This window comes from Flavobacterium sp. KACC 22758, from assembly GCF_028736135.1.
GTDB classification, from domain to species: domain Bacteria; phylum Bacteroidota; class Bacteroidia; order Flavobacteriales; family Flavobacteriaceae; genus Flavobacterium; species Flavobacterium johnsoniae.
Map to the genome: position 1 here is coordinate 4,151,135 of NZ_CP117878.1, position 57,671 is coordinate 4,208,805.

Sequence of the window (57,671 nt, forward strand, 5' to 3'; positions counted from 1 at the left end):
TGCTTTTCGGCTTCCGCATTTGACTGAGGTAAAATTAGAATAAGCCAAATTTGGTTTCATAAGGTAAACTACTGTTTTTGAAAGGGGAAAAAGCCTGTTTTTTATCTTCATTAATTGTACTCTAATTGACATATAAGAATAGCTTAATGATATCTTAAGGCAGTTTTTGAGGCTTCATTTAACATGATAGATAACTTTGCTGCATGGAAAAATGGAAACAAAATTTAATAGCCGCAATTCTCTTATTTGCTATAAGCCAATACTCATTTAGTCAAAAAACAAATTCTGTTACCGGAACTATTTCAGACGGTAAAACTCCTCTCGAATTTGTCGATGTGGTTTTAAAACCTGTTACAGATACTACAAAAACAGCAGCTTATGCTGTTACAGATTCGTCAGGAAAATTTGTTCTTGAAAATATAAACTCAGCAGAATATATTTTAAAGTTTCGCTTAATTGGCTTCAAATCAAATAGTCAGAAAATAAAATATACAGGAACTCCATTTTCGCTTGGAAATATTGTTTTGCAGGAAGATGCCAATCTTCTTAATACGGTAGTTGTAAATTCTCAGAAAAAGCAGATTCAAAAAACGAACGAAGGTTTTGTTTTTAATGCCGTTTCTAATATTTCACAAACCGGCGGCACTGCAATTGATATGCTCAAAAATATCCCAACTGTTGCTGTTGATGCAGATGATGCTATTTCACTTAGAGGAAAAACACCTTTAATTTTAATTAATGGAAAAAATTCTGCTATTACAAATATGAATCAGATTCCGGCAAGCAGTATCGAAAGTATCGAAATCATTACAAGTCCAACAGCAAAATATGATGCCAATGCCGAAAGTGGAATCATCAATATTAAATTAAAGAAAAACAACTTAAACGGATTAAACGGTGCGGCTGTTCTGGGCGGCGGATTTGGAGCAAAAGGAAGAATGAACAGCTCTGTGCTTTTAAACAATAAAACCGATAAATGGAATGTTGGTCTTGCGTATGATAATCGTTTTGCCGGAAGAACGAAAAATATTAAAGGTGAAAGAAAGAATTATTTCATTGATGATGAACATTTTATTAATCAGAACAGAAGCGATGAAAGAACTGAAGGTCTGCAGAATTTAAAACTGAACGTTGATTTTTCGCCAAATGACAGAAATACTATTTCTTTTGAAGCACTTGGAAACATGGAAAGTCAGGATAATGATGAAACCTTAAAAACAGATATCCTCAATAGTTCTAATCAGTTTTACTCTAGTAATAAACGACATTCCCTGGAATTAGAACGTTCTAAAGCTGCGGAATTTGCATTTAATTACGATCGAAAGTTTTCTGATGACAGAAAAAGTTTAACTGCAAGTATTACCACTTCATACAATTTCCATAGAGAAAACACCGATATCGACACGGACAATTATGATGAAAATTATGCACCAATTGGCGATACTTTTTGGCAGCGAACACATAATTATGAAAAAGAAAATATTTCGAATGCAATTGTAAACTATGCTTTTCCTATTTCAGAAAAATCTATAATTGAAACCGGATATAAAGGAACTTTTAGACTTTTTAATTCTGATTTTCAAAGTGCAGATCTTACAAATGGTGAGTACGTGGTAAATCCGATGGTGAGTAATATTTTTGATTTTAATGAGCAGATAAATGCCGTTTATGCACTTTGGAATTCCTATTCTGGTTCTAAGGAAAATCAAAAATGGAAATACAATTTAGGACTTCGTGCAGAAAATGTTTCTAACAATGGGGCAACACAAAACAATAGTGATCATTTTAGCAATGATTATTTAAAAATTTTCCCTTCTGGATCTGTACAATTGAATTTAAAATCTGATGAATTTCTAAAATTTGGTTACAGTAAACGTATTAATCGTCCGGATTTAGATGATTTAAATCCATTTATTGACATTACAGACGCTTTGAATCCGCATGGAGGAAATCCTTATCTAAAACCAGAAATTATTCATATCGTAGAATTAAGCTACAATAAAGACTGGGACAAATATTCTCTTTCCGGCAATGCTTTTTACAGAAATGCCAATAATACGATTAGACAATACGGTGTTCTTCAAGATAACGGAGTGATTTTATTGCAGCCGCAAAACATTGGAAATACAGTTACATACGGACTTGAAACTATTTTTAGCTTTAAGCCAATTTCTTTCTACGATGGAAATATTAGTTTAACGGCTTTTCAGCAAAATATTAATGCCGGTAATTTACCGCAATCAGAAGATGTGGTGAGCAGTGCTTTTAGCTGGTACGGAAAAATCATTAATAATTTTACGCCCTGGAAAGGCGGGAAACTTCAGGTAATAGGCAACTATAATTCTGCTGTAGCAACTGCTCAGGGAAAAAGAATTCCAATTTATAATGCAGACATGGGATTTCAGCAGAAATTAGGAAAAAGCAATGCCAGATTAGGTCTTGTTGTAACCGATATGTTCAACACTTTAGAAAGCGGTTATAAAAACAATACTCTGCTATTTAGAAACAGCAGAACTTCTAAATCTGATACCCGTGCTCTTATGCTTACTTTTGCTTATACCTTCAGATCTGATTTTAAAGAAAAGCTGTTAGAAAATCAGTTTTCTACAGAATAAATAATCTCAAAAAACTAAAACTTAAAAAAACAGCATTCTTAATATTTCAGATTCGTCTTTCTATTAAAATTTAAACTATATTAGCCTCGAAAAATCTGCCGCTGATTTTTCTGTAAACGCCAAAAACACTTAAACCTAAATAGAATGAAATCTGTACATGTATTCCTTGCTGCCTTATTTTTTATTGCTGTAAAATCATATTCGCAAGTTGAAGTAAACCAAATTACCCATAATTCTAAAGAACGATACATTACTACTACTATTGGTTTTCCGGTTCAGGGAACTTATGCCCCTATTGGAATGAAAGAACCTGTTACGGTTTTAAATCCAGATGGTACCGGTTTTATTCAGGCAGATGATTTAAGCAAGAAAAAAATCAATTGGGGAATTGAATGCTCTGAAGAAGGTGTTGCTATTTTTAAAGAAGGTTTTAACAGCAAGTCTTATACTTTTTGGTACAGACCAAACGACAGCAATGAATGGTACTATTCTCAATTCTCTATTCATTTTGCCAAGAAAAAAATGTTTTTAATGGGCGAAAGAGTAAAAGCTTACGAAGATTACAACGTACAGTAGGCTTTTAAAAACAGCTTCAAATTAAATTTTTCTTGATTTTTTTGAAATTTTACGAGAAAAAAGAAAACGTTTTCGTTGATTTTTAATAGTCTCTATAAATTTTCCCATAAAATTCCATAAAATAAAAAATCATACCTAAATTTTATTTAATTTGCAGTAAAATTCAATATATTAAACATGGTTTCAATCACACGCCTTTTTGATTTTCCCTATTATCAACAAGAAACTTACAACCTCCCAGTTGCTCTGGCAACCAAAAAAAACGGAGTCTGGGAAAAAACATCCACCGAGGAATATATTGCAAAAGCTAATGCCGTTTCGAGAGCATTATTGCGCATGGGCGTTCAAAAAGATGATAAAATTGCTTTAATAAGTTCTAATAACCGTACCGAATGGAATATAATGGATATTGGTATTTTGCAGACTGGTGCGCAAAATGTTCCAATTTATCCAACAATTGCAGAGGAAGATTACGAATATATTTTAAATCACAGCGGCAGTATTTATTGCTTTGTTTCTGATGACGAAGTTTTACAAAAAGTAAATGCAATTAAAGCCAATGTGCCTACTTTGAAAGAAGTTTATTCTTTTAATGAAATTCCTGGATGCAAACACTGGTCAGATCTTCTTTTGGCCGGCGAAGACGAAAGCAATCAAAGCGAAGTTGAAGCCAGAAAAGACAGCATTCACACAGATGATTTAGCTACAATTATTTATACTTCCGGAACTACAGGAAGGCCAAAGGGCGTTATGCTTTCTCATAAAAATATCGTTTCGAATGTTCTGGACAGTGCTCCAAGAATTCCGTTTGATCCGGGAAAAAGCACTGCTTTGAGCTTTCTGCCAATCTGCCATATTTTTGAAAGAATGATTTTATACATTTATCAATATTATGGAGTTTCGGTTTATTTTGGAGAATCTATTGACAAAATCAGCGATAACTTAAAAGAAGTTCGTCCAACTGTAATTACAGCTGTACCACGACTTTTAGAAAAAGTTTACGATAAAATTTACGCAAAAGGGACTGAATTAACAGGTATCAAGAAAAAACTTTTTTTCTGGGCTATTGATTTAGGCTTAAAATATGAACCATACGGAGCAAATGGCTTTTGGTATGAATTTCAATTGAAAATCGCCCGCAAACTTATTTTCAGTAAATGGAAAGAAGGTTTAGGAGGAAAATTAGATTTGATGGTTTCCGGAAGTGCCGCTTTACAGCCGCGCTTATCAAGAGTTTTTGCTGCTGCAGAAATCCCGGTTATGGAAGGATATGGTTTAACAGAAACTTCTCCCGTAATTGCCGTTAACGATCAAAGAAACAGAGGATTTAAAATTGGAACCGTTGGAAAACCAATCCGCAATGTTGAAGTTAAAATTGCCGAAGACGGAGAAATTTTATTAAAAGGTCCAAACGTAATGCTGGGTTATTATAAAGATCCTGAAAAAACTGCAGAAGCTGTTATTGACGGGTATTTCCATACAGGCGATATTGGAGAAATTGACAGTGAAGGTTTCTTAAAAATTACCGACCGTAAAAAAGAAATGTTCAAAACTTCGGGAGGTAAATATATTGCGCCGCAGATGATCGAAAATGCCATGAAACAATCTCGTTTTATTGAGCAGATTATGGTTATTGGCGAAGGTGAAAAAATGCCTGGTGCTTTTATTCAGCCAAACTTTGAATTTGTAAAAGAGTGGGCAAAAATCCATAAAATTACTTTAGGAAGTTCTGATGCCGAAATTAGTTCAAATCCAGATGTTATTAAACGTATCGATGAAGAAGTAGAAAGCATCAATAAAAAATTTGGACACTGGGAACAAGTAAAACGCTTTGAATTAACACCAGATGTATGGTCTATCGACGGCGGACAGCTTACTCCTACTCTAAAATTGAAACGTAAAATCATTAAAGAAATCTACAAAGATCTTTACGCTAAAATCTATAATCATAATTAATCAAAATAATATAACCAAACGAAAAAGGCTGTTCAATTGAACAGCCTTTTTTAATACAAGCAATATGGATACTAAAAACATCTTTTGATTAAAAATTACCATTTAATTCTAATTTTAGGCACTGCCTTCCTTACCGCTTTACTCACATTATCAGCTGCTCTATCAACTTCATTACTTATATTCCTTATTGTTTTTACTGCATCATGATTATAACCTGGGCCATTTGTAATATCGCTTACCGTATTATTCCATAATTTTGTAATATCATTATTTGGCCCAAATTTTACATTAAGGGCATCTCCAATTGCTGTAAGCCCTTTTACAATATCATTATTTTTACCAAAACATCCACTATCACCACCAACACCATTTGTAAAACATTTGTCTAGTTCTCTTGCTAGTAACTGCCCACCCGCACATCCGGCAAAAGTATAAGGTTCTCCTCCCGAAGCCGCGGCACATTGTAATATAATCTGAGTTTCGGCATTCATATTAAATTCTTTCAATCCATAGCACATAGCAGTTCCTATAAAACTAACATTACCTGTTTTACTTTGCTGTTCCATACAGGCAAGTACCTTAGATACTGTTGGATCATTTACATAAGATGACATACACAATGGATATTTACTCCAATCACTTCCATAATTCGCATAACATTCTGAAATTTTTTGAGCAATTTCTCTTTCTTTGGATCCTCCTAATTTTCCAAATAGACAAAGAGTTTGTTCTTCTGGCGTTTTAGAATCTCGAACACAATTTAAAATATCCAGTTCTCTTTTACCTGCCATATTTTCAATCATACACATAGTAAATTTTTCTCTATCAAGTCCTGTTGAAGGAGAATAGGCATTTTGATAACATTCCTGCGCTTTGACTTCATTTGTAATCATAATATCTCCAAAAGATTTTTTTTCATCTACAACTCCATCAGGAATTGGAGTAAAATTGCCTGGTGAAATCTCAACTCCAAAATTTTGATTATAACTTGGTGCATGGTAAACTGTATTATACGGATTTACAGGAACAAAACCTTCATAACGTCCCACTATATTAGCGCCCCTATATCGATTAATTTCTACTATATTTTTATCCCAAGCAACAAAATAAGCATTATCAATAGGATTTACAGCTGGTATCCTAAGGTACATAAATCCAGAAGGATCTCTTTGTACATACCCACTATTCATAGGATTCTCATTCTGTATAATTAGTCCATTATCAAAAAGCACAAAGCTTTGCTGTCTTACATAATCATAAATTCTTCCCACCATGGTCTGGCTGATTCCTTTATACGAAATATTCATTAAAAAAATAAATACAAGAATTTTACTTACTGAATAATTTTTACAACTTTTCATGATATCGTTTTTTAGGTTTACTTAATAGTATTTTTGAAACTCTCAAAGGCAAAATGATTTATTTTATACTGTCTTTATTAATGATTCAAATGTATAGTTAGAACAGTATAGTAATCAATTACCCTTTTGGGTGATATTTTAAATTGTAAACTATTATAAAAAACAAAAACTGCAGATACTAAATTATCTGCAGCTTCATTGCACAGTTATCTGCTATCCTTTTGATAACTGTTCTTAACAAATTAAATTCTAATTTTTAAGGCACCAATGCATAATTTTAGCGATGTTTTTGGCATCGTCAATTCCGCGGTGATGTGTTCCTTCAAGCGGAATATTCAATAATTGCAGGGCACCGTTCATTCCGGTGGATCTTTTTAGACCAAACTTTTCAGCAAAATGCTCTTTTACATTAATGTGTTCCTCTCCCATTGGATATGGAATACCAAACGATCTGCATTGTTTTGTAAGCATATTTAAGTCGTACTGACCGTAACTTGCCCAAGTATATAAATCGGGATTGTATTCGTCGATTAAGAGATTTACAGCTTCCTCAAAAGAAACACCGTTTTTGTCTAATAAATCCTGAGTAATGGTGGTTAATTCTGTACAAAACGGACTCACGGTCGAGCGCTGGGGTTTTATTAAAATTCCCTTGTTCTTTGTAATTTCACCTGTTTGTGAATTTAAAACCGCTAATCCAATTTCGATAATTTCATTTTGCTGGCCTTTCGGGACCGCGCCCTGCCAGCATGTGGCTTCTAAATCGATAATAATAATTTTATCTGTTGTTTTCATTTTTTTAATTTTTAATAATTTTTTTTTAAACCGCTAGGGACGCTAAGTTCACGCAAAGGAACGCTAAGATAGTTTCTCACAGATCTGGCAGAATTTTTTTATAATCCTTTTAATCTTTATAATCTGTGGCTAAAAATTTTCTGTCTTAGCGCCTTTGGCAAACCCCTAGAAAAACATGCTTTTAAAATCTAGAAAGAAACTTTTTTTCTTAGACTTTTTTTCATGCTTTTCTTTTTTTGCAGTACTCTTTTTCTCAAAAACTGCTTTAGCTTTATCCATCCGTTTAACTGGTTTTATTTCATCAGCTTTAGAATTATCGTAAAACTTTTTGAAAGGACGCGGATGGAAATCGACCATAATCGCTGCCATATTTATAGCATCAATGTTCGATAGATCTGTTTCTCCCTTAAAGAAAGTTTCAATAGGTCGAAACTTATCTTTTTTCTCTTTAAACTTATTCTTTTTGGTGTGATCAAAATCCATAGAAAGGAAATTGCTAAAGACATTTAAATCCTCTTTGGCTGCGTTATTTTCGAAAATAAGCCAGCACAAATCACGCAGTTTTCCACGAGAAGGCTTGTACAAATAATCAAAGTATCTGCCTTCTTTTTCTATGTCGTATTTTTTTCTAATTGCTTTTTTGTATTTTTCTAGTGTATTGTTTTGCATGGTAATTTTTTTTTTTTGCAATTCTTGGAAATCACAGGAAATCGAAGGTTTTTCCGGGAAATCCAATATCACAAAAGTTCAAAGCACCCTTGCTTTACCAGAGAAATATCTCTAAATGATATATATCATATCCCAAAAATTTACCTTTTCATTCCATAGGTTAATCAGCTCTAAATCCATCTTTTTAATTGAGGCAGATGACAGCTCACTAAACTCTACTCTATTGGCTTGACTAATATGCCCCGCCGATTCAAATCCTATTTCTTGATTCATCCTTAAATTTTTATTATTAACTTAAACTATCAGCATTTACTGCTAACGGTTTTTACTTTTTACTTCACATTAATTCTTTATGAACAAATATTACAATCGTTCTACGCAATTATTTTGCGTATTTATTTTAAGATTTCTGGTTAGGTAAGAAACTTTTTTTTTTAATCTCTAAACCTTTTGCCCTAAAACAAAAAAAGCACCCAATTAAAGGTGCTTCATAACAAATACGATATAAATATCCTATTGCCTATATTGATGCACCATCATGTAAAACCCTTCACGGTAAGAAACCGAGGCTGCTAGTATTGGGTTTTGTATGTATAGTTTAAAACTCATTGTATTCTATTTTAAAATTGTTGTTGTTGTTGTTGTTGTTGTTGTTGTTGTTGTTGTTGTATGAAACTCTTTGTTTCAATTTTGTTTGGCAAAGATAATGATGAAAAAATCATATTTGCAAATCTTTTTTAACATTATTTCACTGAATATCAATTAGTTAAATACAAAATTAAAGCAAGGAAATTCCTGTCCGCAAACTGGTGCAGATTTATCTTTTTATCAAATGACTGTTACTCATCGGATTACTTTCCAAGATTATATTTCGCTATTTTTATTAATCATTAAACATTTGGTCAATTATTTTTTTAGTTTTTTTAGCTGCGACTTCTTTTTTAATCATTTTTCAATCTCTTTTTGTACTATTCGACGAATTCAAATGGTCTAAAAACAAAAAAAGCGCCCTGAAATGAGGACGCTTTTTTGTATTATGATGAGTTTGACTCTAAATTTTACATTTTAATTTCATAAAAACACATATAGCATCCTGAGCTTTCAGCTGAATAATCTCCGGCTAAACGTTCAAATTTTTTGCTTACTGAAAGTGTCATATGTATTTTTTCTATTTTTAATTACAGGTACAAATGTAGCATATTTTACCTTAATTTAACAAATAATTACAAAAACCATAAATTTATCACAATATACTATACTAAGAAATCGTCATTTTTACTGCTAAAATATGTTTACAGATTCCTCTTTTTCCCTGATAAGCTGTAAACCAATCGCAGGTACATCTCTGCGAAGTATTGTCAATAATTACTTTATGTACCACGCCTGAACCTTTTACTTTGGCTTCGATATAATCAGCCTTTCTTTCAACGATTTCTACTTCTTCATTATCGATTAGTTTTTTGGCGTTTTTTAATCTCGGGTTTAAAGACAAAATACGCTCTGTTTTAAAAGGAAGACGACGGTAAAAATGTGCTTTTTCGCTTAAATCATAACCCAATAATCCCATCGAAGATAAATTAGAAGTCAGATTATCCATTGTTCCAAAATCTATGTCATTTTCTATCGAAAGCATTGTTGGGTCAAACATTTCATTTGATTTTAATAAACTGTTTAATCCGTAAATCCATTCTATCGGCAGGTTTTCTGTCATGGTTTCCAATACGTTTCCTTCACCCGAAAATCCGCGGTACGAATCTGGAGAAAAAGCCATTAACAACTGCATTTTTCCAAATTCGCAGACAACGGCACAAGTTTGTTTATCATCAGATTCGTAAATAAAAATCTTATCTACAATTGCCAGAATACCTTCTAATAAACGTAATCTCTGTACACCGCCAATTCTAACACTGTCTGCTGTGGCTAATGTCGAAAACATAAATTTTCCGGCTCTTTTGGTTATAAAGAAATCGCCTTTTACATTTCCTTTTGGCAGACTTTGAAAAAGCTGAATGGTTTGGATTTTATTCAATTCGAACTTTAAATCCATATCTGCCAGATACAACTGAACACTCGTTAATCCTTTTATCCAGCGCATTGGCAAAGTCACTTTTTTCTCGACCACTTTTGCTTTGCTGGTAATTACCTGAACGTCCTGCTGACCAACGGCAAGGGTTACTTTTTCGTTTTTTTGAATCGCATTCAGCGCATTCAGCATTGGATCGTTAAAGTCAACGTTTGTTGTTCCGTTGGCGATAAATTCTCCGTCAACTGCTTCGGGTTTCATGTCTAATCTTACATAAACTCCGTTGCAGGAAGAAAATCCCTCAAAACGAAGTCTTTCTGATCCCGCAGAAACAATAGGATCACGAAGACTTGGCGGAATTGGGCCAAAACTCGAACGAACGACTTTTGCAATCGTACTCCAGCATTTTGCCGTAACATAAGGATCTGTTAAACTTCCCCAGAAAAAACACGGAATATTATTGACTTCCTCGATTTCAGTTTGATGTGCCAAAACCAAATTATTAATGCCTTTTGTTTTACTGTACGTCGAAACTCCTTTATAATTATATTCTAAATCTGTCATTTTGTTTATTTTAAAATCTGCTTCACTAATGATTTAAGTGCTGAATTGTCTTTCCATTGTTCAAAAAACGCAATAGCTTTTGGCGTAGGTTTTTGATTGGTTTTTGTTAAAATATCGACATAATTTTCGACTATTTTTTTGAAATTTGTCGGCAGTTTGTCTTTCAAGTCAAGATTATCAAAGAAAGCATTGAACAATTGCAGTAAAGCACTGTTATGAAGCGGTGAAATATCTTTTAAAGCTGCAATTCCGTCTGAAAACCTTAAGAAAACACCATATTTTTCTGAAGCCAGTTTGGCCGCTTTTTCAGCAAAAACAGCAACATCAACAGCTTGTTTTTCAATTAAATTTATCAATACTTCTGATGCCAGTAATCGTAAATCTTTCTTTTCCTGAAAAAAACAGGCAGCAAATAAAAGCTGAGTCGTTTCAGAAGATCTAAATTCTGGTCGGTTCATTACGTACAAAAATCCTTTTAATTCTGGTTTCGAGCCATCGCCAGTAGCACAATTCTGTAATAAAGTCAAAGCCAGTGCATCTGAATTCTGCGGTGTTAAACTGTGCCAGTAATAGGTATTTCCGGCATAACTTAATAAATAATCCCAGCTGTTGCCGCGATTGTAAATATCCTGACTGTACAATAAGTAGTTTGGAATTTTGGTGTAATTTGGTAAATCAAACTTTAATTCATACCAAGAAGGCGTTCTTTCTTTTTCTTTGGTTTGATAATTCGTCCATTCGTTCCATTTTTCTTTAAATTTTATTTCCGCAACAAACGGCGAAACCACAAACGGAATCTCTTTTAAATAGGTATTTTCAAATTCTGTAAAAGTATCGTTTGGATAAAAAGTTCTTGCCGCTGTTGCCCAAAGCGATAAATTTCCGGTTTCTTTTGTCGTTTTTCCTAAAACTGCCAACGCTTTTGAAAATAACGAAGTCGAATCTAAATTCAGTTTTTCGTTTACTCCAAGGCAGAATGATAAAAGCGGTTTTATTTCTCCTTCAACCTTATCTAATAACGGAATAGCTTCTTCGACATTTTCTCTCGGCATACGCGCTATTGCAATCGCTAAATCGACTGAATCTATTTCTTCGTTGTTCTTTTGATATTGAATTACTCTTTCTACTAAAACTTTTGGTGCGACCCAATAGGGTTTATGACTCGGAAATGAAAGTAATGGCAGCGTAGAATTTGAATCCATTTTTTCCTGTACTTTCTCCAGTAAAGGTTTTATTAAAAGATTGGTATTTATTTTTGAGTAGTGTTTGTATTTACTGTCAAATTTGGCGTTTATATTTTCTATTTTTTGAGATAAAAACGACTTCATAAAGTTTTTATGAACGGCTTCAAAATAATGCTTTTGAAGCTGCTTTTCATACGGCTGCAACTGTATTTTATAATCTGCCGGAAATAAATCTCGCTGCTGAATATAAGTATTCATTAAAATCTCAGTATCGAGCGTTTCATCTGATGCAATGAAATTTCCAAACTGAAACACAATATCATTCCAGTCTTGCGGAAGCTGTACTTCTTCCAAAAGCAAAGTTTCTTTTTTAGGCTCAAAATGATATTCTTCTAAAGTATCGTGATCTGCCGTTAAAGCTTCTTCATCTAAAAACTGACTTAATCCTGATTTTATATTTCCCTGCATTAAAGTAACATACGAACTCAGTTTTTCTTTCAGTACTTTGTCTTTTGCAGAACCTATTTTCAGGATAATTTTAGATACTTTTTCTTGTAATGTTAAATCAGAAATCACATAAACATCGGCCAGAATTGACGCAATTTGATTGTTCAATTTTGGATTGGCTTTGCTTATTTTTTCCAAAACCGGAAGAACGCTTTTTATTGCTGCCTTACAGTCGCCGCGCATCATTAAAGGTTCAAGCCATTCTAAGAATGATTTGGTTTTAAATTTTGGATGATTGTAAATTTTCTTTACCAGCTCGATTCCGTAGCTCGTTATGGGCGGATACGCGTTGTGTAAAAACGAAAATATATTTTCCTGAAAAACAACCAGTTCATCTTCTGTCGCCTGAAATTCTTCGATTCTTTTTCTAAAGAAAGATTTCAGGTTGTTGTTCCATTCTTTGGTTTGAATCTGGATGGCATTTTCGATAAAGAAACTGCGATCCATTTTTTTCTCGTCTAATAACGTTTTGTAGACAATACTCCAGGTCTGAAATTCGTCATAATTTTGTTTATCATTATCACGGAAAAAACTGTTATGAAGAATTGTTTCGTAGTTAAACAATTCAGGAATATCTCTTTGATATCCTGTTTTATCATTTACAATCGTTTCGATAAACTTTCTGGTTTTCATTTTTGCGCGCCACTCATTTGTTGCCGCTAAACTCAAAGCATATAATTCTGGATTGAATTGCAGTAATCCTTCATCTTCAAGTTTTCTCAAATTATGATAATTAAAGGTTACCCAATCCTGTCTTTTTACTTTATCAAGAATAAACGTTTCGAGCCAGTTTGGTTTTGCCCATATCAGGGTTTCCAACACTTGAGGTTTCGTATCGATATCGTTAAGCAAATGCAGGGCTTCATCCCACGAATTAATATCGGTTTTGTCAAATAAGGCTATAGCACTCAGGGTGATAATGTCATTTTGTTCCATATCGCCGCGTCGGCCCCAGCCGTAGTCGTGTTTGTCTTTTTTCACATAACCCGGATCTTTAGACAAATCAGTATACGTCATCCAGTAACGCTTGCATTTTTTAATGTGCTTTTTTAAAGCTTCAATATTGCCTTTTGATTTTTCTTTTAAGAATGGCAGCAGTAACGCAATCTTTTTAGCTTTTATAATGCTGTCATATTCTTCAATAACCTCATCTGAGTTTTTGGCTTTCGCCGATTTTGGCTTCGAAACCACATCAACTTCACCTGATTCTGAATATCCTTTTTTTACTTTTTCGGCCAATACTTTCTCAGCCATTTTTAAACATTCTTCGTCAGAACCAAAGCTTTTGGTCTGCGTTGTTCCTGATGTTCCGTTTTTTCCGTAAGTCACGGTATAATTTGATCCTGTAACTTCGATTTCCCAGAATTTATCCGAAGTTCCGTCGATGTATTTAAGACTTTTTTTCATTATGTATTAGTGTAAAACAAGCGTTATTTCTAAATATTTACAGTTTAGTTTGTGTAGTATTGGTTCGGGTTTAAAGTAAAAAACCGTCACTTTTTTGCAGAAGGAGATATTTTTTGTTTTCTAAATCTTGAATTGGTGTGCTTCTATTCATCTTTACGGCTTTTAATTTGAAATTGTAAAGTAAGAATTTTGAACTAAGTTTTTCTTAAAAGAATATCTTTTGATTGTTAAAAAATCTTACGAATTAAAAGTACAATTTGATTGCAAAAAAATACCCTGCAAATTGGTATTTGCAGGGTTTGGGTTTTTATTGGTATAAAATTTCTTTTTTACCAAAATAAGAAAAAGTCTCTTTATCTAGTTTTGTTCGATTCCTTTATCGAGGCTTATTTTTTTAACTTTGGTTAAATTATAGGTAATTCCCAAAAAGTGCCCAAATTTAAACTGATTCTGCGTAGGAACATCTCCGGAATTTCCCAGATTATAAGACCCGCCAACTGAATAAGAGTCTGCAATTCTAGTGACTTTCCCCATAGAAAAACCTGTAGAAAAAATAATGCGTTCTTGTTTACCTAAAATAGCTCCGATTCCTAAAAGCACTTGCAATTTTTCATTTTGTGTAACTACAGCACCAAAGTTAAGTGTTGGTACAACCCAGGAATTCATTCGAACATAAGTGTTAATGGTTGAACCAAATGCCAAATCGTAATCTCCACCATTTTTTAGAGTAATAATTTTATTGCCTGCAATGGCTGGATCGTCTTTTGTACTAAATTCTGAATCGTAAAGCGAAGTAAAAAATAATCCGGCGCTTACATCTATTTTTAAACCGCCTTTTATCCAAATATTATAGGGTTTACTATCGAAATTTTCATCTTTCTTTTTGGTTTCTTTATTAGATTGATTAATTGTGAATTCTACAACATCAATATTTTTACCTTGTACGTCAATTGGTCGCGTATAAACATCAAAATCAATGCTGTAGAATTTTTCAATAATTGAATCAATGCTTTTTTCAGCTTTTACTTTTGTTTCGATTAGACTACTTTTAACTGTTCCATATTGTTCATTGTCACTAAACTGTTCTAAAACATTCAACAATTCATAACTATTTCTCAACTGTGCTTTTGCTTTATTTAGGAAATCTTTTCTCTGAGCGTAATCATTTGCTTTAAGTGTGTTTTTTTGCTTTAAAATTCCATAAAGACTCTTTACTTCGTAGCCTAAGCTATCGATACCTTGAGCTAATTGCTGATTTTGGTCAATAATGTTTTTAATATACATTTTATCTCTATCAGGAAAAAAAGACAATAATTTAAACGTGCTATCTGCACTGATTTTTGCTTTTGCTTTTAAGTTTTCTCCTGTCGCACTTTGATCATTAAAAAAAGAGATTTCTTTAGTATCAATTTTATAAGTATATTTAAAAGGATTAGCGTTTAATAATTTAACCGCAATCATTTCACTACATTTTGCAGAAAGCCATTTTTTATTTTCTACAGGCGTACATCCTAAATCATTACACATTTTAATGCTATTTAAATTAGGATCGCTTAAATCGATTTCAATAATTTTAGTAACCATTCGGCTATCTTCATCTTGGCTATAGCCAATAAATCCAAAAAATAAAAAAAATAATAAGGTTGTTTTCATGATTTCTAGTGTTTTTAGTTAACGTATCAAATGTATTTAGAGATCACTACACCAATCAATTACCCTTTTGGGTGATATTTTTTTTCTTACATTCTTCTTTATTTTTTTGTAAGTTTATCCACGTTAAGCTTAATTCTGAAATATCACCCAAAAGGGTAATTGTGGTCAAAATACTTATTACCCAACTTTGTAATGAAAATGTAACAACATGAAAATAAGAGTTGCCATAGTAGAAGATGATAAACATTACAGTCAGGCGCTGAAGAGTATCATCGATTTTCAGGAAGACATGGAATGCGCAGCTCAGTTTTTTAATGGTAAAAGCGCATTGCAAAAATTGGAAGACCTGGAACCAGACGTGGTTTTAATGGATATTCAGCTTCAGGATTCATCAGGAATTGATATCGTTTCTAAATTGACAGAAGCAATGCCAGGAACGAGTTTTATAATGTGCACGAGTTTCGAAAACGACGAAAAAATCTTTTCGGCCCTGCGTGCAGGCGCGAGCGGTTATCTTGTAAAAGGTGATCCTCTCGATAAAATTATTCAGTCTATTCTCGAAGCTCATAAAGGAGGCGCTCCTATGAGTTTTACAATTGCAAAGCGGGTTTTACAGCATTTTCAGGAATCGAAAGTACAGGTACAAAGTTTGGCCTTGCTTACCGTAACCGAAAAAGAAGTTCTTGAACTGCTGGCACAAGGACTGCTCTACAAAGAAATTGCCGATAAAAAAAATGTCACCATCGACACTATAAAAAAACATATTGGCAATATCTACAAAAAATTACAAGTAAGTAATAAAATTGAAGCTATTAATAAGTTTAACACCAAAAACTAAAAACCATGGAACTAGAAAAATTAAAACAAGAAAAAATTGATCAAATTGACTTTTTTAAAAAAATAATTAAAAAAGATATCGAAGAACTTTTTATGGAAAACTATAAAAATATTGGGATTGAGGGATTAACTAAAAGTTTTTTATTAGATTTAGAAATATTCGAAGATATACTTAAGAATAATGAAAATAAGGCATTTTGCAAATTTTATCTCATTCAAAATGGTGATTCTCTCAATCTGGGTTTATCTTTTTCTGACAATGAAGAGTGTGATATTAAACAAAAGAAACTTGCTGACGATGATGTTTTATATGTCTTAGAAAATGATAGTATAACAAAGAAAGATTTCAGAGAAATGAAAAAGAATTTTGTGAAGAATATAGGAGCTAAACTGCCTATTCATCCTGGAAATAAAAAAGACACTTTAATTTCATATTCTTTAAGCGAAATTAATCTTTTCTTAAAAGAAATGAGATTAAAATACTCTGTTATTTCTGCTTTGAAATTCAATATGTTTAAATATTCTCCCACTACACTAGATAATGAACTTGCAGCTCATTTTACAGAAAGAAAAAATAGAATTGCTTTTTGTGTTCATGCCCTATTTAATAAAAAAGACCTATACGGCGAAAGCGAAGGTTACGATCTAGGAAACCTTAGACCTTAATGATATATATTTATGAGATAATATTACTTATAACACTATTAAAATCAATAGTTTTGGTTAGAAAATTTAGTCTTTCTAGCCAGAACTATTTGTTTGTATATCTTCTTATTACCTTTCTTATAGAATTATCTTCCTGGGTAATTATTTTAATTAAAAAAGATTGGAGTTTTCAATACACCGTTTATTGTGTTTTTTGTATTGCTTTTTTTTGGTTTTATTATACTCAATCATTTCAAAAAAAATTAAGAAAGAAAGTTCACTTTGTATCTGGTTTAATCTCTTTAAGCGTTTTATTATTCTCATTTTTTTCAAAGGAAGAAATAGGTTCTTTGTTAATAATAGCATTACCTATTTTTTATATTGTATTTAGCATATTTTGGTTCTATCAAAAAATTGCTTTGCCTTCAGAATCTAAAATTACAAACGATCCTAATTTTTGGATTTCGACAGGTTTACTTCTTTGGAGTTGTTTTTTTATCTTTAGAGTTGTTCCAAGAGATTTTTTTAATATCGAAGATCAGGCATTTTTAGAATTACTCAGAGAATTTTTATATGCGATAAACTGCGTTATGTATCTTTTATTTTTTAAAGCTCTAATTGAATACGAGACAATCGCAAAAAACATAAAAAAATGAGAGAACTGCCCCCAGAAATAAAACTAACCTACATTATCGCCATTATCATAATGCTGTTGTTTGTATGCTTTATTATTATGATGGTTTTTATTTACAACAAAAAACAGCTGATTCAGCAGCAGGAAAATCAAATAAAGGAAAGCGAATTCCAGAACCAGTTACTGCAAAAAGAATTAGAACGCCAAAAAGCCATTCAGCTCGAAAGAGAACGTATTTCGCAAGATATGCACGACGATCTGGGTGCGGGAATTTCGGCTATAAAACTTCAGGCCGAGTTTTTAAAATATAAAATGCCTCAGGAAAGTTTTTCTGAAGATTTAGAAGCCATAATAAATACTTCTGAAGATATGAATTTAGCCATGCGCGAAATTCTTTGGAGTTTGAACTCGCAAAACGATACTATTGGCAATTTTATAGAATATACGACTTTGTACATCAAACGTTTCCTGAGTAAAACCAGTATCGATTCGCATTTCAATTCGAACGTTCCTGAAAAGGAAACGAATCTAACGGTAAAAGCCAGACGAAATCTTTTTTTAGCAGTTAAGGAAGCTGTTCACAATATATACAAACACAGCCAGGCAAATGAGATTTTTATTGAATTTGACCAAAATGAAGATTCTTTCAGCATTACGATTATCGATAACGGAATTGGATTATCTGAAACCACACAAAAGGGAAACGGCATGAGTAATATGTCCTTAAGAATGGAAGGCATAAACGGAACCTTTAAAATTATTTCTGCTCAAAAAGGTCTTCGGTTATTGTTTGTGTATCCTTTGATTAATTCCTGATAACAAAACACGAAACAAAGTAAGAAAAAGTGTATATTTGGTTTTATAAAAAACCAAACGAAATTGTGTTTTACCAAATTAATTGTGTTTTTTACGGAAAGTTATTTTTCTCAAAAAAAATAAATACCTTTGAAATATGAGCACAGAAACTAGAACCAGAAATATTGGCCGAAATATCAGCCGAATAAGAGAGCTTCGCGGCATGAAACAAGGAGCACTTGCTGATGCTATTGGCACAACGCAGCAAACTATTTCCAACATTGAAACCAGCGAAACTGTCGATTTTGATAAATTAGTGCAAATTGCAAAAGCTCTTGGTGTAACTGTAGAAGCTATTGAAAATTTTACCGAAGAATCTGTTTTTAATTTCTTTAATAACTTTTACGATAATAGTGCTAATAATGGTCAGGGAAATGGAAACACTAATCATAATGCTTGCACTTTCAATCCTCTTGATAAAGTTGTCGAGCTTTACGAACGTTTGGTTCAGGCTGAAAAAGATAAAGTTGAATATTTAGAAAAATTGATGAAATTGAAATAAGGATTTTTCTTTTTAATATAGAATTGAAAAAAGCGCAAAACTTTTATGGTTTGCGCTTTTTTTATTTTATCATAATAAATAAAATTAATTATTATAAAAAACAGTATAAAAAGGTTCTAATCTATTTTTTTTAAAGCTTGAAATCAAACTGTAATCTTTTAAAATATTTAAAAAAGTCTTATTCTTATCATTAACGTCAAAAGACACTTTTTCATCATTTAATATATCAGTAAATTTACCTCCCATTTTTTTAAGCAACTCTACTATATTATATACATTATTTTCATCTGAAAAAGCCAAATTAATTAAACAAATTTTAATATTCTCTGCTAAATTTGAAGTTATTAATTTCTCTAATATTTTTTTTGTAAACTTTGAATCTTTCTTTTTAATATAAAATTCTGCTATCTTATTTAAAAAATCTAGATTTTCATTATTATTTATATCATTCTCTCGATCTGCAATAATTACATTTAAGGATTCAATACTTAAATTTGAATTTAAAAGATTTTCAACAAATTCAATTTCAAAATTATAAGTGCTTATTTCTGAAGTAAAAGTTTCTTCATTTTTTTCTATCAACCTAACTAATACATCTTTATTTTTCTCTATCAATGAGTCAATCTCTTCTTGATCAAGTATAAAAAAATCCTTTTCTTCTAAATATGAAATTCTTGATTTTATATTTATTTCATTTGATTTTAAAACCAAATCTCCTGAATCTGCAAAGATTGCTTCAAAAGAATCCTGTGAAAGATTTTCATCGTTTATAAGCTCATAAATAAAATCATCACATGAACTATTTTCACCAAATAAAATATCTTCTTTTTCATAAATACCTAATACAGATATTTTTGTATAGTTATCACTATTATTTAAGAAAGTAATCAGATCTGAATCAAGCAAACTTTCCCAACTATAATATTCTAAAATATTTTCCCAAGAAGAGAAAATTTTATTTTTCTGAATTAATAATGTTTGAATTTCTTTTACAGGAATACTATCAAAAGAATTTAATTTGTCTGTAAATCCTTTTCTTATTATTTGTAATTTATTCTCTAAACTAATTTTTTCATCATTTTGTTCTAATAAATACAAAACATCTTCGGGTTTTTCGTTTATATTTTCTTCAATAGCTAAATAAACATTTTCCACATATTCTTTTAATTTTTTATTTATTCTTATATATAAATTGGATGTTTCATTAGATTTTAAAAACCCAAAATTTGAATAAAAAAACTTGTTCGCATCGTAATTATATTTTCTATCTATTCTTGAAAAAAGATTTAAATTATCAATATTAATCTGATACAAATCGTGGAGATAAACTTTTAATAATAAATTTTTAATTTTTTCAGAATAAGTTATTGAAATAAATTGAACTTGTAAAACCTCTAAAGTTTTTATAAAATAATCTGTATTTATTCTTTCAAATACATCTTTAAGTAAATCTTTATCTGAATTAATAAAATTTGTTAATCCTTTATTTTTATTCAACTTTATCAAAGTCCTATCACCAGTGTCATCTGAAAATAATTGAATTAAATCAAGCAGAATAGTTCTTCTTAAATCTTCAGAAAATTTTGTTTCTACCAAATTCCAGAATTTGTCCCATTTAGTTATTTCAATATAAAAGTTAGTTGTGGTAACTTGATCATTGCTTACTTTTTTTAAAAAGCTTTCGATAAAATAAACACTCTGATCATTGTAATTTTGAATTTGTTCTAATACAAAATCTAATTTTTCATTTCTTAATTTAGGATGTTGACAATCTTTCAATAAAAGCTTCAAAATATCAAAAATTAATATTGAATTATTTTTAAATCTTATATCTCTTATGCTCTTTACCAAATTTTCTACATCTTCAATTTTCTCTTCAAAAGAAGTAGTTTCATTCTGATTTATTCGCATCATTAATGTATGATCATTAGAAGATAATGAACCTGGATGAAAGTATGAAACGTACTCAATAAAATCCTCATTTAAATAATCATTTTTGAATAGATACTTAAATAAACTAATATTAGGATTTACTATATTTTCAATATATTCTTTACCATCAACATTTCTATATATTTTAGACGAGTAAACTAGTTCCAAAAAATGATCAACTCCTTCATTATAATTTTCACATAATTCAAATAAACTTAAATTTTTAATATTTTGCTTTTCATTATTTAAAAAAAGGATTTTCCTTTCTAATAAAGCTATTTTATTTTCATGAAAATCATTAATGAGCTTTACTCTTTTATTATATGTTAATTCACTATCCATTTCATCTTCAACATCTTTGAAAGAAATACCTGAGTTATGATTTCTAACATACTCATAACTGAACTTAATATTACGAGATTCCTTTATTTTTTCGAAATTTTCATCAGTAATTAGGTTATCACTCAACTTCATCCCCTCTATATCTATAATTTTTTGCAAGTGTTTTTCCTCAATTAACACCATCAAATTAAAAATATAAATTTTTCTTAGCTCATTTACATCTCTCAAAACTTGTTTACTCAATAATTTTTCCAATTCATTCTTTTCTTCAATTTTAGCTTTCAACTGATCGTCAATTCCTACAATAATTTTTTCCAAATCTTTGTCTTTATTAAAATCTTTTTTAAAAATTCGATGCAGTTTCGATTCATTTTTTTGAATTCTCGCAAAATCATCTGGAAATATGTTTTTGTAAAATATAATTGCAAAGAGCTTATTTTTATCAATATTAGGTTTATCAATAATTAAAATCTCGTTGTACAATTTAAATTCATTACAAATATTGATAACTGTACGCATGTCATACACGTAATTAGAAACTTCAGAAATAAAATTTTTATCTAAAAAACTTTTATTTTCTATGGCAACTGCATTTTCATTCTTTTCCTTTTCAAAAAAGCTTTCTAATTTTAAAAGAAACATATTTTTTGAATTACTATAATCAGTGATTGGTATAACAGGAACAATTATATCAAAAAACTTTGTCTTATCTTCTAGAATTAGTTCATCTTTTACCGAATAAATAAACTTAACTGCCTGAATAACATCCTTCGACTGTTTAATTAAAATGGAGAGTTCTCTAATTTTTGAATATAATTTGATAGCTACATCATCACTAAATCTATCGATATCTTCAACAATAACAATATTGGTATTAGTTTTTTCAAAGAAGTAAATTATTTCATCTATATTTCTATTAAAAACAGAAAGATCTTTATCCGTTTTTTCATTAACTATTTCAAGAGTATTAGGTGTTAATTTTGAGAGTTTTAAATTCTTTATCTTATCAAATGATTTATAAAAAATATAAAATATTCCAGCAACAAAAAAAAATCGTATAAATTCTGTCTTTGTTTTAATTCCTTTAAAGAGAATAAGCTTTTCATTAATCTCTTCAAAAAATAAAAAAATTAAAGAATAGAACCACAATGTCAGTAAGCAGATGAAAATTAATTTTCGAAAAGGCTTAGTAAAATCAATTCTTTTATATGAAGATTCTTTTATTTTTATTTTTTTCTCATAATATAGAATTTGCTGAACTATACTTGTTTCTATTAATTTTTCATCCGATTTATCATCTTTAAAACTTGCTAAGGAAATATGTAAATATTCATTACCTCTATTACTTTTACAAAATTCGTTAATGATTGTGCTTTTACCTGTTCCAAATCCACCCGTTAACGCAATATTTGTTACGTTTTCATTACGTATTGCAAAGGATAAAGCATCAAGATATTTATTTATCTGATTATTTCTTGTTTCATTAGGCAAATTTGCAGTCAAATCTTCAAGTGACAATTGATTCGTGACTAGATTATCTTTACATAAGATAGTTTCAACTTTAGTTAGATAATCAATAGTATTTTTAAACAGTATCTGTAAACACTTAATCAAAAACTCTTTGAATATTTCAAATTTATCTATTAAGAACTTTTTACTTCTGTTAAAAGACCACATAATTATCAGGATTGCTAATAAAACTAAGATATTTGAGTTTATGTATTCTCTCATTGATAAGTATTTATTTAAATTTAAAACAGCGAAAGCTATTAATTATATTAGATTTATTTTTACGGTTTTCCTCACTAATTTTAATCTTGTGGAATTTTCAAATATATATAAACAAAAAGCCCTTAAACCAAGTAAAAACACCTGATTTAAAAGCCAAAAAATAATCTTTATAATTAAAATTTAAATCCCAAAAAAGCTTTTAGAATTCCTCGTCGTTTCCTCCGCTGCTTTAGCTAAAGTAATTCCTTTAAACTGTGCAATTGTTCCGGCAACATAGGGCAGAAAAGCAGGTTCGCAACGACGTTCGTGGTATTTCTTCAAGAGACTGTTTGGGACATTTTTAGGAAGCATAAACGGCGCATCGGTTTCAATCATCATTCGGTCGAGCGGTACGTACTGAATGACTTCTTTTAAATGGCTGAAACGTTTAACATCTGAAATCGCTCCCGTAAAACCCAGATAAAATCCGTTATCGAGATAGCTTTTGGCTTCTTGCAAAGTTCCCGTAAAACAATGCACAACAGCTTTGGGCAGTTTCGGCAGATAGTCTTTTGTTATATTCATAAACGAACTAAAAGCGCTTCTTTCGTGCAAAAACAAAGGTTTCTGCACTTCTATCGCCAATTCTAATTGGGCTTTGTAACATTCTTCCTGTTTGTTTCTGGGCGAAAAGTCACGATCAAAATCGAGTCCGCATTCGCCAACAGAAACTACGTCTTTCAGTTCTAATAATTTCCTGAGTTTCGAAATACTCTGCGCATCAAAACTCTTCGCGTCATGCGGGTGAATTCCGGCTGTAGCATATAATACTCCCGGATATTGTTTTGCGATTTCTAATGATGCTTCGCTGTTTCGCACGCTTGTTCCCGTTAGGATCATTTGCGATACATCGGCGTCAATCGCGTCTTGTACAACATCGTCTATGTCGTTTTGGAATTGTTTGTTGGTTAGGTTGATTCCTATGTCTATGTAATTCATTTTTTTTAAGTTGTTAAGGTTCTGAGAGGCTAAGGTGCTAAGGTTTTTTCTCTCTTAACCGATTATTTTTTCTTTTAAGATTTTGTAGAAGAAAGATGCAGGAAATAAAACATTCCAATCTTTCTTCTTGACTCTTGCTTCTTTTTACTTCTCACTTCTCACAAAAACCACCTCATTTTTAAATTCTGCTTCAACCACTTTTCCGTAAATAATTTTGGTCCAGCCATTTTCGAATCCGTGATTGTTGGCGATTAGGAAACCTTTGTTTGCGTCGGTTTTTATAATTTTATGAGCGTCGATATATCTGCCTTTTACTTTGCAGAATACAATATCTCCTATTTGGTAATTTTCGCTTTTTTGAAAAGTTAAGAGACTGCCGCTTTTTAAAATCGGACGCATTGAGTCTCCAAATGCTTTCATCTTTCCATTTCCGACTGTTTCTAATTCTGTTTTCAGTCGTTCGTATTTGTTCATTTTTTTTTAAAAGGTGCTAAGGTTCTAAGAGGCTGAGATGCTAAGTTTTTTCCTCTTTGTGACCTGTTATTATTATTTAAGATTTTGTAGAAGAAAGAGGCAAGAAACAAGATTTTTCAATCTTTCTTCTTACCTCTTGCTTTTTCTTAATCTTCCTTACTTCCATCGTCTGCCATTCTAACCAGTTTCGGCGTAAATTTGGCAACAACATCTACTAACTCTTTCTGCGCTTCCATAACCTGATTGATATCTTTATACGCCATTGGGGCTTCGTCCAGACCTGCTCCAATAAGCGTAACGCCATGATCTCTCAGTATCGATTTCATTTCGGTTTGTGTGATGTTTTTGATGGCTTGGGTTCTGCTCATTTGTCTTCCTGCTCCATGCGAAGCCGAATTAATGGCATTCTCCTCACCTTTTCCTCTCACCAAAAATCCCGGTGCGGTCATACTTCCCGGAATGATTCCCATAACGCCTTTTCCGGCTGGAGTTGCTCCTTTTCTATGTACGATCACTTCTTCGCCGTTCCAGATTTCTTTCCAGGCAAAATTATGGTGGTTTTCGACTTTGGCTAAAATTGTCGCACCTAGAGCGCGTTCCATTTTGTTATGGATAATCTCGTGACAAGCCGAAGCGTAATCTCCCGCCAAGTTCATCGCTAACCAATATTCCTGACCTAATTGTGAACTCATATCCAGATACGCCAAGTTTTTTGCCACTTCTGGAAGTTTACATTCGTCTTTAGCGATTTTAGTATAATGTCCGGCAATAGTTGCTCCCATTCCGCGTGAACCAGAATGCGTTAACAAAGCGACGTATTTTCCTTTTGGGATATTCAAGACCGCATCATCTTTTGCAAATTCCATGATCCCGAATTCGACAAAGTGATTTCCACCACCCGAAGATCCTAATTGCGACCAGGCTTTATCTTTCAAATTCTTCACAAACGGATTCATATTGAACGTATCGTTCTCCAAAACCGCATGATCTGATTTGTACTGACCATGAAATCCGTGACCTGCTCCAAAAATAGAATTGGCAATTAATTCTTTTTTGAATTTAGCTTCGTTTTCAAAGTAAAAATCTTCTGGAATATCATAAACCGACAACGCCATTCTACACCCAATATCAACTCCAACACCATACGGAATAATGGCATTTTTTGTGGCTAAAACTCCGCCAATCGGTAATCCGTAACCTTGGTGTGCGTCTGGCATTAAAGCTCCCGCAACGGTAACTGGCAGTTTCATGGCAACTTCCATTTGTTTTCTGGCTCCGTCTTCGATATGATCTAATCCGTAAGCCGAATATGCATTTGGATTTTCATTTAAAGCAATGAAATCTTCTGGTTTTTCATTCGATTTTTCGATTAAAGCAACAGCCAGTTTGCTGAAGATTTTATCGTCGATATAATTCTCCGGAGTTTCTAAGACGTTTTTGAAATTTGCTATCATTTCGTCTCTGGTAAATCCGTTTCTTTTGCTGTTAATTTTTAAGGCAATCCCAATTATTTTTCCTTCAGGGAATCCTAATTCTAATATATCTGTACCGTTTATTTGTGTTTTCATTTTTCTTTCTATTTTGATAGTACAAAGGTTAAATGCTACTGCGCAGTTATTTTGCGTAGTTTTTTTATTTCTCGCAATCCCGATAGCTATCGGGAGCAGACGCGCAAAGATTTTTCTTTTTTAAGCCACAGATTATGAGGATTAAAAAGGTTTTTTTTTTCATTTCGACGTAAGGAGAAATCACACTAGAAACTCCGCACAGAACGTCTCCAATCTTTGTCGAATCCCGCGTGTGATTTCTCCTTACGTCGAAATGACAAACTGTGTGGTTATTGTAACCTCAAAGATTATTTTCCCGCTCCCGATAGCTATCGGGATTGCAGATTCAGCAGATAAAAAAATCCTTTTAATCCTCATAATCTGTGGCAAAAAAACTTAGCGTCTTTGCTCCCGATAGATATTGGGATTCCGAGATTCAATTTACCAATCTTTGCAGAGACGCACAGCAGTGCGCCTCTACAAAAACCTTAAAATCTTAGAACCTCAGAACCTTAGTCCCTTAGAACCTTTTTAATCAACCAATAATTGCGTCACAACCGCTGGATTCATCGCCCATTGTGCTGTATAAACTTCATCGGCAACTTCATTTTCAGTAATCGTTAAACCTTGAGCTTCCGCTTTAAGCTGTAACAAACTACCAATATTCAATTTGCTGTTTAGTTTTGATAACAACGCCTGAACGCCTTTGAAATCCAATCCGCCTACAACCTGACCTCCAAAAGTCATCTCTAACCAAACAATTTCTCTTTTGGCTACATCCAACACTCCAAAAACCAAACCTTTGGCAACATTCTGCGTCACACGAACCTGATGATCTACACACGACGGATCGTACGCAACACCAGTTTTCTCCGAAATTTTCATCGGGTGTTTGCTGTTCATCCAACCTACGACTAAATTTGGCGTAATACTTCCGTTGCTGTACGCATTACAAGTAAAAGTTACAAATTTTGCTTTGGCTTTCGCCAATTCGTCGATGTTGATGTTGATATATTCGGCAGTTCCAATTTTATTCGGAATGCTACGGATATCTCCACTATGCTGACAACCTGTAGTTGTCAATCGGCTGAAAGAGCACATATCTAAGCGATCTTCATATGCAATCTGACAGCTCAAATCCATATCTAAATGCTGCGCTGGCAAATCTTTACCCCACTGCATGAACAATCGAACTTCGTTTCCTTCAATTGGGAAACGTGTTCCCATTAAAGCAACTGGCAAATCCTGAACTGTATCACTTCGATCTCCTATAGAAACCGGAATGTTAAACAATTGCGGATCGATATAGATTGTTTTATTGGTATTAGCAACTTTTGCAAATCGTTTTTTCATGGCTAAAAGACACAATTCTTCGATTTGATTTTTCATTGCTTCCAACTGAAAATCTTCATACAACTTCAATAAAGCGTTTGCTTCAATTCGTTTGTTTGTTCCACCCAAAGGTTTCACGCTTCTCTCCATGTTTTTATCAAAGTAATTTTGAGCATACATGTTTAAAGTAAACACCAACCGAGCCGGAACTTTATCGATAATTTCTTCAAAATGAGCAACAGTTTCCTCTGCTCCAAACCATAGCATGTTCGAGAATAACGAACGAGCAAATAATCCTGGACGTTGTTTCAATAATCCAAATGTTTTATCGGCGTCAAATTTCAATCTTGACGAATCTACTTTGCTCTGCCAAACGTCATACACTTGGTTGTAGAATACATCCATTAAAAAGTTCAATTTCTCAAACCCTTTTCTTTTGCTGTATTCTGCCAAACGCAGCGCACGGATAAAACGAACCCACATTCCTCTTTTTGGGTGCATGGTTTCGCACATCGCTTCAACGTCCATGTTCATATTATTCAACCAGTTTGCGACCATTAAACATTCTTTTCGGGAATATTTAAGTTTCAAATCTTTTTGAGATGCAATTCTGGCCTGAACGCTTGTATCTAAAACATTATGGAAATGCTGTGCATTTTTTGATGTTCTTTTGATAATCGTTTTTGGCTCAATAATTTGAAGCATTCCTGTATTTTTATACCACAAGTATCGTAAGATATCTGTTGGCGTTTTCAAAAACTGAGAGGCTTCTTCTTCTTTACCATTTTCGATCAAAAGATCGATTACCAGCATTAAAGTTTCCTTCATTGCCACTTCGGTTTTTGGTAAAGGCAAATATTGCATCGCCATTTTTAAACTATCTACCTGAGTAGCGTCTAAAGCGGTTTTAGATTGCAATAACGATATATAGAAATCATTTAAATCTTTTTCTGTCCACAATTCAAGCATTTTCAATTTGCTTCCTTGTCCGATATTTTCCAGTTTTCCAAATTCAAACGGAGTTCCGCAGAACGGACAACCGTTGTATCTTTCTAATGGAAAAGTATTATCTGGGATAATATGGCCGCATTGTAAAGTTGTTCCGTTTTTAGTTTTAAAAACATTTCCGAAAAAAGTGATGATATGATCTACAACAGATTCGCCTGTTGGAACGTTCCATTCTTTTACCAATGGCGTCCAGTTTTTATCTGTTCCTAAAACTTCTCTTAGAACTTCTAAAACCTCGATTTTATAGTTCGGGCTTACGTTGTTTAAAGCGTGAAGCAAAGTTTCAGAAAATGTAAATCCAAGTTTTGACACATTGGCTAACAAAACGGATGTTGTTCCTGATAAATTTTTAACATCATTCGTAATCATTTCTGACGGAATGAAAATAGCATTTTGACGTAAACTGATTTTTAATAATTCTTTTGTTTTCATTTTTTTTAATTTTTAAAATTTAGATAATTGTGCTTCTGAGTTCTACCTAAAAGATTTTTGAAGTAAGAAACACTTGACCTGAAATTGGAGGATAATTGATTAACTGAAACATTCGGATTGTTGGGTTTCCCCAAAGAAGTAAGTTAATCTTGACCCTCGTTTTTTTATTAATGATAATTTTAAAACTTAATAACCAGCAACTTCCTTTCGGAAGTTAGGAGTCGAACCTAAGAAGTAAGTTTTAATTGACCATTAATTGTGGAGCAGGTGGGATTCGAACCCACGACACGGACATTAAAAGTGTAAGAAGTAAATTTTGATTGACCTTTGATTGATAATTTCAAAACTACCTGCTCTACCACTGAGCTACTGCCCCAATTATGATTATTAAATAAAAAGGTAATGGTGTAAGTGTGTACATTGGAAAGTGTTTTCGAAGTAACTCAAACTTGACCTGTTTTATTCTTTTTTTTATTTCTATGAACGTTTGTTTTTATTTCTGAACAAAGATTTCTAAACTAGTGCGCAGTTATTTTGCGTAGTGAAATTAAAATTTAAATTCTTCGATTATTTTACTGTTTATTCTTTCTTTAATGATGATTTTATCTTTATCAAATTCTATATAATGTCCTGTCCAGCAATCTGAAACTTCTGTTGCAACTTCATGGTTATTTACACAAAGTATATTTAATCCATTTGAACCATCACTTCCACAACATCCAGAAAATCTATTTAAATCTGGATGCTTTTTTAAATTATAATCAGCAAGAGCTACCACTAAAGATTTCTTATTTGTATGCGTATTCATGAAAATAGAAAAATTATTTTCCAGCATAATATCCATACCCTCCTCCCAGCATAAATCTGTTTCAGGAATTTCTGCTAACTCAGAAGTTAATTCAACTTCGCATTCTTTACAATAAATTTTAATAGTTCTCATAACTGTTTCATTTTTACATTGCAAAGATTTCAAAACTACTACGCAATTATTTTGCGCAGTAAAAAAGAATTTTAAATTTGAGTGAAAATTAATTTAAAAAAAGCACGTAAGTCCCAGAAGGACGGTATATTTATAGATATTTTTAAATTACAAAAAACATTAGCCCCAGCTGGATGGCATATTTATAGCTATTTTCAAATTACAAAAACATAGTCCCAGAGGGACGGCATATCTATAGCTATTTTCAAATTACAAAAAACATAAGTCCCAGAGGGACGATATATTTATAGCTATTTCAGGATTCATTTCAAAAGCCCAAAGAGAGATGGACATATTTATAGCTATATCTAGATTACAAAAACATAGTCCCAGAGGGACGATATATTTATAGCCATTTCAGGATTCATTTCAAAAGCCCCGGCGGGGCGATATATTATTAATAAAATTGAAGGTGTCGCTCCGCTGGAGCTTTTTAACCGTTGTCTATAAATTGGCCATAAATATTTTGCTATAAATATTTTGCTATAAATATTTTGCTATAAATATTTTGCTATAAATATTTAACTCCTCCGGAGCTTTTTACTACATTCAAATTTGATTAGTTATAATATTGTGCTTCGTTGGAGGTTTTAATAGATTAAATAAAAAAACAACATGAATTTAGAGAAAATTTATTCTGAATTACTTTCGAATATTGGCTTTTCAGCGAATGAAATACAAAAAAACTGGATTGGCTTAGAAAAGGCGTATTCGAAAAAATCAAGACATTATCATAATCTTACGCATTTAAAAGAAATGACTGCCAGTTTTGAAACGTATCGTGATAAACTTCAAAATCCGAATGAAATATTATTTTCTATTTTTTATCATGATTTTGTGTATTCGGCTTCTAAAAAAGATAATGAACTTAAAAGCGCCGAATATGCTGTATCTATTTTTACAGATGATAAACCCGACAGGTTTCAAAAACCTGTCGGGTTTGCAGAATTTGATAGTCAATTGGTTTTTGATGCGATTTGTGCCACACAGCAACATCAATATAATTCTATTGAAGATATTAATTGGTTAATCGATTTTGATTTGAAAATCCTTGCTAAAGATTGGGAAGATTATACAATCTATTTTGAGAAAATTAGAAAAGAATATCGCATTTATCCTGATTTTCTCTACAAACCCGGGCGCGCGAAAGCCTTGACGCATTTTCTGGAGAATGAATTTATTTTTCAGACTGAGGAATTCAGAGGTTTATATGAGGAAAAAGCGAGAGCAAATATTGAAAAGGAGATTTTATTATTAACGTAGATAATATGCATACGTTGTTAAACCCTACAGGTTTTGAAAACCTGTAGGGTTTGTTATTCGAAACAATGTTATGAGACGAAATTTAATTATTACCGTAAATGCGTGAGGGATTGAGGCGATATCTCCCAATTTAGAAAAACAAGGCTTTTTCGCCGTAGTTTTTGTTAATCGAGAATAAAGCCGATCCCGAAGCTTCGGGACGACCCGTAGCGACACGCCCATATTATACAAAGGTTTGTTTAAGTTAATTTCCGGAGTAATTAGGACAGCCAAAACATTTTCTGCGGAGATCAAACTGATAGGTTAAAGAAAGTTCATAAATACCTCCTGTTTTTCCAATTTTGGTTGTATTAAAATCATAAGAAAAACCTAGTCTTAGATGTTCGTACTGCAATCCTGTCAACAAATTCACAGAAGTCATTAAATCGCCGTTGGCACCATTTTTTGATGGATTTGTCACCGCCGTTGCTCCAAAAAATATTTTTTCGAATAATATAGAAGCACCTAAGTCAAGTCTGTTGTATCTACCTTGCTGCATGTAATTTGAAGTTAGAAAAAACTTTGTTTCATACGGAAGCAGTAATACATCTATATAGTCTATTATCAAAAATTCGTAGCCGGCACTCAACGAAAAGAAGGTGTTTAAAGGCACGTTTCCTTCAGAACTAAATGCAATATTAGGTCTGTTAAGATGTTTCATTGACAGACCTATCCAGGCTTTGTCTGTATTGAAAACCATTCCGGCAGAGACGTCAAAAAATGTGGCTTTTCTGTTCAGTAACATAGGATCCATTGAACTGGTATTAATAACTCCTGTTCGTATGTTAATCTGATCTTCGAGCAGTAAATTCTGGAACGCAAATGATTTTAATCCAAATCCGGCTTCTATTCCGGGTCTAAATTCCCAATAATCATTCAGCCTTACTTTGTAGGCATAATTTGCGTTTAGCTGAGAGAAATTATAATTGGTTACATTTTCCCTTTGGTTTAAAAAGCTGATTCCTAATCCGCTGTTCATGCTGTCACTCCATGTATTTACGAATGCATAATCGGTGTCGATTCTAAGATCTAATTCCGGCCATTGTTCACGGTGAATTATACCTGCATAAGTAGTTTCCATAAAACCTGTAAATCCGGGATTTAAGGTTTCGGGTATTAAAAAATATTGTGTAAAAATAGGATCCTGAGCTCTTGCCTTTGTAAATAAGCAACATGCAATTATTATAGTAAATAGTTTTAATTTCATTGGTAATTCTGGCTGCTTATTTAATTAGTGTAAAGGCTCCTTTTTCGACTATAGTATGGTTGTAAAAGGTTTTTAAGGTTATTTTGTAATAGTAATTTCCATTTTCGGCATCAATATCTTTCACTTTACCATTCCAGCCTCTAATATTGGTTCCTTTTTCTGTATAGATTACACCGCCCCATGTATCAAAAACATCCAGTGTTATATCAGATAATCCTAAAAATACCGGAGCAAACGTATCATTATATCCATCATTATTAGGAGTAAAAGCATTTGGCATTATGAGACTGTAACCTTTCTCAACTTTAATGGTTGCTGAATAAGAGTATTGACAGCCAAAAGGATAAGTAACAGTTTGCTTAATAGTATAGGTTCCTACTTTAGTATAAATATGTTTTGGATTTTCTTCATTTGAAAAATTACCGTCTCCAAAATCCCATGAAATCAATGTAAAATCGCCTGTAGCTAAATTGGTAAACGTTATTGGATCGTAAATAGAATATAAATCATACATGTCTTTTCCATAAGATCCGGTTGAGAAATTAGCAGTACCCAAAACAGGTGTGTTAACGTTGTATGCTACTTCGGCTTTACAGCCAAAACTGTCTGTTACGCTAAATATGATCAAACCATTATTTTCGGTATTCATAATTTCATTATTAGTTCCAGAAACTACTCCGTCTGACCAGCTTAAGGTATAAGGCGGAATTCCTCCTTTTACATGACCTACAAAGGTTTGCTTGACATATTTGGTTTCACAATTATGATCGGTTATTACTTCGATTGAAGGTGTTAGCTGATCAAATCTGGTAATTGTCCAGGTATCAGATTGTTTACAGCCGTTAGCATCTGTTACAACAACAGTATATTTACCCGGAACAAGATTTACTAAGTCTTCTGTTCTGGCACCATTCGACCAGCTGTAAGTATAGGGCTGTGTACCTCCTGTTACAATTAGATTGACTGCTCCAGTATCCGATCTTGTACAATCTAAAGGATTAGAAACTTCTCCTTTTATTTCAAGCAATAATGGTTCTACAATTGTAAAAGTTTCTTTTATTACACAATTTTTCGCATCGGTAATAGTTACAGAATACTTTCCTGGTCCTATATTATTTCTTTCAATTCCTGCCGTCGCATCATCATCCCAAACAAGTCGCACAGGAGCTTTACCTCCTATGAGATTTAAACGTATATATGCATCTTTCTGACCAAAACAAGAAATCTGCTTTACATCTGGTTTAATGGTAAATACCGGCGCATTGTCTATAACTATTGTAAATACTTTTGGACAGCCTAAAGCATCTGTAATCGTTATTACATAAGTCCCAGCCGATAAGTTATTCTGTACACGTCCAGAACCTAAATTACTCCATTTAATAATATACGGTTCTCCCGCTGCAAAAGGAACACCACCCGTAATGTTATTTATAGTAATCGAGGCATCGGCATAATTATAACATGCTATTTCGGTTTTTGTATAATCTAACTTTATTTCGTCATTTTGAAGCAGCACAACCTGTAAATTAGAAACACAGCCAGAATTATCAGTAACGGTTAAATTATAAGTTCCGGCAGCTAAATTTCTCGGATTTTGAACTGTGCTTCTATATCCATTTGGTCCAGTCCAGTTGTATCGGTAATTAAATATTCCCGGAGAAATTTCTGTTGCTCTTCCTCCTGTAGTTGTTACATTAATTTCGCCGGTTGAATATCCATAACACAATATATCTACCTGGCTTACATAACTAACTTTTAACAACGGAGGTTCAATTATCGTAAAACTTCTATTCAGGACATCACATGAATTTACTTCTGTAATGGTAACGTGATAATCACCAGGTCCTAAATTAGCCGGATTTCCGGTATTAGCAGTATAAGGCGCTCCGTTTTTGGTCCATACATAAGTGTAAGGCAGAGTTCCGCCAGATACTGACACATTAATTCTTCCGTCATTTAAACCAAAACAGGTAATGTCATTTTTGGATTCTCCAACAACCTGAAATTTACCTGGTTCGCTGACATAATAACTTTGATTGAATGGACATCTTCCGTTATCAATAACTCTTAAATTATAATATCCCGGTTTTAAATTTGAAATATTTTGATCTGAACTCGCAAATCCGTTAGGACCTGTCCATGAAAAATTATATGGATTTCCAGTTGCAAAAGGAATTCCTCCCGCAACAGCAATAGTTATACTTCCGTCATTTGAGCCAAAACAAGTACCTGTTTTTATTGTTTCAGTAACTTTAATTAATGGGTCGACCGTTACCGTAATTGTAAAATCTGGTCCCGGACAAACCGTAGATATTGGCGAAACAGTATAGGTAACTGTTGCCGGAGCATTTGTATTATTGGTAAGTGTCTGGCTAATATTTGTTCTTGGAGATGATTGTGCAAAAGCACCGCTCACAGCTCCAGGAGGAGAAACTACAGGAGCAGACCAAACATAGGTCGTTCCTGCAGGAACATTATCTGTTCCGTTTGTAAATGGTGTAACCTGAAAAGATGCTCCGCTGCATATCTGTACAGATTTTGGTGTTATAACAGGAGACAAAACTGTATTAACCGAAAAATTTTGTGTTTTTGTGGTAGTACCGCAGCTGTTCGTTACACTAAAAGTTGCCTGATAATTTCCGCTGACTGTATAATTAATTGACCCTGGATCAAGTAAAGTTGACGATGAAGGCGTTCCTCCGGGAAAACTCCATAAATAGGTAATCTCGCTGGCCGGAGCACAGGTTTCTTCTACCTTACCGACTGGTTTAATTGTTGCCGAATTACAAAAATCAGATATCTTTTCTAATGTAATTACCGGTGGTTTTTTTACCTGAATGGTTTTTACAATTGAACGGTCTATTCCGCAGGAGTTTCTTGTAGTTAATCTAACATAATAAGTCCCCGGCATTACAAAATTAAATACTGGCTCTTTTGAATAATAATAAGTACCATTGGCAAAATTCCACTGCCCTCTTCCTGTCCCCGGAACTGACTCTTTGCCGCAAAATCCTTCAACATAATTAATTACTTCCCAATAATAGCTTTCTACACCACAGCTTAAACTTGTATCGGTAGTATTTGTAATTTGTAAATTACTGGATGCACAAGCATTACCAAAAGTAAAATTGGGTTCTAAAATTGGTTCAACACATATTTGTCTTGTTGCCGTATTGCCTATTCCACAAGGCGTTTGTGCCCTTAATGTAATTGTATAAGTTCCTGGTCTTGTATATACGTGTGCAGGATTTACTTCTCTCGATACCGGAGTTCCGTCTCCAAAATCCCACGTGTAAACGTTGTATGTACTACAGCCATTAGTATAACCAGCCATTGTAGTATTGCTAAAATAAGCGTAAGTATTAGCACATATTATACTGTTTACATTAAAACTTACGGTTGGTACATCTAAAATAATAATAGGTCCAGCTGTTAAATAAGTACTTCCGCAAGATGTTGTTATCGTTAAAGTTACTGTATTTCCAGACGGACAATTAAATCGTGTAAAAGTATGCGGAATAGGGAAATTTTGCGACGCACCAGGATTTGCACTATTGTAATAAGGCGAACTTTCTAATTGCTGCTGCGTATAATTTTGAAATGTACCATCTCCATAATTTACTTGATAATTGGTGTCAGACGGATTCAGTCCCCATGATCCTATTGCAAAATCCATTGGAGGAACCGGTGTACATAAATTGGTAGTATTACCCGGCGCAATAAGAGCACCAATTGGATTGTTAGAATTTTTTACAACATAAGTAATCGAATTACTGCATGAATTTGTTCCTAAGGCAGTAATCGTCATATTAAACGCCCCTAATTTTTGATATTCGTGAGTTCTGGGAAACGTAACGTTTGTTTCTGAAGTTCCATCTCCCCAATTGACATTATATGAAGTAATACAAGAAACTGAAGCCGAGCTATTACCCACATTAATCGTATACTTAGGATTCGAGTTATTATCACCGCATCGCTCAAATGGTTTCGCAGATCCTGCCGCATTTAAATCTACAAACTTTAAATCGGGCTTTTGAGCAACCGAAACAGTTTTTGAAACACTATTTATCTCACCATTTGCATCTGTAACAGTCAATCTTACGGTAAAATTTTGCAACCCGCAGCCAAGTGCCGTAAAAGTATGATTCGGATTATTAACTGTCGATGTAGTTCCATCACCAAAATCCCAGCTGTAAACAAAAGGAGCTGCACCGCTCACTATTGCGTTAAATGTTACCGGTGTGCCGGAACAGCTGTTATTATTTGTAAAATTAAAATCTACAGAAGGGGGAACAGTTAAATTATAACTATTAAAAAACAGGTTTGAATTATCATCTGCATGAAGAGCAAACACTGAAGTGGTTATTAAAAAAATAAAGCTTAAAGGCAGTAAGTAAAGTTTCCCCATATATGTCGAATCAAATTTGTGCGTAAAAGTATATGATTTTTTAACATAAAAAAATATTAAAAAACCGATTTAAAATCAATATGTTAAATTTTAGTGCGCAACACTATTGCGTATTAAGATTAAATGAAATATTTTTAATAAAAAATAAAACAGAACCAAATGTAAATCTTGCAAAGACGCGAAGTCGCAAAGTTTTTCTCTCGCAGATTGAGCAGATTTAAGAGTTTTTTTTTTAATCATCTTAATCCTTTAATCTGTTGCACAAAAAAATAAATCTTTGCGCCTTTGTGCCTTTGCCGCAAAAAACAACACAATAATGTCACAAAACAAAAACGCCTTAATACGATACAAAACCATCGATAAATGCCTGCAGAATAAATACAGACAATGGACACTCGAAGATTTAATCGAAGAATGCTCCGAAGCTTTATTTGAATATGAAGGAAGACAAAATCCAATCAGCAAGCGAACCATCCAGATGGATATTCAGCTGATGCGAAGTGAGAAATTGGGTTATAATGCGCCAATCGTAGTTTACGATAAAAAGTATTATAAATATGAAGACGAAGATTTTTCGATAACCGATATTCCGCTGACGGAAACCGATATGAATGTTTTGACGGAAACGGTTTCTATGCTGAAACAATTTAAAGATTTCTCATTATTTAATGATGTATCGGATATTCTACAGCGATTAGAGGATAAAATCTACGCCGAGAAATCGCATACCAAACCTGTTATTTATCTGGATAAAAATGAGAAATTAAAAGGACTCCATTATCTGGACGAAATCTATCAGGCGATTATCAAGAAAATGGTTCTCATTATTACTTATAAATCTTTTAAATCCAGAGAAGAAACAAAATTCCATTTTCATCCTTTTATACTAAAAGAGTTTAATAACCGCTGGTTTTTAATTGGAAAGAAGAAAGCCTCACAGCCGATTACCAATTTAGCATTGGACAGAATCATTTCTATTGATTACGATTTTAATCATCCTTATTTAGAAGAAGATTTTGATGCTGATAATTTTTATAAAGATGTAATTGGTGTTACGGTGAATTCAGGATTGAATGCAAGACGAATTGAGTTATGGGTCGATGCTTCAAATGCGCCTTATGTTCTGACAAAACCTCTGCATACCTCTCAGCGATTAATTAAGGAAAATGAAGACGGAAGCGTCATTATACATATATATGTAATTCCAAATTACGAAATGGAACGACTTTTATTAGGTTTTGGAAGCTGTTTAGAGATTTTAAAGCCCGAAGGTCTGAGAAATCGTATGAAAAAGACCCTACAGGATGCAATTTCGCGCTACGATTCTGAAAAACCAACTGAAATAAATGCATAATTTTTTACGGAATATAGAATTAAATGCTTTTTAAAAATTAAAAAAAGATTTTACCGCATTAAAAATGTTAAAATCTAAAAAAAGAATAGTATATTACACTTAAAATAAACCACCAAAACCCTCTAAATCAGGGATATTTTATAACTAACCAAAAAATTATTAAAAAATTATATGCATGCATAGTATTTTTTAATTATATTTGAAATCGATATAGTTACCTATGAAAGACAAAACGATAGATTATATTTTGAGAGCTACATGGCAGGCTGTTTCAAGAATGTATAATGAAGAAGCTGCTAAATACGACGCAACAATGGCGACAGGATTTGCTCTTTTAAGTATGGACAAGGAAGAAGGAACTCCATCAACAGCTCTTGGCCCTAGAATGGGTATGGAAGCGACAAGCTTAACAAGAACCTTAAAATCTATGGAAGAAAAAGGTTTGATTGTTCGCAAAAAGAACCCAAGCGACGGCAGAGGTGTTTTAATCTACCTGACCGATTTTGGAAAAGAAAAAAGAGATCTATCTAAAAATACAGTTCTAAAGTTTAATGAAACCGTTAGAAAACATGTTTCAGAAGAAAAACTGAATCATTTTATCGAGGTTTCTGAAATTATCAATGAACTGATTCACGATAAAAACATATTTAATCAAACAGAAAACACAGAAAATAAATAGTTTTTAAAAAGCATTTATTTTCTCCTACAAACAAATAATAACAAGTATGAAACGCACAATTAAAAAAGTTGCTGTAATTGGATCCGGAATTATGGGTTCAGGTATAGCTTGTCATTTTGCTAACATTGGTGTCGAAGTTTTACTTCTGGACATTGTACCGCGTGAACTGACCGAAGCTGAAGCTAAAAAAGGATTAACACTTGAAAGTAAAGCCGTTCGCAACCGTGTGGTAAACGAACATTTGGCGAATTCATTAAAATCAAAACCCTCTCCTATTTACAGTCAGAAATTCGCAAACCGAATCACGACTGGAAATACAACTGATGATATGGCAAAAATTGCCAATGTTGACTGGATTATTGAGGTTGTTGTGGAGCGTTTAGACATTAAGAAATTGGTTTTTGAACAAATCGAGAAATTCCGTAAACCGGGAACTTTAGTTACTTCTAACACTTCTGGTATTCCAATTCACTTTATGAGTGAAGGAAGAAGCGAAGATTTCCAACAGCACTTCTGCGGAACTCACTTTTTTAACCCTGCGCGTTACTTAAAATTATTTGAAATTATTCCTGGTCCAAAAACTTCAACTGAAGTATTGGATTTCTTAAACGAATACGGATCTAAATTCTTAGGAAAAACTTCTGTTGTTGCTAAAGATACTCCGGCGTTTATTGGAAACAGAATTGGTATTTACGGAATCCAGAGTTTATTCCATTTGGTTAAAGAAATGGGATTAACGATTGAAGAAGTTGATAAATTGACAGGACCAGTTATCGGTCGTCCAAAATCAGCTACTTTCCGTACGGTTGACGTTGTTGGTTTGGATACTTTGGTACACGTTGCCAATGGTATTTACGAAAACTGTCCTAACGACGAGCAACACGAATTGTTCAAACTTCCTGATTTCATCAACAAAATGATGGAAAATAATTGGTTAGGAAGCAAAACCGGACAAGGTTTTTATAAAAAAGTAGATAAAGATATTCTTTCTTTAGACTTAGATACATTAGAATACCGCGCTGCGAAAAAAGCAAATTTTGCTACTCTTGAACTAACAAAAACTATTGATAAACCTATTAATCGTTTTAAAGTTTTAGTAAAAGGAACAGACAAAGCGGGAGAATTCTACCGTAAGAGTTTCGCCGGAATGTTTGCTTATGTGTCAAACAGAGTTCCTGAAATCTCAGACGAATTATATAAAATTGACGATGCCATGAAAGCTGGTTTTGGATGGGAAAATGGTCCATTCGAAATCTGGGATGCTATTGGTGTTGCCAAAGGAATTGAAATCATGAAAGCAGAAGGTTTAGAGCCTGCAGCATGGGTTACTGAAATGTTAGCTTCTGGAAGCGATAGTTTCTACTCTGTAAAAGAAGGGGCAACTTATTTCTATAACATTCCAACAAAATCACAAGTAAAAGTTCCTGGACAAGATTCATTCATCATCCTAAACAACATTCGCGAAAGCAAAAAAGTTTGGAGCAACAGTGGCGCAATCATTCAGGATTTAGGAGACGGAATCTTAAACTTAGAATTCCAATCTAAAATGAATACAATTGGCGGCGACGTTCTTGCCGCAATCAATAAAGCAATCGACTTATCTGAAAAAGAATATCAAGGTTTAGTTATTGGTAACCAAGCAGCGAATTTCTCTGTTGGAGCTAATATCGGAATGATTTTCATGATGGCAGTTGAGCAGGAATACGACGAATTGAACATGGCAATTAAATTGTTCCAAGACACCATGATGCGTGTTCGTTACTCTTCTATTCCAGTTGTAGTGGCGCCTCACGGAATGACTTTTGGAGGTGGATGCGAAATGAGCTTACATGCTGATAAAGTGGTTGCTGCGGCAGAAACTTACATGGGATTAGTTGAATTTGGTGTTGGAGTTATCCCTGGCGGTGGTGGTTCTAAAGAAATGACTTTAAGAGCTTCAGATTTATTCCGCAAAAATGATGTGGAATTAAACGTTCTTCAAGAGTATTTCTTGACAATCGCTATGGCTAAAGTTTCGACTTCTGGTTATGAAGCTTTTGACACTGGACTTTTACAACATGGAAAAGACGTTATTGTAGTCAACAAAGATCGTCAGATTGCTGAAGCTAAAAAACATGCTTTGCTAATGGCAGAAGCTGGTTACACACAACCAATCAGAAGAAACGATATTAAAGTTTTAGGAAAACAAGCTTTGGGTATGTTCTTAGTAGGAACAGATCAAATGCAAGCTGGAAAATACATTTCTGAGCATGACAAGAAAATCGCTAACAAACTGGCTTACGTAATGGCTGGTGGTGATTTATCTGAAGCAACTTTAGTTTCTGAACAATATTTATTAGATATCGAACGTGAAGCTTTCTTGAGTTTATGTACAGAACGTAAGACTTTAGAGAGAATCCAGTACATGTTGACTAAAGGAAAACCGCTTCGTAATTAGCATTGAGTATTAAGATTTGAGTATTAAGATTAAAAGAATTATGCATCAATTTGAAAAGTTGAAAATCTGGCAAAAGGCTATGGATATTGTAGAAAACGTCTACAAAGTTTGTGCAGAATTACCCTCAAATGAAAAATTTAACTTAATAAGTCAAATAAAAAGATGTGCAGTATCTATCCCTTCAAATATAGCTGAAGGTTCTGGTAGAAATTCTAATAATGAGTTTGCTCATTTTTTAGGAATTGCAAATGGTTCAACTTATGAATTAATCACTCAATTAATGATTTCAAAACGTTTGAAATTAATAGCTGAAGAAAAAATATCAACTATAATAAATGAATTAGTAGAAGTCAGCAACATGAATTTTGCGCTTCAAAGATCTCTAAAAAAATAATAACTATATCGATTGGCAGTCTTAATACTTAATACACCAATCTTAATACATTTTATAAATGAAAACAGCATATATAGTAAAAGCATATAGAACAGCAGTTGGAAAAGCTCCAAAAGGTGTTTTTAGATTTAAAAGACCTGATGAATTAGCTGCAGAAACGATCCAGTTTATGATGGATGAACTGCCTAATTTCGATAAAAAACGTATCGATGACGTTATGGTAGGAAATGCCATGCCGGAAGCGGAACAAGGTCTTAACGTTGGACGTTTGATTTCTTTAATGGGATTAAAAGTAGAAGACGTTCCTGGAGTTACAGTAAACCGCTACTGCGCATCTGGATTAGAAACTATTGGAATGGCGACTGCTAAAATCCAATCAGGAATGGCAGATTGTATCATTGCGGGTGGTGCAGAAAGTATGAGTTATATCCCGATGGGAGGTTACAAACCAACTCCGGATTATAAAGTTGCTGCAGCGGGTCACGAAGATTACTATTGGGGAATGGGTTTAACTGCTGAAGCGGTGGCTAACCAATATAAAATCTCTAGAGAGGATCAGGATGAATTTGCTTACAACTCTCATATGAAAGCTTTGAAAGCGCAGGCAGAAGGAAAATTTGACAAACAAATCGTTCCAATTACTGTTGAGCAGACTTTCATCAATGAAAATGGAAAAAAAGAAACAAAATCATACGTTGTAAATAAAGACGAAGGTCCAAGAGCAGGAACTTCTAAAGAAGCTTTAGCAGGTTTAAAACCAGTTTTTGCTGCTGACGGAAGTGTAACTGCTGGTAATTCTTCTCAAATGAGCGACGGTGCTGCTTTCGTTTTAATCATGAGCGAAGAAATGGTAAAAGAATTAAATCTTGAGCCAATAGCTCGTTTGGTAAACTTTGCTTCTTCTGGTGTTGAGCCAAGAATTATGGGTATCGGTCCAGTAAAAGCTATTCCAAAAGCCTTAAAACAAGCAGGATTAACATTAAACGATATCGAGTTAATTGAGTTAAACGAGGCCTTTGCTTCACAAGCTTTAGCAGTAACTCGCGAATTAAATATAAACCCGGAAATCGTAAACGTTAACGGTGGAGCTATCGCTTTAGGTCACCCTCTGGGATGTACAGGAGCTAAGCTTTCAGTTCAGTTATTCGATGAGATGAAACGCAGAGGTAACAAATACGGAATCGTTTCTATGTGTGTAGGAACTGGGCAAGGTTCTGCGGGGATTTACGAAGTGTTGTAGTTTTTTTTTAAGAGGAAAGAAGCAAGAAGCAAGACTTGATTTTTGGAATGCAGATATTCTAAAAGTGCATTTTTAAAAGTAGTAAAAAACTTACTTTTTATTTTTCTTCTTATCTTGCCTCAAAAAAACATGAAACACAATTTTAAGAATTTGAAAATTTGGATTTTAGCTATGGAAATTACAAATGATATCTATAAACTAACTGCCACTTTTCCAAAATCAGAAACTTATAGTTTGTCAAATCAAATGAATAGATGTTCTGTTTCAATGCCTTCTAATATTGCTGAAGGTTCTAACAGAGGAAATAAACACTTTCAGCATTATTTGAATATTAGTTTAGGTTCATCATTTGAATTACAAACACAATTGTTGATAGCCTATCAAAATGATTATCTATCTAAAACAAAAATAGAAGAAATAGAAAACAAAATAATTGAATTTCAAAGGATGACATCAGGTTTTATAAGTAAGTTAAATTAAATCTTGCTTCTTGCCTCTTTCATCTTATCAATCTAAAAAACAAAAAAGTCATGAGCGACAAAACAAGAGGAGGTCAATTCCTAGTTAAAGAAACAAAATGCGAGGACATCTTCACACCAGAAGATTTCTCGGAAGAGCAGTTAATGATGCGTGACTCTGTAAAAGAGTTCGTAGACAAAGAATTATGGGCGCATAAAGATCGTTTTGAGAAAAAAGATTACGCTTACACAGAATCTTCTATGCGTAAAGCTGGTGAACTAGGACTTCTTGGAGTTGCAGTTCCTGAAGAATACGGCGGATTAGGAATGGGATTTGTTTCTACAATGTTGGTTTGTGACTACATTTCTGGAGCAACAGGTTCATTCTCTACTGCTTTTGGTGCACACACAGGAATTGGAACTATGCCAATTACCCTTTATGGTACAGAAGAACAAAAGAAAAAATACGTTCCGAAATTAGCTACTGGAGAATGGTTTGGAGCTTATTGCTTAACTGAGCCAGGTGCAGGATCTGATGCTAACTCAGGAAAAACTAAAGCAGTTTTATCTGAAGATGGAAAATACTACTCTATCACAGGACAAAAAATGTGGATTTCGAATGCAGGTTTCTGCAGCGTTTTCATCGTTTTTGCTCGTATTGGAGATGATAAAAATATTACAGGTTTCATCGTAGAAAACGATCCGTCTAACGGAATTTCTATGAATGAAGAAGAGCATAAATTAGGAATCCGTGCTTCTTCTACTCGTCAGGTTTTCTTCAACGAAACAAAAGTTCCGGTTGAAAACATGTTATCTGAAAGAGGAAACGGTTTCAAAATTGCAATGAACGCGTTAAACGTTGGTCGTATTAAATTAGCAGCAGCTTGTTTAGATGCTCAAAGAAGAGTTACTTCTGGTGCTGTAAAATATGCTAATGAAAGAATTCAGTTCAATACATCTATTTCATCTTTTGGAGCTATCCGTTCTAAATTAGCTGAAATGGCAACTAATGCTTATGCAGGAGAAAGTGCTTCTTACCGTGCTGCAAAAGACATCGAAGACAGAATCGCTGCTCGTGAAGCAGAAGGAACAAGCCACCAGGAAGCAGAATTGAAAGGTGTTGAAGAATATGCTATCGAGTGTTCTATCTTGAAAGTAGCCGTTTCTGAGGACGTTCAAAACTGTTCTGACGAAGGTATCCAGGTTTTCGGTGGAATGGGATTCTCTGAAGATACTCCAATGGAAAGTGCCTGGAGAGATGCTCGTATCGCTCGTATCTACGAAGGAACAAACGAAATCAACAGAATGCTTTCTGTAGGTATGTTGATCAAAAAAGCAATGAAAGGACACGTTGATTTACTTGGACCAGCAATGAAAGTTCAGGAAGAATTAATGGGAATTCCATCTTTTGATACACCGGATTTCTCTGAATTATTCTCAGAAGAAAAAGTAATCGTGGCTAACTTGAAAAAAGTTTTCTTAATGGTTGCCGGAAGCGCTGTTCAAAAATACGGTCCGGATTTAGATTCTCACCAACAATTATTGATGGCTGCTGCTGATATCTTAATCGAAATCTACATGGCTGAAAGTACTATTCTTAGAACTGAGAAATTAGCTAAAAAAGAAGGTGAAAATAAAGTACAAGAGCAAATCGCTATGGCAAAATTATACTTGTACAAAGCGGTAGATATCGTAAACTTAAGAGGAAAAGAAGGAATCGCTTCTTTCTCTGAAGGTGACGAACAACGTATGATGTTAATGGGACTTAAACGTTTCACTAAATACACTAACCTGCCAAACGTAGTGGCATTAAGAGAAAAAATCGCAGAAAAATTAGTTGCAGAAAATTCATACTGTTTCTAATATCAAAATAGTTTTTAGCTTTTAATTTGTTTAAACCCGCACAAGTCCGAAACTGTGCGGGTTTATTTTTTTTTATCATTTTAAAAAAGCCGTAAAAGCATTACACGCAATATTTTTGCAACGATTTGCAAAATATTCGTTAAAATTAACTTTTCGAAGCTGGCAGAATAGTAAATCTTAAATTCTAATGTTTTAATTTTAGCGTTCTAAAACTTCAAAAAACATAAAATGAAACAAATTAACCTAATTGCACTTTTATTTTACTGCATCTTATCCACAACAACTTTTGCGCAGAAAAATAAAAAATTCGACATTATTGCTTATTACACAGGCGATTCTCAATTAATTGACCAATATGAAGTCAATAAATTAAATCAAATTATTTTTAGTTTCTGTCATTTAAAAGATGGAAAACTAAGTGTAGATTCTGCTAAAGATTCTCTTACTATTAAACACTTAGTATCTTTAAAAGCTAAAAATCCACAATTAAAAATTATTGTATCACTTGGCGGCTGGGGTGGCTGCGAACATTGTTCAGATACATTTTCAACCGCTGAGGGACGTTTGAAATTTGCTAAATCTGTAAAAGAAGTAAGTGATTATTTTAAAGTAGACGGTTTAGATTTAGATTGGGAATATCCTTCAATCGAAGGACTTCCGGGACATTTATACCAAGCAGCTGATAAGCCAAATTTTACTGAATTGGTAAAAATATTGCGTTCTACTTTAGGTAAAAAATACGAGTTAAGTTTTGCTGCCGGAGGTTTTCAAAAATGTTTAGACGAATCTATCGATTGGAAAGCGGTTGCTCCATTTGTAAACCGTATCAATATTATGAGTTATGATTTAGTAAACGGATATTCAAAAGTTACTGGTCATCATACACCATTATACAGCACAAATCCTAAAGAAGAATCTACAGACAGAGCTGTTGAGTTTTTATTAAAACAAGGCGTTCCGGCTGAAAAATTAGTAATTGGAGGCGCATTTTATACCAGACAATGGAAAAATGTAGAAAATATCAATAACGGATTGTATCAGGCTGGAGAACATTTTCAAGGTGTTGATTTTAAAAACTACGCAACAACTTATACTGAAGCTAATGGCTGGAAATATTTCTGGGATGATAAAGCAAAAGCTCCATATTGGTATAATGCACAGACTAAAACTTTTGCAACATCTGATGATCTTAAATCTATCAAAGCAAAAACTGAATATGTAAAAGAGAAAAAACTGGGAGGAATCATGTTCTGGGAACTTACTCTGGACAGTTTCCATAACGGAATGGTCGATGAAATTTATAAAGTTAAAACGGCTAAATAAGTTTTTGAAAAGCAGATAAAAAAAGGCAGTTATTTTAAATAACTGCCTTTTTTATATCAAGAGATTTTATTGAACTTTAGATTTATCTAATTCTCCAATAAACGGAATCGCTTCCAGAATTTCAGATCGAATTATGGTTTGAAGATATACTTCTAACTGAATAAATTTAGCCGCATTTATACTGCCAATCGCTTTTTTTGCCTTTCCATATGTTTTATTATACAACTTCTCATACTCAATGTGATTTTTTAAAGTTGCTTTTGCCAATTCATCTGCTTTTGCATCAGTAAGCGTTTCATAATTGGCAGCATAATCATTAATTAACTGAAATTTAGTCTGCCCAAGAGCTTTACGCTGTACTTCATAATCGTCATAAACCTTTGTAAAAGCTGCCGATTGTGCATCAGACAAATTCATATATTGTTTTACGAGATCACTTTTTGATTTTCCGTAAAGACTTTGCAAAACATCTACATCTTCTTTAAATGAAGACTGTGCATAAGATGAAAACGCGGCAAGGGCCATAATAAAAATAAGACTTAATTTTTTCATAGTTTAAATTTTTAAATTTGTTTCTAAATAATTATGCATTCAAAATATATTGACTTTTAAAATCGTAATTCATTTTAAAAGAGTTTTACAAAGCAGAAAAACTATGGAGATGTTATTTTCTATTTTCATCTGTTTTTGGAGCGCTTATTTCACCATCATAAAAAATTGGCGCGCGATTATTACTATTTACCGAAAGTGAGGTGCCTCCATTATAAAAAATAGTAAACATTAAATCGTAAACATCATCTTTACCTTTAACAGAAGCCTTTATAGTTGTGTTTTTCTTCTTCTTCTCTACTTTAATATTTTCGGGTATTCCTTCAAATTTAATTCCGCCGTCACTTCCATATCCTACATTATAGCCTCTACCGAAAAACGGAAGATCTGCAGTAGTTTTTTCGGTATTAAACTTTAAAAAATACATGTTATAGTCCAGGTTAATTAATCTTCCTCCTTGCGGGGTAAGCTTTTGAGCCTCAAAAACAAAATTTTTAGAATCAATAAGCGCTTCAATTTCTTTTTGCTTTTGCGCCTCACGTTCGGCTTTTAATTCTTTTTTCGTTTTTTCCTGAGCAAAGGCAGAAAAATTCAAAAAAACAGATAATACGAGTAAAATGAATACTTTATTTTTCATCTCAATTCAATTTTTATTTTACTTAAAGACAGAAGGTTACTTTTTGGTAAATCTCATCATGGCAATATCTCCCGAAATTAAATTCAGTGTTTTGCCATCATCTGTTATATCATAAGAAGTTATTTTTTGAAGCGTGCTTATGTACGTCTGCTCGCCCTGCTGTCCGTTTAGGCACATCATTTTTGTAATTGCCATTGGCTGCGTAAAATCGATTTTGTTTCCGTCTACAACCAATTTACCTGTATAGTTATTACAACTGCTATTGCCGGAAACCTGATTGTCCTTTGTATTAAAAGTAATAGTAGGCTTTTTATCGGGATACAAACCATCAAAAGCTATTCGCGGTCCGGTAATATAATTTAGTTCCCAGGTTCCATCGAGTTTTGAAACGGCATCTGTTTTTTTACATTTAAAAACATTACAGGAAAGCAATATTGAACTAAATAAAATGAGAGTAAAAATCTTTTTCATCATAACATTAAGAATTAAATATGAATGAATTAGGAAAGTGAGTTTTCAGAAAACATCTACAAAAACCATTACGAATTTAAGCATATTTTTTGGGTTTTGTGCTTAATCAATCTTAATTTATAAAGTATAGTTTGACTTTTTTTTAACTTTTAGAGTTAAACTATTCCGTTATTTTATGTTAAATTTACTTAATCTTTAATTTAAAATGCCCGTATTTATGAAAAAACTAATCGTCTCTTTCGCTATAATTACAGCTTTAATAGTTGGCTGTAAGACAAATACAAAATCAAATGATGCAAAAACCGTAACGGTTGCATTAGAGCCAAAAAGCAACAGTAAAGTAGCCGGAACAGCTGTTTTTACTGAAAAAAATGGCAAAGTTACTTTTACTGCAAAAATGACTGGACTAGAGCCGGGAGTTCACGCCATTCACATTCACGAAAAAGCTGATTGCAGCTCTGCTGATGGAAGTTCTGCAGGCGGACACTGGAATCCTACTTTCAAAAAACATGGAAAATGGGGTGTTGGAGAATACCACAAAGGTGATATTGGAAACTTTACTGCAGATGCTAATGGTAACGGATCTATCACATTTTCTACAGACGAATGGTGCATAGGATGTGAAGATGAAACTAAAAATGTACTTAACAAAGGTTTAATTGTTCATCAGGGAACTGATGATTTTACTACTCAGCCAACCGGAAATGCCGGCGGACGTGTAGCCTGTGCAGGGATCATTAAATAAGCAAAAATTTACAATAACCACTATTTTTACAAAAAACTAGTGGTTATTTTATTTTAATATATTCTGTAACAAGAAAAAGATATAGCTTTGCAGCTATAAATTTAATGTAATGATTAACCCATCAGCACACGGCTGGATAGATAAATTTTTTAGTGAGCAGAAGTTTTCAGAGGCGATACCTTTTGAAACTACAGATTCCTTTTACTATAAAGTGAGAGAAACAGGGTTTATTTATGGTCACATCATTGCTATTGATTCTCAAATTCCAATTCCTATAAAAGGCTGGTTTAAAACCGAAATTTCTAAAGTTGCCTTATTAAATACCCTCTACCATGTTTTTTGTTTAGAGAAAAGAAGCTCTGAACCTAAGAATTTTATTGACGAAGTTGTAAAGTTCTATAAACAAATGAACCCCGAAGGCTTTAATTTATTTAAAATTCTGCTTCCAAAAGACAGTCCTTCTCATTCATTAGAAAGTATAATTGATGAGAGAGTACAGACAAATGACAGTATTATAAGCAAAAACTTTTCGCATTTAGTAACCAATGCACTTTTGTTTATAGATGTTCTGGCTTTCAGACAATATTTAGAACATGGCGAAATTCCAGAAAAATATTTAAAACGTATTGAAGAAACAGTTTTAGGTATTGTAGGTCTGGCTCTGAAAACCAAAACTATAAAATCACAGCACGACGATTTATTAATTAAGCTTTTTGAAGCTTCCATTCGTTATTCTAAATTTTCAAAAGTTACTGTTGAGACTTTAGAAACTTTACAATTGGATTATTTCAAAAATAAATTAGAACATTATTACCTGATTGACATGGCCGGAATGGCTTTATGGAGTGATGGTGTTGTTGAAAATGAAGAATCGTATTTCTTATATTCTTTAGGCTCTACAATGGGCGTTGGCGATGATTTTGTAACCAAAAGCATTGACACAACACATACTTTTATTACAACACATAAAAAGAAAATTCCATACTTTAATTATTCAAATCCGGTTAAGCATTTCTACGATCAGATGACACACAGCGTTGTAAAACTGATTATAAGAAACAAAAATAGATTAATTAAGGAAATTGTTCAGAGTAAGGAATTGATGGTTTTACTGGCTTATTCTACAACAAGAGACTTAGATGCAAAGGAAAAAAAGAAAGTAAAAAAACAGCTTTTGGATATCTGTAAAACAATTCCGTCGCTCACTATATTTTTACTTCCGGGAGGAAGTTTATTACTGCCGATTTTAATTAAGTTTATCCCAACTATGCTACCATCTGCATTTAATGAAAATCTAGACGAAAACGAATAAAAAAAATCGCCCTTTTGAGGCGATTTTCTTTTATATTAAAGATCAAGCTGATAAACCTGATCTAGTTCTTCATTTGAACTAATGGTAACATTTAAATCGGTTACAAAACCAGAATTTAATCCGTAAACCCATCCGTGAAGCATTAAATCCTGACCGCTTTTCCAAGCACCCTGCACAATCGAAGTTTTAGCTAAATTGTAAACCTGCTCTTTTGCATTGATTTCAACAAAAGCATTAAAACGCTCAGTTTCGTCAGTAATTGAATTTAAATATTTATCATGCAGACGGTATTCATCTTTTATATGACGAAGCCAGTTGTCGATAATTCCAACAGACTGCTGTCCCATTGCTGCTTTTACACCACCGCATCCGTAATGTCCGCATACAATAACGTGTTTTACCTTTAAAACGTTTACAGCATAATCCAGTACACTTAACATATTCATGTCTGAGTGAACTACCATGTTAGCAATGTTTCTGTGAACAAAAACTTCACCTGGTTTTGCTCCAATAATTTCATTTGCAGGAACACGGCTGTCAGAACATCCAATCCATAACAAAGGCGGTGATTGTCCTTTAGCTAAATCAGCAAAGTAATTTGGGTCTTTTGCTAAAGAATCTTCAACCCATTTTTTATTGTTCTCTAGTATTTGTTCATAAAACTTTCTCATCCTTTTTTTTGTTTTTTTGGAATTATCAATGCTTAAGCATATCAAAAACACCTTTAATTTTTGTAAAGTTATTTAAATTTTGATAGTTCTCAAACCTGATAAATATCTTTATTTATATAATTTGTTTTAAAAACCTTCTTTAACTTCTTCTTTTCTTACAACTTCTCTTTTTACAATATCATAATAATGCTCTATTGTTACATGATTATTGTTTTCTGGAGTATTTTCTAATTCGTAAGCTTCTTTAAAACCAGTCAGTTTTACCCTAATGTTTTCGTCGACTGCACGGGTTTCTTTAAATTCACGAATTAAATCCAGAACATCGTGTGCAATATACTCTGTATCGTGAGCATTGATAACCACTTTTGAATTTTCAGGAATTTCGCTCAATGTTTGTTTTATCGCAGCTTTGTTTAAAAACGAAACTTCCTGCGCTAAATCGATATGAATAATATCACCGTCTTCGTATTCTTCTTTTTTGAAGTTATACGCACGTTTTAAGTTTCCTCTTAAAACAAAGATGATGCTAATCACAATTCCTAAAGCAACTCCTTTAAGCAAATCTGTCGCAACGACAAAGACCAAAGTTGCAATAAAAGGGATAAACTGGTATTTCCCCTTTTCCCAGAAATGCATAAAGGTTGCTGGTTTTGCTAATTTATATCCAACTAAAATTAAAACGGTTGCCAAAGTTGCCAATGGAATTTTATTTAAAATTACCGGGATAGATAAAACGCTTATTAATAAAAGCACACCATGAATAATGGTTGACATTTTTGATTTTGCACCTGCATTATTATTGGCAGATGATCTAACAACTACAGATGTCATTGGCAGTCCTCCTAAAAGTGAACTTATAACATTACCAACACCTTGCGCCTTAAGCTCAATGTTTGTATTTGTATAACGTTTTTGAACATCCATTCTGTCTGAAGCTTCAATACATAAAAGTGTTTCAATAGAAGCAACAATGGCAATTGTAACAGCTACAACCCAAACCTGCGGATTTGTAATAGCAGCAAAATTTGGCGTAACCAGAATAGACTTGAATTCATCAAAAGATTTTGGAACAGGCAAAGAAACCAAATGTTCTTTTGCAATTGCCAAGGAGCTTCCTGTAGATATAAAAAATTCGTTTAACAACACTCCTAAAATTACAGCAACAAGCGCACCCGGAACTAATTTTAATCTCTTTAAAAATGGAACTTTGTCCCAAGAAATTAAAACAGCAAGTGAAATTGCCGAAATTAAAACAGCACCTAAATGAATGTGATTTAAAACGTCAAAAAGAAATGAAAAGGAGTTGCTTCCATCGTTTTGGATAAAAGCCTGATCACCTTCAAAATCAGCATCGTAACCAAAAGCGTGCGGTATTTGTTTTAGAATAATAATAATTCCAATACCCGCCAGCATTCCTTCGATTACGTTGGTTGGAAAATAATTAGATATACTTCCGGCTTTTAAAAATCCTAATGCTAATTGAATTATTCCTGCAATAAATACAGACAATAAAAACACATCAAAAGCGCCAAAATCAGTAATAGCGGTTAATATAATAGCTGTTAATCCAGCTGCAGGTCCCGAAACGCTGATGTGTGACTGGCTTAAATAACCTACCACAATACCACCAACAACACCTGCAATAATTCCAGAAAATAACGGCGCTCCAGAAGCCATTGCAATACCTAAACACAATGGAAGAGCCACCAGGAAAACCACTAAACCTGAAGCAAAATCAGATTTAAGGTTGGCAAAAAGATTGATTTTTTTTGTCATAATACAATACTAAAAATGAATACATTAAAGACCGGCCGTATTTATTTCAAATACAGCATCTTTCAAATAATCGGAAGTATTATACTAAATTGGGAGGTGGAGCAAATATGCTCGGAGAAATATTATCTAGTTTTACGATGTTTTCAGAAACGATCGTTTTCTTTTCAATGTAAACCGGTATTAGTACTTCATGTTCTAAAACAACAGGATGCACAATATTTTTAAGTTCTTTATGAACTTCTTCTTCAGTAATACTAAAAGACACGCAGGTATTATTCCCTTTCTTTATCGCCTGAACAATTGTCGGGGTCGATAAGAAGGCAATAAATATGAATAATAATATGCGTGCAAGTATTTTCATCGAAACAAAAATAGCGTTAAACAAATAAAATCAAAGCCGGAAGGCAAAATTTTTATACAATTTTAACAAAAATAAAAAAGCAGAATGACCAAACTTGATCATTCTGCTTTTTAACACATTAACAAACAACCTATTACAAGCTTTCGTCTAACCATGCATTCATCATCCAAATGGTTTTTTCCTGCTCTGCAATAAAGTCACTCATCATAGAATTCGTACCTTCATCGTTAATTTCATCAGATTTTTTCAAAATTACTCTTTCAATTTTTAATAAATCCGATAATGAATTTACAATTAAGTGAACCGCTTTTTCGTCGTTTGAAATATTTTTTCCAACTGTTAATTTGTTGTTTTTAATATAATCTTCAAAAGTATGTAATGGAGTCCCGCCAATTGTCAAAACTCTCTCGGCAATCATATCAATTTTTAATTGTGAATCTGTATATAACTCTTCAAATTTTACATGAAGATCAAAGAAACGTTTACCACGAATATTCCAATGAATCCCTCTTAAATTTTGATAGTAAACTTGAAAATTTGATAATAACACATTTAATTCTTCTACTAACAATTCTGACTCTTTTACAGGTAATCCTAAAATATTTGTTTTCATAATCTTGTATTTTAATAACTAAGTTACTACAAATTTAAAGCAACTTGATTAAAAAAATTATAAAAAAAAATTATATTTACCTATTTTTGCATCAAAAATTACTATCAAAATGACGATAACTCAATTACAATATGTATTAGCTGTTGCAGAGCATAAAAACTTTACACTTGCCGCCGAAAAGTGTTTCGTAACACAGCCAACATTAAGTATGCAGATTCAAAAAATTGAAGAAGAACTTAATATTTTAATTTTCGACAGAAGTAAAAAACCAATTCAGCTTACAGACATTGGACAAAAAATTGTAAATCAGGCTAAAAATATTGTAAACGAAGCTGACCGAATCAAAGATATTGTAGAACAGCAGAAAGGTTTTATTGGCGGAGAATTTCGATTAGGAATTATACCTACTATTATGCCAACGCTTTTACCAATGTTTTTAAATAATTTCATTAAAAAATATCCAAAAGTTAAGCTTTTAATTGAAGAGCTTAATACAGATGAAATTATTGTAAAATTAAAAAACGGTCATCTGGATGCTGCCATTGCTGCCACGCCTCTTGAAGATGAAAAGATAAAAGAGATTGTTTTGTATTTTGAGCCTTTTGTAGCTTATATTCCGGAACATCATCATAGTTTTCAAAAAGAAGAAATTGAAGTTGCCGATTTAAACATTAATGAAATCCTGCTTTTACAAGACGGACATTGTTTTAGAGACGGAATTTTAAATTTATGTAAAAACGGGACTGATATCGACCAAAACAATTTTCAGATTCAAAGCGGCAGTTTTGAAACTTTAATAAAATTAGCCGATGAAGGTTTGGGCACAACGTTACTTCCGTACTTGCACACCTTAGACTTAAAAGAATCCGATAAACTAAAATTACGAAACTTTAAGGAACCAAAACCTGCCCGAGAGGTAAGTTTAATTTACCCAAAGAGCGAATTAAAAATGCAGATCATTGATGCCATTCGATCTACAATTGCCGGTGTTGTAAAAGGCGCTATTGTTTTTCAGAATGTGCAGATCATCAGTCCGCTGCAAAAAAAATAATCATAAAAAAAGGAGCCAAATTGGCTCCTTTTTTTTATACTTTAATTAGCTGTAGACTTGGTTTTAATTCTGGTTTTTCGATTACAAAACTTAATAACCATTCTTGTAATTGTTCCATTTCGTAAGGCAACAGTGTTTTGATAGCTTTTTCTAACTCTTTGCAGAAAAGTACCGGATCGAAACTTACTCTTTCAAGTATTGATTTTGTGTAATCAAACATCATTTTTGACATAATAAAATAAGATTTTTGGGGGTTATCTATATTTTTAAACTCGCAACAAATGTAAACAAATAACATTCACAGACACTATTTTTAACTTATTTTTTTAAAAATTTTAGCAGCGAATACGTTTTCTTAATGCGTTTAAATCAATATAGAACTATTCTAAATAACTCACTTAAACCTTTTTAAAGGCTCTAAACATTTCTCGTTTTCCCGGAGGCCCTGCCAATTTTTCGACCGTAAATCCAACAGAAATCATACTTCTTTTAACAACTCCACGAGCTGCATAAGTAACAAGAACTCCATTTGGTTTTAAACTATTATACATTTTTTGAAAAATTTCAGTACTCCAAAGCTCCGGCTGAACACGATATCCAAAGGCGTCAAAGTAAATCAAATCAAAAATTTCTAAATCGTTTATTTCATCAAAAAATTGTTTCCTTTTGGTTAACGAGAAACGGCTGCTAATTTCTATTTTTTCACCCCACTCTGATTTATGCATTTCTTCGAAAATATTACGAAATTCCAATGCTTCTAGTTCTTCGACATAATTCATAGCCAAAACTTCTTCTGCATTTACCGGATATCCCTCTACTCCAACATAGTCAATTTTTTGATTTTTATTTTCAGACTCCAAAAAAGTAATAAAAGCGTTTAGGCCAGTCCCAAAACCAATTTCCATTATATTTACCGGATTGTTCTCAAATAGAGAAAGTCCATTCATTATAAATACGTGTTTTGCTTCCTGTATTGCACCATGTTTAGAATGATAACTTTCATTCCACTCTTCCAAATGAATTGTCGTTGAACCATCTAGCGTTTTAATTATTTCCCTTTTCACAATTTCCGAATTTTACAATGGTGTTTTATTGATTTTGAGTTTATTTTATCAGTCAAATTTAATTAAAACAAATGCGTAAAGCCTTAAAAAACGACAGTTTTTTCATAAATTCTTTATAAAACTTCGCTAAAATTTTAGGTTTATTGTAAGATAAATAAATCTCAGTCAAATGCAGGAATTAATGCAGTTTTACCAAGTAAATTATATATTTTTCCGTAATTTTGCATTCAGTAAAACCTATTCTTCATCAGATCATTACGTTAGATTTTCATCTGAAAGAATACAAAATAGATAAAAACTTTACATAATTATGAGTACAACTCAAACAAGCAAAATTGAAATCAGAAAAGCTGAATCGTCTAAGATAAGCTCTGTAGACTTTGAAAACTTAAGCTTTGGTGCTGTATTTACAGACCATTTATTTGAATGTGATTACAAAAAAGGACAATGGCAGACTCCGGTCATTAAGCCTTATGCGCCTATTTTAATGGATCCTTCTTCTAAAGTCTTTCATTATGGTCAAGCAATTTTTGAGGGAATGAAAGCTTATAAAGACGAAAATAATGATGTTTGGTTGTTTAGACCTGATGAAAACTACAAACGTTTTAACAATTCTGCAGTTCGTATGGCAATGCCAGAAGTTCCGGAAGATATTTTCATGGACGGTTTAAATGAATTATTAAAAATTGACCAGGAATGGATTCAGAGAGGAAACGGAGCAAGTATGTACATTCGTCCTTTTATGATTGCTACAGGACCTGGAGTAATTGCTAATCCATCAGACGAATATAAATTCATGATTTTACTTTCTCCTGCAAAAGCATATTACGGAGGTGAAGTAAAAGTTATTATTGCTGAGCATTACAGCCGAGCTGCAAATGGCGGAATTGGCGCTGCAAAAGCTGCAGGAAACTATGCTGCACAGTTTTACCCAACTAATTTAGCAAACAAAGATGGTTTCCAGCAAGTTATCTGGACTGACGATGCAACTCATACAAAGTTAGAAGAAGCCGGAACAATGAACGTTTTCTTCAGAATAAACGATACTTTATTAACTGCGCCGACAAGCGAAAGAATTTTAGATGGTGTTACCAGAAAAAGTTTAATTGCTATGGCAGAAAAAGAAGGATTAAATGTTGAAGTTCGCCCTGTAATTGTTTCAGAATTAGTAGAAGCTGCTAAAAACGGATCTTTAAAAGAAATTTTCGGAGCTGGAACTGCCGCTGTTATCAGCGTTATTAAAGGCTTCTCATACAAAGATGAGTATTTTGAATTAACTCCAATCGAGAATTCATATGCTTCATTCTTAAAAGAAAAATTAACAAGTCTTCAAAACAAACTTTCTGAAGATACTTACGGATGGACAGTTAAAGTTCAATAATCCATAATTAGTTTAAAATATAAACCCGACAGATTTTAAAAATTTGTCGGGTTTTTTATTTTACAACAACTTCGAAAAGTCAGGTTTAAAATAATTTGGACCTTTCATTACTTTTCCGTCTTCACGATAAATAGGCTGTCCGTCCTCACCTAACTTACTCATATTACTGCGCTGGATTTCATCAAAAACAGCTTCAATTTTATCCTGCAAGCCATGTTCAATGATAGTACCGCATAAAATATACATCATATCCCCAAGAGCATCAGCAATTTCGACTAAATCATTATTTTTAACCGCTTCAAGATATTCTTCGTTTTCTTCTTTCATTAAATTATAACGAAGCAGTTTTTTAGTTTCTCCCAAATCAGCAATTGGAGTCTGGCTGTGTCCTATTTTAAAAGCAGTATGAAATTCAGTAACTGCATCAAGTTGTTTTTTCATGTTTTTATTCTATTAAATGAGACGGCAAATTAGCAGCAAATCGTATACAATTCTCTAAATTTGTCAAAAATAATTTTAAACTATGTTTAGTCAGGGACAATTAATATTCGGAGTCTGTTTTTTTATTGCATTTGTAATCGTTATGATTTTTGCTTACCGCAGAGATCTTAAACTTCATAAAGTTTTTTACAAAGGAAATTATAAGGTATTATTAGTATTTCTGCTTTTTATTGCTCTTTTGTTTGTCATCAAAATATTTTTAAAAAGATAACAATCTATTATTTAATTTTTAGTTATTAGTTTAGTCTCCCAATAAAATTTATAACTTTACGAAAAACCTGCACAATGAAGATTCTAAAATATTTATTTCTTTTATTATTATTAAGCTTAGTTGCC

Annotated in this window: 48 protein-coding genes and 1 tRNA gene (1 of these 49 cut by a window edge); 23 read left to right on the plus strand and 26 right to left on the minus strand. The window is 32.9% G+C overall.

What is annotated here, in order from left to right:
* Positions 1-203: 203 nt before the first annotated feature.
* From PQ462_RS17280 to PQ462_RS17290, 3 genes are all read left to right on the plus strand, one after another.
* Entirely contained in the window at positions 204-2,615 is a 2,412-nt protein-coding gene (locus tag PQ462_RS17280) for a TonB-dependent receptor domain-containing protein (RefSeq protein ID WP_274250933.1), read from the plus strand.
* A gap of 144 nt (positions 2,616-2,759) precedes the next feature.
* A complete protein-coding gene (locus PQ462_RS17285; protein ID WP_012026692.1) occupies positions 2,760-3,191 on the plus strand; it encodes a hypothetical protein in 432 nt (143 codons plus the stop codon).
* Between the two features lie 177 nt (positions 3,192-3,368).
* Complete coding sequence (locus PQ462_RS17290) at positions 3,369-5,147, plus strand: AMP-dependent synthetase/ligase (RefSeq protein ID WP_149206586.1); 1,779 nt, start codon at positions 3,369-3,371, stop codon at positions 5,145-5,147.
* Between the two features lie 95 nt (positions 5,148-5,242).
* Here PQ462_RS17290 and PQ462_RS17295 read toward each other — a convergent pair whose 3' ends face one another.
* The 7 genes from PQ462_RS17295 to PQ462_RS17325 form a co-directional block, all read right to left on the minus strand.
* A complete protein-coding gene (locus tag PQ462_RS17295; RefSeq protein ID WP_274250934.1) occupies positions 5,243-6,508 on the minus strand; it encodes a hypothetical protein in 1,266 nt (421 codons plus the stop codon).
* A 249-nt stretch (positions 6,509-6,757) separates the two neighbouring features.
* Entirely contained in the window at positions 6,758-7,303 is a 546-nt protein-coding gene (locus PQ462_RS17300) for a 3'-5' exonuclease (protein WP_274250935.1), read from the minus strand.
* Between the two features lie 165 nt (positions 7,304-7,468).
* On the minus strand, positions 7,469-7,972 hold the full coding sequence (locus PQ462_RS17305) for a hypothetical protein (protein WP_274250937.1): 504 nt from the start codon (positions 7,970-7,972) through the stop codon (positions 7,469-7,471).
* A gap of 111 nt (positions 7,973-8,083) precedes the next feature.
* Positions 8,084-8,245 (minus strand): hypothetical protein, encoded by a 162-nt coding sequence (locus PQ462_RS17310; protein WP_159436639.1) that lies wholly within the window; start codon positions 8,243-8,245, stop codon positions 8,084-8,086.
* Positions 8,246-9,230: 985 nt separating this feature from the next.
* Positions 9,231-10,559 carry an SWIM zinc finger family protein gene (locus PQ462_RS17315; protein ID WP_274250938.1) on the minus strand — a complete coding sequence of 443 codons (1,329 nt, stop codon included), beginning with the start codon at positions 10,557-10,559 and terminating at the stop codon, positions 9,231-9,233.
* Positions 10,560-10,564: 5 nt separating this feature from the next.
* On the minus strand, positions 10,565-13,657 hold the full coding sequence (locus PQ462_RS17320) for a DUF6493 family protein (RefSeq protein ID WP_274250939.1): 3,093 nt from the start codon (positions 13,655-13,657) through the stop codon (positions 10,565-10,567).
* Between the two features lie 357 nt (positions 13,658-14,014).
* Positions 14,015-15,310 (minus strand): hypothetical protein, encoded by a 1,296-nt coding sequence (locus tag PQ462_RS17325; protein WP_274250940.1) that lies wholly within the window; start codon positions 15,308-15,310, stop codon positions 14,015-14,017.
* A 208-nt stretch (positions 15,311-15,518) separates the two neighbouring features.
* On the opposite strand from PQ462_RS17325, the gene PQ462_RS17330 reads away from it, so the two are divergent.
* From PQ462_RS17330 to PQ462_RS17350, 5 genes are all read left to right on the plus strand, one after another.
* On the plus strand, positions 15,519-16,148 hold the full coding sequence (locus tag PQ462_RS17330; protein WP_274250941.1) for a response regulator transcription factor: 630 nt from the start codon (positions 15,519-15,521) through the stop codon (positions 16,146-16,148).
* A gap of 5 nt (positions 16,149-16,153) precedes the next feature.
* Positions 16,154-16,813: a hypothetical protein gene (locus PQ462_RS17335; protein ID WP_274250942.1), complete on the plus strand. Its 660-nt coding sequence runs from the start codon at positions 16,154-16,156 to the stop codon at positions 16,811-16,813.
* Positions 16,814-16,866: 53 nt separating this feature from the next.
* Positions 16,867-17,448 carry a hypothetical protein gene (locus PQ462_RS17340; RefSeq protein WP_274250943.1) on the plus strand — a complete coding sequence of 194 codons (582 nt, stop codon included), beginning with the start codon at positions 16,867-16,869 and terminating at the stop codon, positions 17,446-17,448.
* Positions 17,445-18,242: a sensor histidine kinase gene (locus tag PQ462_RS17345; protein WP_274250944.1), complete on the plus strand. Its 798-nt coding sequence runs from the start codon at positions 17,445-17,447 to the stop codon at positions 18,240-18,242. Before PQ462_RS17340 ends, PQ462_RS17345 begins: the two co-directional genes overlap by 4 nt.
* Before the next feature lie 136 nt (positions 18,243-18,378).
* Entirely contained in the window at positions 18,379-18,783 is a 405-nt protein-coding gene (locus PQ462_RS17350) for a helix-turn-helix domain-containing protein (protein WP_274250945.1), read from the plus strand.
* A gap of 84 nt (positions 18,784-18,867) precedes the next feature.
* Here PQ462_RS17350 and PQ462_RS17355 read toward each other — a convergent pair whose 3' ends face one another.
* The 7 genes from PQ462_RS17355 to PQ462_RS17385 all read right to left on the minus strand — a co-directional run bounded on the left by PQ462_RS17355 (position 18,868) and on the right by PQ462_RS17385 (position 29,499).
* Positions 18,868-22,788: a YobI family P-loop NTPase gene (locus tag PQ462_RS17355; RefSeq protein WP_274250946.1), complete on the minus strand. Its 3,921-nt coding sequence runs from the start codon at positions 22,786-22,788 to the stop codon at positions 18,868-18,870.
* 180 nt (positions 22,789-22,968) lie between these two features.
* The gene (locus tag PQ462_RS17360; RefSeq protein ID WP_274250947.1) at positions 22,969-23,766 is read right to left on the minus strand and encodes a TatD family hydrolase; all 798 of its coding nucleotides are present in this window, start codon (positions 23,764-23,766) and stop codon (positions 22,969-22,971) included.
* 144 nt (positions 23,767-23,910) lie between these two features.
* Positions 23,911-24,240: a S24 family peptidase gene (locus PQ462_RS17365; RefSeq protein ID WP_274250949.1), complete on the minus strand. Its 330-nt coding sequence runs from the start codon at positions 24,238-24,240 to the stop codon at positions 23,911-23,913.
* Between the two features lie 146 nt (positions 24,241-24,386).
* A complete protein-coding gene (locus tag PQ462_RS17370) occupies positions 24,387-25,808 on the minus strand; it encodes an RtcB family protein (protein ID WP_274250950.1) in 1,422 nt (473 codons plus the stop codon).
* A gap of 510 nt (positions 25,809-26,318) precedes the next feature.
* Entirely contained in the window at positions 26,319-28,559 is a 2,241-nt protein-coding gene (locus PQ462_RS17375; protein ID WP_274250951.1) for a hypothetical protein, read from the minus strand.
* A 259-nt stretch (positions 28,560-28,818) separates the two neighbouring features.
* Positions 28,819-28,935: transfer RNA gene (locus tag PQ462_RS17380), tRNA-OTHER, on the minus strand.
* A 171-nt stretch (positions 28,936-29,106) separates the two neighbouring features.
* The gene (locus PQ462_RS17385; RefSeq protein ID WP_274250952.1) at positions 29,107-29,499 is read right to left on the minus strand and encodes a hypothetical protein; all 393 of its coding nucleotides are present in this window, start codon (positions 29,497-29,499) and stop codon (positions 29,107-29,109) included.
* 654 nt (positions 29,500-30,153) lie between these two features.
* Between PQ462_RS17385 and PQ462_RS17390 the strand changes: the two genes are divergently transcribed.
* Positions 30,154-30,801, plus strand: coding sequence for an HD domain-containing protein (locus tag PQ462_RS17390; protein WP_274250953.1), 648 nt, complete (start codon positions 30,154-30,156; stop codon positions 30,799-30,801).
* A 244-nt stretch (positions 30,802-31,045) separates the two neighbouring features.
* Here PQ462_RS17390 and PQ462_RS17395 read toward each other — a convergent pair whose 3' ends face one another.
* Positions 31,046-32,047 carry a PorP/SprF family type IX secretion system membrane protein gene (locus PQ462_RS17395; protein WP_274250954.1) on the minus strand — a complete coding sequence of 334 codons (1,002 nt, stop codon included), beginning with the start codon at positions 32,045-32,047 and terminating at the stop codon, positions 31,046-31,048.
* Between the two features lie 16 nt (positions 32,048-32,063).
* The gene (locus PQ462_RS17400) at positions 32,064-36,455 is read right to left on the minus strand and encodes a PKD domain-containing protein (protein WP_274250955.1); all 4,392 of its coding nucleotides are present in this window, start codon (positions 36,453-36,455) and stop codon (positions 32,064-32,066) included.
* A 316-nt stretch (positions 36,456-36,771) separates the two neighbouring features.
* On the opposite strand from PQ462_RS17400, the gene PQ462_RS17405 reads away from it, so the two are divergent.
* The 8 genes from PQ462_RS17405 to PQ462_RS17440 all read left to right on the plus strand — a co-directional run bounded on the left by PQ462_RS17405 (position 36,772) and on the right by PQ462_RS17440 (position 46,203).
* Entirely contained in the window at positions 36,772-37,809 is a 1,038-nt protein-coding gene (locus PQ462_RS17405) for a helix-turn-helix transcriptional regulator (protein ID WP_274250956.1), read from the plus strand.
* A gap of 220 nt (positions 37,810-38,029) precedes the next feature.
* Entirely contained in the window at positions 38,030-38,488 is a 459-nt protein-coding gene (locus PQ462_RS17410; RefSeq protein WP_202003504.1) for a MarR family winged helix-turn-helix transcriptional regulator, read from the plus strand.
* Between the two features lie 46 nt (positions 38,489-38,534).
* Positions 38,535-40,925, plus strand: coding sequence for a 3-hydroxyacyl-CoA dehydrogenase/enoyl-CoA hydratase family protein (locus tag PQ462_RS17415; protein WP_274250957.1), 2,391 nt, complete (start codon positions 38,535-38,537; stop codon positions 40,923-40,925).
* Positions 40,926-40,965: 40 nt separating this feature from the next.
* Positions 40,966-41,319 carry a four helix bundle protein gene (locus PQ462_RS17420; protein WP_274250958.1) on the plus strand — a complete coding sequence of 118 codons (354 nt, stop codon included), beginning with the start codon at positions 40,966-40,968 and terminating at the stop codon, positions 41,317-41,319.
* A 58-nt stretch (positions 41,320-41,377) separates the two neighbouring features.
* Positions 41,378-42,559 (plus strand): thiolase family protein, encoded by a 1,182-nt coding sequence (locus PQ462_RS17425; RefSeq protein ID WP_012026720.1) that lies wholly within the window; start codon positions 41,378-41,380, stop codon positions 42,557-42,559.
* Positions 42,560-42,688: 129 nt separating this feature from the next.
* Complete coding sequence (locus tag PQ462_RS17430) at positions 42,689-43,039, plus strand: four helix bundle protein (RefSeq protein WP_274250959.1); 351 nt, start codon at positions 42,689-42,691, stop codon at positions 43,037-43,039.
* Between the two features lie 50 nt (positions 43,040-43,089).
* The gene (locus PQ462_RS17435; protein ID WP_274250960.1) at positions 43,090-44,880 is read left to right on the plus strand and encodes an acyl-CoA dehydrogenase family protein; all 1,791 of its coding nucleotides are present in this window, start codon (positions 43,090-43,092) and stop codon (positions 44,878-44,880) included.
* 228 nt (positions 44,881-45,108) lie between these two features.
* Entirely contained in the window at positions 45,109-46,203 is a 1,095-nt protein-coding gene (locus PQ462_RS17440) for a glycoside hydrolase family 18 protein (RefSeq protein WP_274250961.1), read from the plus strand.
* A 66-nt stretch (positions 46,204-46,269) separates the two neighbouring features.
* Here the strand turns inward: PQ462_RS17440 and PQ462_RS17445 are convergent, their stop codons facing one another.
* The 3 genes from PQ462_RS17445 to PQ462_RS17455 form a co-directional block, all read right to left on the minus strand.
* The gene (locus PQ462_RS17445) at positions 46,270-46,755 is read right to left on the minus strand and encodes a hypothetical protein (protein WP_149206563.1); all 486 of its coding nucleotides are present in this window, start codon (positions 46,753-46,755) and stop codon (positions 46,270-46,272) included.
* 112 nt (positions 46,756-46,867) lie between these two features.
* Positions 46,868-47,389 (minus strand): DUF4251 domain-containing protein, encoded by a 522-nt coding sequence (locus PQ462_RS17450; protein ID WP_274250962.1) that lies wholly within the window; start codon positions 47,387-47,389, stop codon positions 46,868-46,870.
* 36 nt (positions 47,390-47,425) lie between these two features.
* On the minus strand, positions 47,426-47,863 hold the full coding sequence (locus tag PQ462_RS17455) for an META domain-containing protein (protein ID WP_274250963.1): 438 nt from the start codon (positions 47,861-47,863) through the stop codon (positions 47,426-47,428).
* 214 nt (positions 47,864-48,077) lie between these two features.
* Between PQ462_RS17455 and PQ462_RS17460 the strand changes: the two genes are divergently transcribed.
* Both PQ462_RS17460 and PQ462_RS17465 read left to right on the plus strand, forming a co-directional pair.
* The gene (locus PQ462_RS17460; RefSeq protein WP_149206560.1) at positions 48,078-48,605 is read left to right on the plus strand and encodes a superoxide dismutase family protein; all 528 of its coding nucleotides are present in this window, start codon (positions 48,078-48,080) and stop codon (positions 48,603-48,605) included.
* A 109-nt stretch (positions 48,606-48,714) separates the two neighbouring features.
* Entirely contained in the window at positions 48,715-49,917 is a 1,203-nt protein-coding gene (locus PQ462_RS17465; protein WP_274250964.1) for an LETM1-related biofilm-associated protein, read from the plus strand.
* A 35-nt stretch (positions 49,918-49,952) separates the two neighbouring features.
* Here the strand turns inward: PQ462_RS17465 and can are convergent, their stop codons facing one another.
* The 4 genes from can to PQ462_RS17485 form a co-directional block, all read right to left on the minus strand.
* A complete protein-coding gene (gene can / locus PQ462_RS17470; protein ID WP_012026728.1) occupies positions 49,953-50,588 on the minus strand; it encodes a carbonate dehydratase in 636 nt (211 codons plus the stop codon).
* Between the two features lie 126 nt (positions 50,589-50,714).
* Positions 50,715-52,364, minus strand: a complete 1,650-nt coding sequence (locus PQ462_RS17475; RefSeq protein WP_274250965.1) for a SulP family inorganic anion transporter — start codon at positions 52,362-52,364, stop codon at positions 50,715-50,717.
* 79 nt (positions 52,365-52,443) lie between these two features.
* The gene (locus tag PQ462_RS17480) at positions 52,444-52,725 is read right to left on the minus strand and encodes a hypothetical protein (RefSeq protein ID WP_274250966.1); all 282 of its coding nucleotides are present in this window, start codon (positions 52,723-52,725) and stop codon (positions 52,444-52,446) included.
* A 133-nt stretch (positions 52,726-52,858) separates the two neighbouring features.
* On the minus strand, positions 52,859-53,338 hold the full coding sequence (locus PQ462_RS17485; protein WP_274250967.1) for a Dps family protein: 480 nt from the start codon (positions 53,336-53,338) through the stop codon (positions 52,859-52,861).
* A gap of 109 nt (positions 53,339-53,447) precedes the next feature.
* Between PQ462_RS17485 and PQ462_RS17490 the strand changes: the two genes are divergently transcribed.
* The gene (locus PQ462_RS17490) at positions 53,448-54,389 is read left to right on the plus strand and encodes a LysR substrate-binding domain-containing protein (RefSeq protein ID WP_274250968.1); all 942 of its coding nucleotides are present in this window, start codon (positions 53,448-53,450) and stop codon (positions 54,387-54,389) included.
* Between the two features lie 34 nt (positions 54,390-54,423).
* On the opposite strand, the gene PQ462_RS17495 is transcribed toward PQ462_RS17490, so the two are convergent.
* Both PQ462_RS17495 and mnmD read right to left on the minus strand, forming a co-directional pair.
* Positions 54,424-54,621 (minus strand): hypothetical protein, encoded by a 198-nt coding sequence (locus PQ462_RS17495; protein WP_044048114.1) that lies wholly within the window; start codon positions 54,619-54,621, stop codon positions 54,424-54,426.
* 166 nt (positions 54,622-54,787) lie between these two features.
* Positions 54,788-55,453: a tRNA (5-methylaminomethyl-2-thiouridine)(34)-methyltransferase MnmD gene (gene mnmD / locus PQ462_RS17500; protein WP_274250969.1), complete on the minus strand. Its 666-nt coding sequence runs from the start codon at positions 55,451-55,453 to the stop codon at positions 54,788-54,790.
* 310 nt (positions 55,454-55,763) lie between these two features.
* Here mnmD and PQ462_RS17505 point away from each other — a divergent pair, with 310 nt between their 5' ends.
* Positions 55,764-56,834: a branched-chain amino acid aminotransferase gene (locus PQ462_RS17505; RefSeq protein WP_274250970.1), complete on the plus strand. Its 1,071-nt coding sequence runs from the start codon at positions 55,764-55,766 to the stop codon at positions 56,832-56,834.
* A gap of 60 nt (positions 56,835-56,894) precedes the next feature.
* On the opposite strand, the gene PQ462_RS17510 is transcribed toward PQ462_RS17505, so the two are convergent.
* A complete protein-coding gene (locus tag PQ462_RS17510; protein ID WP_012026738.1) occupies positions 56,895-57,275 on the minus strand; it encodes a nucleoside triphosphate pyrophosphohydrolase family protein in 381 nt (126 codons plus the stop codon).
* A gap of 82 nt (positions 57,276-57,357) precedes the next feature.
* Here PQ462_RS17510 and PQ462_RS17515 point away from each other — a divergent pair, with 82 nt between their 5' ends.
* Both PQ462_RS17515 and PQ462_RS17520 read left to right on the plus strand, forming a co-directional pair.
* Positions 57,358-57,546: a hypothetical protein gene (locus PQ462_RS17515; protein ID WP_044048116.1), complete on the plus strand. Its 189-nt coding sequence runs from the start codon at positions 57,358-57,360 to the stop codon at positions 57,544-57,546.
* A gap of 74 nt (positions 57,547-57,620) precedes the next feature.
* Positions 57,621-57,671: the beginning of an SRPBCC family protein gene (locus PQ462_RS17520; protein ID WP_274250971.1), read on the plus strand. The gene runs 1,131 nt beyond the window's last position; the window shows 51 of its 1,182 coding nt (coding positions 1-51); it begins with the start codon at positions 57,621-57,623; its stop codon lies beyond the right edge, outside the window.

Excerpts from the sequence above, each read along its gene's own strand:
- PQ462_RS17280 (WP_274250933.1), top strand. The coding sequence starts at position 204 with ATGGAAAAATGGAAACAAAATTTAATAGCCGCAATTCTCTTATTTGCT.
- PQ462_RS17285 (WP_012026692.1), top strand. The coding sequence starts at position 2,760 with ATGAAATCTGTACATGTATTCCTTGCTGCCTTATTTTTTATTGCTGTA.
- PQ462_RS17290 (WP_149206586.1), top strand. The coding sequence starts at position 3,369 with ATGGTTTCAATCACACGCCTTTTTGATTTTCCCTATTATCAACAAGAA.
- PQ462_RS17295 (WP_274250934.1), bottom strand. The coding sequence starts at position 6,508 with ATGAAAAGTTGTAAAAATTATTCAGTAAGTAAAATTCTTGTATTTATT.
- PQ462_RS17300 (WP_274250935.1), bottom strand. The coding sequence starts at position 7,303 with ATGAAAACAACAGATAAAATTATTATTATCGATTTAGAAGCCACATGC.
- PQ462_RS17305 (WP_274250937.1), bottom strand. The coding sequence starts at position 7,972 with ATGCAAAACAATACACTAGAAAAATACAAAAAAGCAATTAGAAAAAAA.
- PQ462_RS17310 (WP_159436639.1), bottom strand. The coding sequence starts at position 8,245 with ATGAATCAAGAAATAGGATTTGAATCGGCGGGGCATATTAGTCAAGCC.
- PQ462_RS17315 (WP_274250938.1), bottom strand. The coding sequence starts at position 10,559 with ATGACAGATTTAGAATATAATTATAAAGGAGTTTCGACGTACAGTAAA.
- PQ462_RS17320 (WP_274250939.1), bottom strand. The coding sequence starts at position 13,657 with ATGAAAAAAAGTCTTAAATACATCGACGGAACTTCGGATAAATTCTGG.
- PQ462_RS17325 (WP_274250940.1), bottom strand. The coding sequence starts at position 15,310 with ATGAAAACAACCTTATTATTTTTTTTATTTTTTGGATTTATTGGCTAT.
- PQ462_RS17330 (WP_274250941.1), top strand. The coding sequence starts at position 15,519 with ATGAAAATAAGAGTTGCCATAGTAGAAGATGATAAACATTACAGTCAG.
- PQ462_RS17335 (WP_274250942.1), top strand. The coding sequence starts at position 16,154 with ATGGAACTAGAAAAATTAAAACAAGAAAAAATTGATCAAATTGACTTT.
- PQ462_RS17345 (WP_274250944.1), top strand. The coding sequence starts at position 17,445 with ATGAGAGAACTGCCCCCAGAAATAAAACTAACCTACATTATCGCCATT.
- PQ462_RS17350 (WP_274250945.1), top strand. The coding sequence starts at position 18,379 with ATGAGCACAGAAACTAGAACCAGAAATATTGGCCGAAATATCAGCCGA.
- PQ462_RS17355 (WP_274250946.1), bottom strand. The coding sequence starts at position 22,788 with ATGAGAGAATACATAAACTCAAATATCTTAGTTTTATTAGCAATCCTG.
- PQ462_RS17360 (WP_274250947.1), bottom strand. The coding sequence starts at position 23,766 with ATGAATTACATAGACATAGGAATCAACCTAACCAACAAACAATTCCAA.
- PQ462_RS17365 (WP_274250949.1), bottom strand. The coding sequence starts at position 24,240 with ATGAACAAATACGAACGACTGAAAACAGAATTAGAAACAGTCGGAAAT.
- PQ462_RS17370 (WP_274250950.1), bottom strand. The coding sequence starts at position 25,808 with ATGAAAACACAAATAAACGGTACAGATATATTAGAATTAGGATTCCCT.
- PQ462_RS17375 (WP_274250951.1), bottom strand. The coding sequence starts at position 28,559 with ATGAAAACAAAAGAATTATTAAAAATCAGTTTACGTCAAAATGCTATT.
- PQ462_RS17385 (WP_274250952.1), bottom strand. The coding sequence starts at position 29,499 with ATGAGAACTATTAAAATTTATTGTAAAGAATGCGAAGTTGAATTAACT.
- PQ462_RS17390 (WP_274250953.1), top strand. The coding sequence starts at position 30,154 with ATGAATTTAGAGAAAATTTATTCTGAATTACTTTCGAATATTGGCTTT.
- PQ462_RS17395 (WP_274250954.1), bottom strand. The coding sequence starts at position 32,047 with ATGAAATTAAAACTATTTACTATAATAATTGCATGTTGCTTATTTACA.
- PQ462_RS17400 (WP_274250955.1), bottom strand. The coding sequence starts at position 36,455 with ATGGGGAAACTTTACTTACTGCCTTTAAGCTTTATTTTTTTAATAACC.
- PQ462_RS17405 (WP_274250956.1), top strand. The coding sequence starts at position 36,772 with ATGTCACAAAACAAAAACGCCTTAATACGATACAAAACCATCGATAAA.
- PQ462_RS17410 (WP_202003504.1), top strand. The coding sequence starts at position 38,030 with ATGAAAGACAAAACGATAGATTATATTTTGAGAGCTACATGGCAGGCT.
- PQ462_RS17415 (WP_274250957.1), top strand. The coding sequence starts at position 38,535 with ATGAAACGCACAATTAAAAAAGTTGCTGTAATTGGATCCGGAATTATG.
- PQ462_RS17420 (WP_274250958.1), top strand. The coding sequence starts at position 40,966 with ATGCATCAATTTGAAAAGTTGAAAATCTGGCAAAAGGCTATGGATATT.
- PQ462_RS17425 (WP_012026720.1), top strand. The coding sequence starts at position 41,378 with ATGAAAACAGCATATATAGTAAAAGCATATAGAACAGCAGTTGGAAAA.
- PQ462_RS17430 (WP_274250959.1), top strand. The coding sequence starts at position 42,689 with ATGAAACACAATTTTAAGAATTTGAAAATTTGGATTTTAGCTATGGAA.
- PQ462_RS17435 (WP_274250960.1), top strand. The coding sequence starts at position 43,090 with ATGAGCGACAAAACAAGAGGAGGTCAATTCCTAGTTAAAGAAACAAAA.
- PQ462_RS17440 (WP_274250961.1), top strand. The coding sequence starts at position 45,109 with ATGAAACAAATTAACCTAATTGCACTTTTATTTTACTGCATCTTATCC.
- PQ462_RS17445 (WP_149206563.1), bottom strand. The coding sequence starts at position 46,755 with ATGAAAAAATTAAGTCTTATTTTTATTATGGCCCTTGCCGCGTTTTCA.
- PQ462_RS17450 (WP_274250962.1), bottom strand. The coding sequence starts at position 47,389 with ATGAAAAATAAAGTATTCATTTTACTCGTATTATCTGTTTTTTTGAAT.
- PQ462_RS17455 (WP_274250963.1), bottom strand. The coding sequence starts at position 47,863 with ATGATGAAAAAGATTTTTACTCTCATTTTATTTAGTTCAATATTGCTT.
- PQ462_RS17460 (WP_149206560.1), top strand. The coding sequence starts at position 48,078 with ATGAAAAAACTAATCGTCTCTTTCGCTATAATTACAGCTTTAATAGTT.
- PQ462_RS17465 (WP_274250964.1), top strand. The coding sequence starts at position 48,715 with ATGATTAACCCATCAGCACACGGCTGGATAGATAAATTTTTTAGTGAG.
- can (WP_012026728.1), bottom strand. The coding sequence starts at position 50,588 with ATGAGAAAGTTTTATGAACAAATACTAGAGAACAATAAAAAATGGGTT.
- PQ462_RS17475 (WP_274250965.1), bottom strand. The coding sequence starts at position 52,364 with ATGACAAAAAAAATCAATCTTTTTGCCAACCTTAAATCTGATTTTGCT.
- PQ462_RS17480 (WP_274250966.1), bottom strand. The coding sequence starts at position 52,725 with ATGAAAATACTTGCACGCATATTATTATTCATATTTATTGCCTTCTTA.
- PQ462_RS17485 (WP_274250967.1), bottom strand. The coding sequence starts at position 53,338 with ATGAAAACAAATATTTTAGGATTACCTGTAAAAGAGTCAGAATTGTTA.
- PQ462_RS17490 (WP_274250968.1), top strand. The coding sequence starts at position 53,448 with ATGACGATAACTCAATTACAATATGTATTAGCTGTTGCAGAGCATAAA.
- PQ462_RS17495 (WP_044048114.1), bottom strand. The coding sequence starts at position 54,621 with ATGTCAAAAATGATGTTTGATTACACAAAATCAATACTTGAAAGAGTA.
- PQ462_RS17505 (WP_274250970.1), top strand. The coding sequence starts at position 55,764 with ATGAGTACAACTCAAACAAGCAAAATTGAAATCAGAAAAGCTGAATCG.
- PQ462_RS17510 (WP_012026738.1), bottom strand. The coding sequence starts at position 57,275 with ATGAAAAAACAACTTGATGCAGTTACTGAATTTCATACTGCTTTTAAA.
- PQ462_RS17515 (WP_044048116.1), top strand. The coding sequence starts at position 57,358 with ATGTTTAGTCAGGGACAATTAATATTCGGAGTCTGTTTTTTTATTGCA.